At 60.3% G+C, this 57,671-nt stretch carries 50 protein-coding genes, 1 tRNA gene and 3 pseudogenes (1 of these 54 only partly in view); 14 read left to right on the plus strand and 40 right to left on the minus strand.

Features of this window, described 5'->3' with window-relative positions:
• Positions 1–91: 91 nt before the first annotated feature.
• Both ACQY1J_RS13390 and ACQY1J_RS13395 read right to left on the minus strand, forming a co-directional pair.
• Positions 92–1,312 (minus strand): LL-diaminopimelate aminotransferase, encoded by a 1,221-nt coding sequence (locus ACQY1J_RS13390; RefSeq protein ID WP_062457440.1) that lies wholly within the window; start codon positions 1,310–1,312, stop codon positions 92–94.
• Positions 1,313–1,441: 129 nt separating this feature from the next.
• Positions 1,442–1,846 carry a hypothetical protein gene (locus ACQY1J_RS13395; protein ID WP_092662150.1) on the minus strand — a complete coding sequence of 135 codons (405 nt, stop codon included), beginning with the start codon at positions 1,844–1,846 and terminating at the stop codon, positions 1,442–1,444.
• Between the two features lie 121 nt (positions 1,847–1,967).
• Here ACQY1J_RS13395 and ACQY1J_RS13400 point away from each other — a divergent pair, with 121 nt between their 5' ends.
• The 4 genes from ACQY1J_RS13400 to radC are packed head-to-tail and all read left to right on the plus strand — an operon-like array spanning position 1,968 to position 6,255.
• On the plus strand, positions 1,968–3,815 hold the full coding sequence (locus tag ACQY1J_RS13400; protein WP_430250071.1) for a PHA/PHB synthase family protein: 1,848 nt from the start codon (positions 1,968–1,970) through the stop codon (positions 3,813–3,815).
• A gap of 27 nt (positions 3,816–3,842) precedes the next feature.
• Complete coding sequence (gene sfsA / locus ACQY1J_RS13405) at positions 3,843–4,562, plus strand: DNA/RNA nuclease SfsA (protein WP_430250073.1); 720 nt, start codon at positions 3,843–3,845, stop codon at positions 4,560–4,562.
• A 26-nt stretch (positions 4,563–4,588) separates the two neighbouring features.
• Positions 4,589–5,428, plus strand: coding sequence for a type I methionyl aminopeptidase (gene map / locus ACQY1J_RS13410; RefSeq protein WP_062457453.1), 840 nt, complete (start codon positions 4,589–4,591; stop codon positions 5,426–5,428).
• Positions 5,429–5,430: 2 nt separating this feature from the next.
• Complete coding sequence (gene radC / locus ACQY1J_RS13415) at positions 5,431–6,255, plus strand: RadC family protein (protein WP_082471900.1); 825 nt, start codon at positions 5,431–5,433, stop codon at positions 6,253–6,255.
• A 17-nt stretch (positions 6,256–6,272) separates the two neighbouring features.
• On the opposite strand, the pseudogene ACQY1J_RS13420 reads toward radC, so the two are convergent.
• The 7 genes and pseudogenes from ACQY1J_RS13420 to ACQY1J_RS13450 form a co-directional block, all read right to left on the minus strand.
• Positions 6,273–8,100, minus strand: a pseudogene (locus ACQY1J_RS13420) (ABC transporter ATP-binding protein).
• Between the two features lie 10 nt (positions 8,101–8,110).
• Positions 8,111–8,875, minus strand: coding sequence for a DUF1028 domain-containing protein (locus ACQY1J_RS13425; protein WP_430250075.1), 765 nt, complete (start codon positions 8,873–8,875; stop codon positions 8,111–8,113).
• 3 nt (positions 8,876–8,878) lie between these two features.
• A complete protein-coding gene (locus ACQY1J_RS13430) occupies positions 8,879–10,663 on the minus strand; it encodes a gamma-glutamyltransferase family protein (RefSeq protein WP_430250077.1) in 1,785 nt (594 codons plus the stop codon).
• Between the two features lie 39 nt (positions 10,664–10,702).
• Complete coding sequence (locus tag ACQY1J_RS13435) at positions 10,703–11,575, minus strand: ABC transporter permease (protein WP_162728346.1); 873 nt, start codon at positions 11,573–11,575, stop codon at positions 10,703–10,705.
• On the minus strand, positions 11,572–12,519 hold the full coding sequence (locus tag ACQY1J_RS13440; protein ID WP_092662136.1) for an ABC transporter permease: 948 nt from the start codon (positions 12,517–12,519) through the stop codon (positions 11,572–11,574). Before ACQY1J_RS13440 ends, ACQY1J_RS13435 begins: the two co-directional genes overlap by 4 nt.
• A gap of 64 nt (positions 12,520–12,583) precedes the next feature.
• Positions 12,584–14,092, minus strand: a complete 1,509-nt coding sequence (locus tag ACQY1J_RS13445) for an ABC transporter substrate-binding protein (RefSeq protein WP_430250079.1) — start codon at positions 14,090–14,092, stop codon at positions 12,584–12,586.
• Between the two features lie 78 nt (positions 14,093–14,170).
• A complete protein-coding gene (locus tag ACQY1J_RS13450; protein WP_092662132.1) occupies positions 14,171–14,938 on the minus strand; it encodes a FadR/GntR family transcriptional regulator in 768 nt (255 codons plus the stop codon).
• A 235-nt stretch (positions 14,939–15,173) separates the two neighbouring features.
• On the opposite strand from ACQY1J_RS13450, the gene sthA reads away from it, so the two are divergent.
• The gene (sthA, locus tag ACQY1J_RS13455; RefSeq protein WP_245341497.1) at positions 15,174–16,673 is read left to right on the plus strand and encodes a Si-specific NAD(P)(+) transhydrogenase; all 1,500 of its coding nucleotides are present in this window, start codon (positions 15,174–15,176) and stop codon (positions 16,671–16,673) included.
• 122 nt (positions 16,674–16,795) lie between these two features.
• Here sthA and rpsD read toward each other — a convergent pair whose 3' ends face one another.
• The 8 genes and pseudogenes from rpsD to ACQY1J_RS13495 form a co-directional block, all read right to left on the minus strand.
• The gene (gene rpsD, locus ACQY1J_RS13460; RefSeq protein WP_430250081.1) at positions 16,796–17,413 is read right to left on the minus strand and encodes a 30S ribosomal protein S4; all 618 of its coding nucleotides are present in this window, start codon (positions 17,411–17,413) and stop codon (positions 16,796–16,798) included.
• Between the two features lie 223 nt (positions 17,414–17,636).
• Positions 17,637–19,160: a helicase HerA domain-containing protein gene (locus tag ACQY1J_RS13465; protein ID WP_430250082.1), complete on the minus strand. Its 1,524-nt coding sequence runs from the start codon at positions 19,158–19,160 to the stop codon at positions 17,637–17,639.
• A 112-nt stretch (positions 19,161–19,272) separates the two neighbouring features.
• Complete coding sequence (locus tag ACQY1J_RS13470; RefSeq protein WP_184655143.1) at positions 19,273–19,911, minus strand: LysE family translocator; 639 nt, start codon at positions 19,909–19,911, stop codon at positions 19,273–19,275.
• A 64-nt stretch (positions 19,912–19,975) separates the two neighbouring features.
• Positions 19,976–20,428, minus strand: a pseudogene (locus ACQY1J_RS13475) (N-acetyltransferase family protein).
• Positions 20,429–20,495: 67 nt separating this feature from the next.
• A complete protein-coding gene (locus ACQY1J_RS13480) occupies positions 20,496–20,735 on the minus strand; it encodes a DUF1127 domain-containing protein (RefSeq protein ID WP_430250083.1) in 240 nt (79 codons plus the stop codon).
• Between the two features lie 371 nt (positions 20,736–21,106).
• Positions 21,107–21,907, minus strand: coding sequence for a glutamate racemase (murI, locus tag ACQY1J_RS13485; protein WP_430250084.1), 801 nt, complete (start codon positions 21,905–21,907; stop codon positions 21,107–21,109).
• Positions 21,891–22,730: an RNA methyltransferase gene (locus ACQY1J_RS13490; protein WP_430250086.1), complete on the minus strand. Its 840-nt coding sequence runs from the start codon at positions 22,728–22,730 to the stop codon at positions 21,891–21,893. The genes murI and ACQY1J_RS13490 overlap by 17 nt, the downstream gene beginning before the upstream one ends.
• An 81-nt stretch (positions 22,731–22,811) precedes the next feature.
• Complete coding sequence (locus ACQY1J_RS13495) at positions 22,812–23,342, minus strand: hypothetical protein (RefSeq protein ID WP_062457497.1); 531 nt, start codon at positions 23,340–23,342, stop codon at positions 22,812–22,814.
• 242 nt (positions 23,343–23,584) lie between these two features.
• On the opposite strand from ACQY1J_RS13495, the gene ACQY1J_RS13500 reads away from it, so the two are divergent.
• The 3 genes from ACQY1J_RS13500 (at position 23,585) to ACQY1J_RS13510 (ending at position 25,885) form a co-directional block, all read left to right on the plus strand.
• Entirely contained in the window at positions 23,585–24,799 is a 1,215-nt protein-coding gene (locus ACQY1J_RS13500; RefSeq protein ID WP_062457500.1) for an NADP-dependent isocitrate dehydrogenase, read from the plus strand.
• A 73-nt stretch (positions 24,800–24,872) separates the two neighbouring features.
• Positions 24,873–25,322: a GNAT family N-acetyltransferase gene (locus ACQY1J_RS13505; protein ID WP_113110959.1), complete on the plus strand. Its 450-nt coding sequence runs from the start codon at positions 24,873–24,875 to the stop codon at positions 25,320–25,322.
• Positions 25,323–25,564: 242 nt separating this feature from the next.
• Positions 25,565–25,885: a hypothetical protein gene (locus ACQY1J_RS13510; RefSeq protein ID WP_430251944.1), complete on the plus strand. Its 321-nt coding sequence runs from the start codon at positions 25,565–25,567 to the stop codon at positions 25,883–25,885.
• A gap of 76 nt (positions 25,886–25,961) precedes the next feature.
• Here ACQY1J_RS13510 and ACQY1J_RS13515 read toward each other — a convergent pair whose 3' ends face one another.
• From ACQY1J_RS13515 to ACQY1J_RS13525, 3 genes are all read right to left on the minus strand, one after another.
• A complete protein-coding gene (locus ACQY1J_RS13515; RefSeq protein WP_062457506.1) occupies positions 25,962–27,584 on the minus strand; it encodes an ABC-F family ATP-binding cassette domain-containing protein in 1,623 nt (540 codons plus the stop codon).
• A 186-nt stretch (positions 27,585–27,770) separates the two neighbouring features.
• Positions 27,771–29,255 carry a trigger factor gene (gene tig / locus ACQY1J_RS13520; protein WP_430250087.1) on the minus strand — a complete coding sequence of 495 codons (1,485 nt, stop codon included), beginning with the start codon at positions 29,253–29,255 and terminating at the stop codon, positions 27,771–27,773.
• Positions 29,256–29,401: 146 nt separating this feature from the next.
• Positions 29,402–29,486 (minus strand) — tRNA-Leu (locus ACQY1J_RS13525).
• A gap of 394 nt (positions 29,487–29,880) precedes the next feature.
• Here ACQY1J_RS13525 and ACQY1J_RS13530 point away from each other — a divergent pair.
• The 3 genes from ACQY1J_RS13530 (at position 29,881) to trmFO (ending at position 32,016) form a co-directional block, all read left to right on the plus strand.
• Positions 29,881–30,027 (plus strand): DUF1127 domain-containing protein, encoded by a 147-nt coding sequence (locus ACQY1J_RS13530; protein WP_082471897.1) that lies wholly within the window; start codon positions 29,881–29,883, stop codon positions 30,025–30,027.
• A 258-nt stretch (positions 30,028–30,285) separates the two neighbouring features.
• Positions 30,286–30,429 carry a DUF1127 domain-containing protein gene (locus tag ACQY1J_RS13535; RefSeq protein WP_082471896.1) on the plus strand — a complete coding sequence of 48 codons (144 nt, stop codon included), beginning with the start codon at positions 30,286–30,288 and terminating at the stop codon, positions 30,427–30,429.
• A 165-nt stretch (positions 30,430–30,594) separates the two neighbouring features.
• Positions 30,595–32,016: a methylenetetrahydrofolate--tRNA-(uracil(54)-C(5))-methyltransferase (FADH(2)-oxidizing) TrmFO gene (trmFO, locus tag ACQY1J_RS13540; RefSeq protein WP_430250089.1), complete on the plus strand. Its 1,422-nt coding sequence runs from the start codon at positions 30,595–30,597 to the stop codon at positions 32,014–32,016.
• Positions 32,017–32,020: 4 nt separating this feature from the next.
• Here the strand turns inward: trmFO and ACQY1J_RS13545 are convergent, their stop codons facing one another.
• The 4 genes from ACQY1J_RS13545 to yajC form a co-directional block, all read right to left on the minus strand.
• A complete protein-coding gene (locus ACQY1J_RS13545; protein ID WP_342366082.1) occupies positions 32,021–32,500 on the minus strand; it encodes a hypothetical protein in 480 nt (159 codons plus the stop codon).
• Positions 32,501–32,590: 90 nt separating this feature from the next.
• Complete coding sequence (locus tag ACQY1J_RS13550) at positions 32,591–33,457, minus strand: phytoene/squalene synthase family protein (RefSeq protein ID WP_430250090.1); 867 nt, start codon at positions 33,455–33,457, stop codon at positions 32,591–32,593.
• Between the two features lie 3 nt (positions 33,458–33,460).
• Positions 33,461–33,847: an Mth938-like domain-containing protein gene (locus tag ACQY1J_RS13555; protein ID WP_430250091.1), complete on the minus strand. Its 387-nt coding sequence runs from the start codon at positions 33,845–33,847 to the stop codon at positions 33,461–33,463.
• A 59-nt stretch (positions 33,848–33,906) separates the two neighbouring features.
• Positions 33,907–34,260 carry a preprotein translocase subunit YajC gene (yajC, locus tag ACQY1J_RS13560; protein WP_062457522.1) on the minus strand — a complete coding sequence of 118 codons (354 nt, stop codon included), beginning with the start codon at positions 34,258–34,260 and terminating at the stop codon, positions 33,907–33,909.
• A 212-nt stretch (positions 34,261–34,472) separates the two neighbouring features.
• Between yajC and ACQY1J_RS13565 the strand changes: the two genes are divergently transcribed.
• Positions 34,473–35,342 carry an ATP-binding protein gene (locus ACQY1J_RS13565; protein WP_113111253.1) on the plus strand — a complete coding sequence of 290 codons (870 nt, stop codon included), beginning with the start codon at positions 34,473–34,475 and terminating at the stop codon, positions 35,340–35,342.
• A 78-nt stretch (positions 35,343–35,420) separates the two neighbouring features.
• Here the strand turns inward: ACQY1J_RS13565 and ACQY1J_RS13570 are convergent, their stop codons facing one another.
• The 13 genes from ACQY1J_RS13570 to ACQY1J_RS13630 all read right to left on the minus strand — a co-directional run bounded on the left by ACQY1J_RS13570 (position 35,421) and on the right by ACQY1J_RS13630 (position 50,671).
• A complete protein-coding gene (locus ACQY1J_RS13570; protein ID WP_113166257.1) occupies positions 35,421–37,010 on the minus strand; it encodes a peptidoglycan DD-metalloendopeptidase family protein in 1,590 nt (529 codons plus the stop codon).
• A gap of 156 nt (positions 37,011–37,166) precedes the next feature.
• The gene (locus ACQY1J_RS13575; protein WP_062457531.1) at positions 37,167–37,820 is read right to left on the minus strand and encodes a protein-L-isoaspartate(D-aspartate) O-methyltransferase; all 654 of its coding nucleotides are present in this window, start codon (positions 37,818–37,820) and stop codon (positions 37,167–37,169) included.
• A 31-nt stretch (positions 37,821–37,851) separates the two neighbouring features.
• Positions 37,852–38,607: a 5'/3'-nucleotidase SurE gene (gene surE, locus ACQY1J_RS13580; protein ID WP_430250093.1), complete on the minus strand. Its 756-nt coding sequence runs from the start codon at positions 38,605–38,607 to the stop codon at positions 37,852–37,854.
• 11 nt (positions 38,608–38,618) lie between these two features.
• Positions 38,619–39,899, minus strand: a complete 1,281-nt coding sequence (gene serS, locus ACQY1J_RS13585; protein WP_430250094.1) for a serine--tRNA ligase — start codon at positions 39,897–39,899, stop codon at positions 38,619–38,621.
• A gap of 54 nt (positions 39,900–39,953) precedes the next feature.
• Positions 39,954–40,778 (minus strand): twin-arginine translocase subunit TatC, encoded by an 825-nt coding sequence (gene tatC / locus ACQY1J_RS13590; RefSeq protein ID WP_430250096.1) that lies wholly within the window; start codon positions 40,776–40,778, stop codon positions 39,954–39,956.
• Positions 40,778–41,533: a Sec-independent protein translocase protein TatB gene (gene tatB / locus ACQY1J_RS13595; protein ID WP_430250098.1), complete on the minus strand. Its 756-nt coding sequence runs from the start codon at positions 41,531–41,533 to the stop codon at positions 40,778–40,780. Before tatB ends, tatC begins: the two co-directional genes overlap by 1 nt.
• Positions 41,534–41,564: 31 nt before the next feature.
• Complete coding sequence (locus ACQY1J_RS13600; protein ID WP_062457545.1) at positions 41,565–41,795, minus strand: twin-arginine translocase TatA/TatE family subunit; 231 nt, start codon at positions 41,793–41,795, stop codon at positions 41,565–41,567.
• A gap of 195 nt (positions 41,796–41,990) precedes the next feature.
• A complete protein-coding gene (scpB, locus tag ACQY1J_RS13605; protein ID WP_430250100.1) occupies positions 41,991–42,707 on the minus strand; it encodes an SMC-Scp complex subunit ScpB in 717 nt (238 codons plus the stop codon).
• Positions 42,704–43,546 carry a segregation and condensation protein A gene (locus tag ACQY1J_RS13610; protein ID WP_430250101.1) on the minus strand — a complete coding sequence of 281 codons (843 nt, stop codon included), beginning with the start codon at positions 43,544–43,546 and terminating at the stop codon, positions 42,704–42,706. Before ACQY1J_RS13610 ends, scpB begins: the two co-directional genes overlap by 4 nt.
• Before the next feature lie 31 nt (positions 43,547–43,577).
• Entirely contained in the window at positions 43,578–44,594 is a 1,017-nt protein-coding gene (gene nagZ, locus ACQY1J_RS13615; protein ID WP_430250103.1) for a beta-N-acetylhexosaminidase, read from the minus strand.
• 78 nt (positions 44,595–44,672) lie between these two features.
• A complete protein-coding gene (locus tag ACQY1J_RS13620) occupies positions 44,673–47,417 on the minus strand; it encodes an SPOR domain-containing protein (protein ID WP_430250105.1) in 2,745 nt (914 codons plus the stop codon).
• 212 nt (positions 47,418–47,629) lie between these two features.
• Positions 47,630–49,387 (minus strand): arginine--tRNA ligase, encoded by a 1,758-nt coding sequence (gene argS, locus ACQY1J_RS13625; RefSeq protein ID WP_092662106.1) that lies wholly within the window; start codon positions 49,385–49,387, stop codon positions 47,630–47,632.
• Between the two features lie 63 nt (positions 49,388–49,450).
• Positions 49,451–50,671 carry a deoxyguanosinetriphosphate triphosphohydrolase gene (locus ACQY1J_RS13630; protein ID WP_062580339.1) on the minus strand — a complete coding sequence of 407 codons (1,221 nt, stop codon included), beginning with the start codon at positions 50,669–50,671 and terminating at the stop codon, positions 49,451–49,453.
• Between the two features lie 186 nt (positions 50,672–50,857).
• Between ACQY1J_RS13630 and erpA the strand changes: the two genes are divergently transcribed.
• Positions 50,858–51,187 (plus strand): iron-sulfur cluster insertion protein ErpA, encoded by a 330-nt coding sequence (erpA, locus tag ACQY1J_RS13635; RefSeq protein ID WP_062580337.1) that lies wholly within the window; start codon positions 50,858–50,860, stop codon positions 51,185–51,187.
• A gap of 95 nt (positions 51,188–51,282) precedes the next feature.
• Positions 51,283–52,092: an exodeoxyribonuclease III gene (xth, locus tag ACQY1J_RS13640; protein ID WP_113110974.1), complete on the plus strand. Its 810-nt coding sequence runs from the start codon at positions 51,283–51,285 to the stop codon at positions 52,090–52,092.
• Positions 52,093–52,147: 55 nt separating this feature from the next.
• Here xth and exoR read toward each other — a convergent pair whose 3' ends face one another.
• The 3 genes and pseudogenes from exoR to ACQY1J_RS13655 form a co-directional block, all read right to left on the minus strand.
• Positions 52,148–52,942, minus strand: a complete 795-nt coding sequence (exoR, locus tag ACQY1J_RS13645; protein WP_062457569.1) for an exopolysaccharide production regulator ExoR — start codon at positions 52,940–52,942, stop codon at positions 52,148–52,150.
• A 475-nt stretch (positions 52,943–53,417) separates the two neighbouring features.
• A complete protein-coding gene (locus tag ACQY1J_RS13650; RefSeq protein ID WP_092662102.1) occupies positions 53,418–54,653 on the minus strand; it encodes an OmpP1/FadL family transporter in 1,236 nt (411 codons plus the stop codon).
• A gap of 376 nt (positions 54,654–55,029) precedes the next feature.
• Positions 55,030–57,671, minus strand: a pseudogene (locus ACQY1J_RS13655) (valine--tRNA ligase); it runs 384 nt beyond the window's last position.

Raw genomic sequence — 57,671 nt, forward strand, 5'->3', positions numbered from 1 at the left:
GTTTTCCTGGTATTTTGGGAGACTAGTATTTGGGAGAATGGGGCGGTCGAACGGCCGCCCCTCAAATCGTGATCGGCGGCCCGGTTCGCGGTCAGCGACGCGTGTTGAGCGTAATCACGTTGTGCATCGTATCGTCTGCCGTCGACAGAAACTTCTTGATGCTGCGGGCGGCCTGGCGAATGCGATGCTCGTTTTCGACCAGTGCGAGGCGAACATAGTCGTCGCCCATCTCACCGAAACCGACACCGGGTGCGACGGCAACGTGCGCCTTCTCGACGAGAAGCTTGGAGAATTCCAGACTCCCGAGATGGCGGAACTTTTCCGGAATTTTCGCCCAGGCAAACATGGTCGCCGGTGGTGGCGGTACGTCGAAACCGGCCTTGCCGAAGCTCTCGACCATCACGTCACGGCGACGCTTGTAGACGCTGCGCACTTCCGCGATATCGGCACCGTCACCGTTCAGCGCGTGGGCTGCAGCCACCTGGATCGGCGTGAACGCGCCATAATCAAGGTAGGATTTGACGCGCGTCAGCGCTGCGATCAGCCGCTCGTTGCCGACAGCAAAGCCCATGCGCCAGCCGGGCATGGAGAAGGTTTTCGACATCGAGGTGAACTCGACGGCCACATCCATCGCACCCGGCACTTCGAGAACCGAAGGTGGCGGGTTGTTGTCGTCGAAGTAGATCTCCGAATAGGCAAGATCGGAGAGCACGATGATCTCGTGCTTCTTCGCAAACGCGATCACTTCCCTATAGAAATCCAGCGACGCGATATGCGCGGTCGGGTTGGATGGGTAATTGATGATGAGTGCCAGCGGCTTCGGGATCGAATGCTTCACCGCGCGTTCCAGCGGCGGAAAGAAGCTATCGTCCGGCTCGACAGACATGGAGCGGATCACGCCGCCCGCCATCAGGAAGCCGAAGGCGTGGATAGGGTATGTCGGATTGGGGCAGAGGATGACGTCACCGGGCGCGGTGATCGCCTGCGCCATGTTGGCGAAGCCTTCCTTGGAGCCGAGCGTTGCCACGACCTGCGTATCCGGGTTCAGCTTCACACCAAACCGGCGTGCATAGTAAGCAGCCTGCGCGCGGCGAAGGCCCGGAATGCCCTTGGAGGAGGAGTAGCGGTGCGTGCGCGGATCCTGGACCACTTCGCAGAGCTTGTCGACGATCGCCTGCGGAGTAGGTAGATCGGGATTGCCCATGCCGAGATCGATAATGTCCGCGCCACCCGCTCGCGCGCTTGCTTTCAAACGGTTCACCTGTTCGAAAACGTAGGGCGGCAGACGCCGGACTTTATGAAACTCTTCCATGTTGTTCCTCAAGGATGAAATCGAAGCAGAGCTCGTCCCGCTGCTCGAGCCTCACTTTATGCCATTTTTGCTTTGCGGCCAAATGTCCTCAAACGCAATAGCAATATCCGGCCGGATCGGCTCGTCGCCCTATTGGCCGGAAATACCGGCCTGGGCATCCTTGCCATGATCGGTGGCGAGCTTGCGGTACTCGACCACACGACGCTGATACTCCGCTTCGGAGATGGTGCCGGACTTGCGGGCTCGGGCAAGCGATGCCATGCGCGGCTCGGTCTTCTGGTAATCTGCATCTTCGATCTGCTCGTTGGCAGCGCGAAGCGTATAGTCGAATGTGGGATATGTGCCGGTGTCGCGCTTGACGATCGGACCCGGAGGCGGTGCCGTCCTGGTCTGCGTGATGACGGCCGGTGGCGGCGTATTGGGAATACCATCATCCAGCGCAAAGCTGTTGCTGTTGCAGCCGGACACAAGAGGCATGGCGCCGATACCGATGAAAAGCGGTAACCAGCCGATGCGACGCCTCAGTTTTTCCATGTCCGTACCCATTTTCTGTCGCCGGGGCCATCTACCCGGCAGCCTAGCCGCTGGCACTTGTATTCGGTTTCAGCCACAATGTACAAATGAAATCAGACGACAGCTGACGAGGAGGGCTCGCGTGGCGCAAAACTCCGGGGATAAGGGGACAGGCGGTCCGGAATTTCCGGGCTTCGACCCCAAGGCGGTCGAGGCCTACATCGTCAAGGACCCGCACGAGATGGCGATGAATTTCGCGCGTGCCATGGAAAACCTCGGCAAGGCCGCATCGGAATGGCTCGCGCCAAGGGAGCGCCGCGATATTCCAGACCCCGCGCTCGATCCGCTCAGTGATCTCATCAAGACGCTTTCGCAGGTCACCGAGTACTGGATTTCAGAGCCGCAACGGACGCTGCAAGCACAAACCCTGCTCTTCTCAAGCTATATGGGGATCTGGACGCGATCGCTCTCGCAATTCGGAGGCGCGCCTCAAGAGAGCGAGCCAGCGGCGCTGCCGAGAGACAAGCGATTCGCCGACGAGGACTGGGTGAAGAACCCGTTCTTTGCGTTCATGCGGCAAGTCTTCACGGTTACCGCCACCTGGGCCGAAACATTGGTAAGCGAGGCGCAGGGGCTAGACGAGCACACGCGGCACAAGGCGGCATTCTACTTGAAGCAGGTGACCGCTGCGCTTTCGCCTGCAAATTTCGCGATCACCAATCCCGAAGTCTATCGCGCGACGGTCGCCTCGCATGGCGCCAATCTCGTCACCGGCATGAAAATGCTGGCCGAGGACATCATGGCCGGCGGCGGCGAGCTGAGACTTCGCCAGACGGATGCCTCCAAGTTTGCGCTCGGCCTCAATATCGCGCTCACACCCGGCAAGGTCGTCGCCCGCAACGATCTCTGCGAGGTTCTGCAATACGAGCCGACCACGGAGACGGTCTTCAAGCGGGCGCTGGTCATCGTGCCGCCCTGGATCAACAAGTTCTACATTCTCGACCTGACGCCGCAAAAGAGCTTCATCAAGTGGTGCGTCGACCGCGGGCACACCGTGTTCGTGATCTCCTGGGTCAATCCGGACAGGCGCCATGCGGCCAAGGGATGGGAAGCCTACATGCACGAGGGCATCGATTTTGCGCTCGACACGATCGAGACGTCGACCGGCGAACGCGAGGTCGATGCGATCGGCTACTGCGTCGGCGGAACGTTGCTGGCGGCTACGCTCGCCTTCCACGCCAAGACAAACGTGAAAAGGATCGCATCGGCGACGTTCCTCGCTACCCAGGTCGACTTTACCCATGCAGGCGACCTCAAGGTCTTCGTCGACGAGGCGCAGGTTTCGACGATCGAGACCTATATGAACGCGACCGGCTATTTCGACGGGTCGAAGATGGCGGCGGCATTCAACATGCTGCGTGCGTCCGAGCTGATCTGGCCTTACGTGGTCAATAACTATCTGAAGGGCCAGGAGCCGCTGCCGTTCGACCTGCTGTATTGGAATTCGAACTCGACCCGGATGACACCTGCCAACCACGCCTACTACCTGCGCAATTGCTACCTCGATAACAAGCTCTCCAACGGCCTGATGGAACTTGCCGGGGAGCGTCTGTCGCTGAAGGACATCGTCATTCCCGTTTATAATCTTGCCACAAGCGAAGACCACATCGCGCCTGCGAAATCCGTGTTCCTCGGCTCGTCGCTGTTTGGCGGTTCGGTCGATTTCGTGCTGGCTGGATCCGGCCATATCGCCGGCGTCGTCAATCCGCCGGAAAGACGGAAGTACCGATACTGGACCGATGGCCAATTGAAGGACACGCTGGAGGACTGGGTTGCCGGCTCGCAGGAGCATGAGGGGTCGTGGTGGACGCATTGGCAGGACTGGATCGGACCGAAAGCGGGTGACCAGGTGCCGGCCCGAAAGCCCGGCGGGTCAGCGCTCACCGCGTTGGCCGACGCACCGGGAACCTACGTTCTCGTCCGCGACTGACACTTCCCAGCATTCCAGAAGAACCTCATGCGCTTTGATCCGCCGCTCGTCTCCGCAACGCTTGTCCAGCGCTACAAGCGCTTCCTGTTCGACGCGGTGCTGGAGGATGGCACGCCTTTCACCGGGTCGTGCCCGAATACCGGTTCCATGCGGGGATTGACGGAGCCCGGGTCGAGGATCTGGGTATCGGAGCATGACAGTCCGACCCGCAAATACCGTCACATGTTCGAAATGGTAGAGGCCGGCGGCGAGATGGTCGGTATCAATACCGGACTGCCCAACAGGCTGACCGAAGAAGCGATCCGTGCCGGCTTGATCCCCAGCCTTTCCGGCTACGGCACGATCCTGCGCGAGCAGAGATACGGGCGTAACTCTCGCATCGACTTTCTCCTGAGAGAGGACGATCTGCCGGATGCCTATGTGGAAGTGAAGAACGTCCATTTCAGCCGTTCAGCGGGGCTCGCCGAATTTCCCGATACCGTGACGAAGCGCGGCGCCAAGCATCTCGAGGAGCTCGGCGATATGGCGGAGGCAGGTCACCGGGCGGTGATGATCTACCTCATTCAGCGTCACGACTGCACGCGGTTTTCGATCTGCAGCGATCTCGACCCGATGTATGCGATCGCTTTCGATCGTGCCAAGGCGCGCGGCGTCGAGGCCTATGCGCTCCGCTGTCGCGTCACGCCGGAGGAAATCATAGCGTCGGGAATGGTTATGATGGACGAACCCCGCCCCTCTGTTTTATGAACTGTAGGAGTTGCGAGAGAAATATCATGGTCAATTACATCGAGGCGGTTTCCGCCCCCTCAAAAAACACGGGTGCTATCCGTCTCTACGATACGGCGCAGGATTTTGACGGCATGCGCAAGGCCTGCCAGCTGACGGCGCGCTGCCTCGACGAACTTGCGGCGATCGTTCAGCCAGGTATCACCACGAATGCGATCGACCGTTTCGTGTTCGAGTTCGGCATGGACAATGGCGCCCTTCCCGCAACACTTGGCTATCGCGGCTACAAATACTCGGTCTGCACCTCGATCAACCATGTCGTCTGCCACGGCATGCCTGAAGACAAGCCGCTTCGCGAGGGCGATATCGTCAATATCGACGTGACCTATATCCTCGATGGCTGGCACGGCGATTCCAGCCGCATGTATCCGGTCGGACAGATCAAACGCGCTGCCGAACGGTTGATGGACGTGACCTACGAATGCCTTCTGCGGGGCATCGCAGCCGTGAAGCCCGGCGCCCGCACCGGCGCGATCGGCGAAGCGATCCAGTCCTATGCGGAGGCCGAGCGCTGCTCGGTCGTGCGCGATTTCTGCGGCCACGGCGTCGGTCGTCTGTTCCACGACTCTCCGAACATCCTCCATTACGGCCGCGCCGACGAAGGGCCGGAAATCCGGGAAGGCATGATCTTTACGATCGAGCCGATGATCAATCTCGGTAAGCCGCATGTGAAGGTTCTTTCCGATGGCTGGACCGCCGTCACCCGCGACCGGTCGCTGTCGGCACAATACGAGCATGCGGTCGGTGTCACCGCGACGGGATGCGAGGTGTTCACCCTGTCGCCCGGCGGTCTCGACCGGCCCGGCCTGCCTCCATTGCAGGCCTGACCATGACCAACCCGCCCGTCTCCTCGCATGACCCTATGGAAGCAAAAGAGGACGACGGGGCGGCCCTGTCTGTCGATGAACGCGGGTTCTTTGCCGAGACGCAGTCCAAGAGGCCGACGGCCAAACTTCCGCAAATCGGATCCCCTGCCGTCACGCAAGAACATTACCACGGCCACCGTGAGCGGTTGCGGGAGAAGTACCGAGACCACGGCGACGCTTCGCTGGCAGACTACGAGATCCTCGAGCTCCTGCTTTTCCGCTCCATCCCGAGGCGCGATACCAAGCCGCTCGCGAAAGCATTGATTGCTCGCTTCGGAAACCTTGCCAGCGTGCTTGGCGCGCCGCTCGGATTGCTGCAGGAGGTCAAGGGTATCGGCGAGGCCGTCGCGCTCGACCTCAAGCTTGTCGCGACGACGGGTCAGCGGATGCTGCGAAGCGAGTTGCGGGGCAAGCAGGTGCTTTCGTCCTGGTCTTCGGTGATTGATTACTGCCATGCCGCCATGGCCTATGAGGCCCGAGAACAGTTCCGCGTGCTCTTTCTAGACAAGCGCAACGCCCTGATCTCGGATGAAATCCAGGGGCATGGAACGGTCGACCATACGCCAGTCTATCCGCGCGAAGTGGTGCGGCGAGCCCTGGAGCTTTCGGCGACTGCGCTCATCCTCGTCCACAACCATCCCAGTGGCGACCCTACCCCGTCACGCGCCGATATCGACATGACGCGGACGATCGTGGAGACGGCAAAGCCACTCGGCATCACCGTCCACGACCACATCATCATCGGCAAGGACGGCCATGCCAGCCTCAAGGGGTTGAAGCTGATCTGACCTTCAGCGACTGACGATCACGCGACCTGTACGACATGGCCGTCGGAGACTTCGCGATACTCGCGAACCGGTGGCCGGTAATCCATGCCGCGCACCGGGCTTTTCAGCTCGTCGTTGGAAATGCCCCGTCTGATCCCCCGCCTTGCCGGATCCGGCACAGGCACGGCCGCCATGAGCTTCTTGGTGTACGGATGCTGCGGATTGTCGAACACGGCCGCCCGCGGCCCGATCTCGACGATTTCACCGAGATACATGACCGCCACCCGGTGGCTGACCCGTTCCACCACCGCCATGTCGTGACTGATGAACAGGAAGGACAGGTTGAGGCTCTGCTGCAGATCGAGCAGGAGGTTGCAGACTTGCGCCTTGATCGACACGTCCAGCGCCGACACGCTTTCATCGGCAACGATCACCTTCGGATCGAGCGCAAGCGCCCGCGCAATCGCGATGCGCTGGCGCTGGCCGCCCGAAAATTCGTGCGGGTAGCGTTTTGCCATGTCGGCGGAAAGACCGACCTTTTCTAGGAGATCGGCAGTCTTTTCCCGAGCCTGTTTCACCGTGCCGAGCCGGTGCTTGATGAACGGTTCGGATATCGCCGAACCCACCGTCATGCGCGGATTGAGCGATGAGAACGGATCCTGGAAGATCATCTGAACGGACTTGCGCATGTTGCGCAGGCTGACCTGGTCGAGCCGCAGGACATCGTAGCCATCTAGCGAGATATCGCCGCCGGTCGGATCGACGAGGCGCATGATCGAGCGGCCCGTGGTCGACTTGCCGCAGCCGGACTCACCGACCAGGGCCAACGTTTCGCCCTGGAACAGATCGAAGGACACATTTTCCACCGCATGCACCGCGCCGGTCTGGCGCGACAGGAGGCCGGAGCGGATCGGGAAACGGGTCACCAGAATTCTTGACGCTGAGGACCGGCGTCCTGCCCTTTTCAACGGTGCCGGCCACTTCGATCGGCTCGACGGCCAAACCGGTTTTCATGTCGACCACGGGGAAGCGGGTCGGCCACGCATGGTTCTGCATCGACCCCAGCTTCGGCACCGCCGAGAGCAGAGCCCGTGTATAGGGATGCTTGCCGCGGTGGAAGATCTCCTCCGTCGGTCCGGTCTCGACCTCGTCGCCGCGGAACATGACGATGGTACGGTCGGCGATCTCGGCGACGACGCCCATGTCATGGGTAATGAAAAGGACCGACATGCCCTCCTCTTCCTGCAGAACCTTGATGAGGTCGAGGATCTGTCCCTGGATGGTGACGTCGAGCGCCGTGGTCGGCTCGTCCGCGATCAGAAGCTTGGGCTTCGAAGCAAGCGCCATGGCAATCATGACGCGCTGACGCATGCCGCCGGAGAACTGGTGCGGATATTCGTCGAACCTCGATTGCGCGTTGGGGATGCGCACCTTTTCGAGCAGCCTCACGGTTTCGGCGCGCGCCTCCTGCTTTGACATCCCCTTGTGACGGGTGAGAACCTCGGAAATCTGCCGGCCGATGGTGAAGATCGGATTGAGCGAGGTCATCGGCTCCTGGAAGATCATCGATGCTTCGTTGCCGCGCACCCCGCGCATGTCCTTCTCAGAGATGGACAGGAGATCGCGTCCGTTCAGCATAACCTCGCCTTCGATGCGGCTCGTGTTGGACGCGAGCAGGCGCATGATCGACAGCGATGTCACGGATTTCCCGGAGCCGGATTCGCCGACGATGGCGACCGTTTCGCCGGGCATCACATCGAAGGAGACGTTGCGGACGACGCTTTTCCATTCGCCATCGACGAGGAAAGAGGTGGTGAGGTTCTTCACGGAAAGGACGGGAACAGTCGGCGTGGAGGTCTGGCTCATCGGGTGACCCTTACTTGAGCGTCAAAGGGGTGGCGTAGGAGGCTGACGGACGTTTTTCGGCCAGCCGTTGCGCTTCGAGCGCGGCGATCTTTTCGTCGATAATGCTGCGGTCGATCATGCCGTGCGGGTTTTCCCGGGTCGGCATGGTCTCAGCGACATGCAGGAAACGCTCCTGCGCGACGGCATAGAGGCGGCGCAGTTCGAAAAGCGGCTCGGGGTGATCATCGGCGTTGATCCGCAGCCAGGGATAATCCTGGTCGCGGTAGATGACGAGCGCTGCCGACTGGCGGCCACGCTTGTCGCCGCCTGCCGCCTCGCCCGCGTCCATGGCATCGAGCAGGCGTTCGGCAAGCGGTACGCCGCGTGCAGCCGCTTCGTTGTAGACACGCATCGTTTCGGCAATCACCTGCGGTCCCGCCAGCATGTTGCCCGCAACCGAGACGTTGCGGTCCACGAGGTGACCGGCCCAATCGACGCAGTTTTCACCGGTGAAGGCGGCGTTGCGACCATGGGCGTCGATCAGGTGCATCTGCCGCTGGCGGTGGCCGTCGTCGCGCGCAGTCAGGCTTGCAATGACCTCATCCGGAGACCTGCCCTCCTCCAGTAGTTTCAGGCCATCGGTTCCATAAAGCGGGCTGACGAAGGCCTGGGTGGCGATAGCGCCCACCCTGCCCCTGATATGCGGCACGGCGCATCCAACCGCGAAGAAACGGCTGGCGACGGCTATGCCCAGATGTCCCGTGTCTTGATCACGCGCGACGATTGACCAGGTCATGGTTCACCGTCCAATCGCGTAGGCTTGCATCAGGCGCGGTGTTGCGGCCGCCCTCAGCAGACCGTCAGCATCTCGACGCGCAGCCGTCAGGCGGCCGACGGTCCATGGATCGGCGACAGTGACCTTGTGGCCGCGACGACGGAGGTCTTCGAGTGCGGCTTCACCGATATTGCTCTCGACCATGATCTCGCCCGGAGAGCTCGTGCGCGGATAGAACGAACCGGGGAAATGCGAGGTGTGGAACAGCGGCATGTCGATCGAGGCCTGCAGGTTCTTGCCGTGATGGGCGTAGCGCAGGAAGAACGGCAGCTGCCACTGGTCCTGCTGGTCGCCGCCGGGTGTGCCGAACACCATGGAGGGTTTGCCCTGATGAAGAGCAAGCGACGGCGTCAGCGTCGTGCGCGGGCGTTTTCCAGGCGCAAGCGAGGTCGGCAGCCCTTCCTTTAGCCAGAACATCTGGGCACGCGAGTTGAGGGCGAAACCGAGACCCGGAACGATCGGCGACGACTGCAGCCAGCCGCCCGACGGTGTGGTCGAGACCATGTTGCCCCAGCGGTCGATGACGTCGATATGCACCGTATCGCCGCGCTTTTCGGTGAGGTGCGACATGGTCGGCTCGTAAACCGTGCCGGTGCCGCTCATCTCCGCCAGCATCGCCATCGTCGCATCGACCTGGCGCTCATAGCCCGGAACCGTGCCGGGGCGCAGTTCCATCGAAGCGGTGCTGCCGATCAGCTTCCGCCGCTCGCTGTTGTAGCCTTCCGACAGGAGGTATTCGGTCGGGATCTGGCTGAATTCCGGATCTCCGTAATAGACCTCGCGGTCGGCAAACGCGAGCTTCATCGCCTCGACGACCGTATGGACGAAATCGGGACCGGCCGGATCCATCGCCTCGAGATCGAAGCCTTTTAGAAGCGCCAGCGACTGCAGCAGCACCGGTCCCTGCCCCCAGGCCGGCGTCTTGGCGATCGTCCAGTCCTGGTAATCGAGCGTCTGGGGCGCTTCGATGGTGGCACTCCAGTTGGCCATGTCGTCGGCGGTGAGCACGCCCTTGTGCTTCGAACCGCTCGCGTCCATCACCTCAGCGGTCTTCAGATAGGTGTCGATCGCTTCGGCCACGAAGCCGCGATAGAACGCGTCACGGGCCGCCTGGACCTGTTCCTCGCGTCCGGATTTGGCTTCCGATTCGGAGATGATCCGCCTGTAGGTTTCGGCGAGAACGGGGTTCCTGAAATTGCAGAGTGCTTCCGGCGCAACGCCACCCGGCAGCCATGTCTCATAGGATGTCGGCCATTCCTTCTGGAAGAAGTCCGCCAGGCCCTTGATCGTGTTCGACACCCGCGGCAGCACCGGATGGCCATGCTCGGCGTAGTAGATCGCCGGCTCTAGAACTTCGCGAACGGTCATCGTTCCATAGTCGCGCAGCATCAGCATCCAGCCGTCAAATGCGCCGGGAATGACGGTCGAAAGCAGGCCGTCGCCCGGAATGAGCTTCAGACCTTCCGACGTATAATGCTCGATGGTGGCGCCGGCAGGTGCTGGCCCCTGGGCGCAGATGACTTCGACCTTGTCGGTCTTCTTGGAGTAAAAGACGGCCGGCATGTCGCCGCCCGGACCGCACAGATGCGGTTCGACGATCTGCAGCACGAAGCCCGTCGCGACCGCCGCATCGAAGGCATTGCCGCCCTTTTCGAGGATCGCCATGCCGACGGCTGAGGCAATCCAGTGCGTGGAGGTGACGACGCCGAAGGTGCCGAGGATTTCAGGGCGCGTGGTGAATTCGGTCATTCCAGGTATTCCTTGTATAAAACTCTTGTCCGCTGGGCGTTACGCCTCGCGCGGATCCAGTGCATCGCGCAGGCCGTCACCCAGAAGGTTGAAGCCGATGACGACGAGGAAGATTGCAATCCCCGGCCACATGGCCATCCAGGGCGCCTGGCTCAGGAAGTTCTTGGCCGTATTCAGCATAGAACCCCAGCTCGGTGCCGGTGCCTGCTGGCCGAGGCCGAGGAAGGACAGGCTGGCTTCGGCGATGATGGCGGTCGCCACCGTCAGTGTCGCCTGAACGATGATCGGGGCAAACACGTTCGGCAGGATGTAGCGGGTCATGATGTCGACGTGGTTGAGGCCAATCGACCGTGCGCCCTCGACATAATCCTCCGTCTTCACCGCAAGCACCTGGCCGCGGGTGAGACGCACGAAGACCGGCATGGCGGAGAGGCCGATGGCAATCATCGCGTTGGTGAGGCTCGGGCCGAGGAAGGCGGCAAGCGCAATCGCGGTGATCAGAAACGGCATCGCCAGCAGTGCTTCGGTCACACGCTGGATGACCTGATCGACCCAGCCGCCGAAATAACCCGACAGCAGTCCGAACGGGACGCCGATGGCAACGGCGATGGCGACGGAGACGACGCCTGCCATCAGCGATGCACGCGCACCCCAGATCATGCGCGACAGGATATCGCGGCCAAGATCATCGGTGCCCAGCCAGTGGGCGGCAGACGGCGCCTTGCGCAGCGCCGACCAGCTGGTCGCGATCGGGTCGGCAATCGGCAGGATCGGGGCGGCGATCGCAAGGATAGCGAAGAAGGCGATGATCACCATGCCAACCATCGATCCGCGGTTGGCGCGCATCTTGCGCCATGCCCTGCTTTTCTGGCGCGGTTTTGCGATCGGTGCAGTCTGTTCGATAGCGGTCATAGCGTTGCCCTCAGGCGGGGGTTGAGGAGAACGTAGAGAATATCGGCAATCAGGTTCATGACGATGAAGCCGATGGCCGTGCACATGACGATGCCCTGAACGACCGCATAGTCGCGGGTGAAGACGGCATCGACAGTGAGCTTGCCAAAGCCCGGAATGGTGAAGATCTGCTCCGTGAGGACGGCACCGCCGAGCAGCTCTCCGAACAGCAGCGCCGACAGGGTGATGATCGGCAGCAGCGCATTGCGGAACGTATGGCTGAGAATGACTTCCCGCGGCGACAGACCCTTGGCGCGGGCAGTGCGGATATAATCGGAACTCAACACGCCGAGCATGGCCGAGCGGGTATGGCGCATCAGCTGCGCCGCAAGCGCCGTCGACAGGACGAAGGCCGGCATGATCATGGTTTTGAGCGAGCGGACGGGATCGACGAAAATCGATTCGTAGCCGGATGCCGGCAGCCAGCCGAGATTGACCGACACCAGCAGGATCAGCATGATTCCCAGCCAGAAATTCGGGATCGACAGGCCAGACAGCGCGACGACATTGGCGACGTAATCGAGCGTGCGGTTCTTGTAGACCGCTGCCAGAATGCCGGCCGGAATACCGATCAGCATGGCCAGGATCATGGCCATCACCGCGAGCTGGATCGTGACGGGCAGTTTCTGGCCGATCAGTTCCAGCACCGGCTGGTTGGTGCGCAGCGAGACGCCGAAGTCGCCGACCAGGATGCCGCCAACCCAGGAGAGATACTGGGTGATGATGGGATCGTTGAGGTGATACTTTTCGCGCAGGAATTCGATCGTCGCTGGATCCCGCTCTTCACCGGCCATGGCGAGGATGGGGTCGCCCGGCAGCAGTTTCTGCAGCGAGAAGACGAAGATCGAGATGATCAGCAGGGTCGGGATCGCGACCAGCAGGCGCTTTCCGATATAGACAGGCATGGCATCGCCCTCGTGATTTCAGATGACCGCGCGGAATGTCTTCCGCGCGGTATGCGATGGGAAATTACTTCTTGGAGACGCCAAGGAAGCGCATCATGCCATCCGGCGACGGCACGAAACCTTCGACCTTGTTGGAAATGGCATAGGCGTAGGGCTGATGGCCGAGGTAGATGATCGGCATGTCGTCGTTGAGGATGACGCCTGCGGCATCGTACTTTTCCTTGCGGACCGACTCATCCGGCGAGGTACGGGCTTCGTTGAGAAGCTTGTCGACTTCCGGATTGCAGTACTTCACGTCGTTGATGCCGCCCTTGCAGGTGACGAACTGGTGCAGGTTGCCATCGGGATCGATGCGGCCCGACCAGTCGGAGCGGCTGAGCTGGTAGTTGCCGGCCGTCTGTTCCGACAGAAGCGTCGCAAATTCGGTTGCCTTCAGCGTGACGTTGAAGCCCGCTTCCGCCACCATCGACTGGATGACCTGCATCATCTGGGTCTGGGTCGTGCTGTTGGCATGCTGCAGTTCGATGTCGAGCGTCTCGTGGCCCGCTTCCTTCATCAGCTGCTTTGCCTTTTCGATATCGCGCGCCGGCACCGGCAGGTTCTTGTTGAACCAGGGGCTGGACGACGGGAACGGCTGGTTACCGGCAAGCGACGTGCCTTCGAAGACGATCTGGCCGATTGCTTCGCGGTCGATCGCCAGCGAGAAGGCCTGGCGAAGGCGCTTGTCCTTGCCGAGCGGGTTGTCCGCACGGGGACCGTTGGCGAGGTTGACATACATCGCCATGTAGCCCGGGCCGATGACGTCGGCATAGGTGAGGTTCGGGTCGCTCTTTACCGATTCGGCATCGGACGCCGAGATGCGCTCGGCGATATCGAGGTCACCCGACCGCAGGTTGGCGAGCTTTACGGTCGTGTCCGGGATTGGCAGATAGGTGATCTTGTCGACGAGGATCCGGTCCTTGTCCCAGTAGTCGGCGAACTTCTCGAGCACGATACGGTCCTGCTGGATGCGCTCGACAAATTTGAAAGGACCGGCGCAGACGGGCTTCGAGCCGAAATTGGCACCGAGTTCCTTGGCGGCCTTCGGCGCAACGATCATGCCGGCACGGTCGGAAAGCTGGGCAAGAAGCGTCACGTCCGGAGACTTCAGCGTGAACTTGACTTCAAGCGGACCGCTGGCCTCGACCTTGGCGACCGAGGAAAGCTCGCTCTTGCGGCGCGACTCCGGCAGCGTCATGTTGCGCTCGATCGTTGCGACGACGGCTGCGGCATCCAGCGTTTCGCCGTCGTGGAACTTGACGCCGTCGCGGATCTTCATGGTCAGCACCGTGCCGCCTTCAGACCAGTTCCATTCGGTCGCAAGCTGCGGAATGATCTTCATATCCTGCGAGATGTCGACCAGCTTATCGCACATCGCGGTATAGACGATGCGGCCGACGAAGGTGCGCGACTGCGCCGGATCGAGAACGTCGGCATCGTCATTGAGACCGATGCGCAATTCGCTTGCCATGGCAGGCAGAGACATGATCGCGCTGGCGAGCAGTGCGGCAGTGAGCGTGGAAAATTTCTTCATCATTGTTCCTCTGGTCCATTCAGGTTTGTCGGTCATTGTTCTTGTTGGCCGGCCTTTGTGGCCGGCAGTCTGGGATGGCTAGGACGCAACGCTGAGCGTGTCGTCGTCACGGATACCGATCTGCTCGCCTTCCGGCGAATGGTCATCGAGGGCCTCGAGCGAGGTGGCCCGGATCAGCCGCTCGTGGTGCATCAGAAGATGCTCGCGCATCGCCTCGCCTGCCCGGCCCGGATCGCGGGCGGCGATGGCGTCGACGATTGCGATATGCTGCTGGTACGACGTGCGGCCATTGGTTCCGGTCTTGCGCGCACGCTCACGAATGGATTGCCACGCGGCATCCTGACGGATGCGGTTGACCACGTCGAAGATCGACAGGAACAGCTTGTTGCCGGCGCTTTGCGCGATCTGGCGGTGCAGCGATCCATCCCAGAGTTCCTTGGAATCCGCATCCGAACTCTGGCCGGTCTTGTCTGCCAGGTAGCGCATGCGCTCGATTTCGGCGGGCTTTGCACGCATCGCTGCAAGCTGCGCTAGCTGTGGCTCCAGGCGAAGGCGAACTTCCATGATTTCCATGATGTCGGTACCGGCGACGAGCGCGTCGACGTGATCGCTCCAGCCGTCAGGCTTTTCGCCGACAAAGGTTCCGGCACCCTGGCGGCGCCAGATCAGCCCCTCCGACTCGAGCACCTCAAGCGCACGTCGAACAGCACGGCGCCCGACATTGAGCGTTTCAGCAAGCGCCCGCTCCGTCGGCAGCCGCCCTTCCGCTCCGAATTTTTCCGAGTGGATCAGATCGCGGAGCTTCTCCAGCGCGTAGTAGGAATTGTCTTGGGGTTCGGTCTGCATTGAACGTACCATTGTCCGGACCAATTCATGATTGGTTCGAATGAAAGACATTTCCCGGCGAGGGTCAAGACGTTTTTTGTGCATCCTATTTTTCTGCACAAAACATACGCAACCCGAGACATCCGTTCTACGCTTGCGGCCTTTCCTGCAATCAAACATTCAGAATAGATTGGTAGGAGACGACGCAGGTAGGCTATTGCAGCGTAACAGCGGGATTCGAGAAGCGGAGCAGTCCATGAACCAGTACGACCTCATTGTTGTCGGCAGCGGCCCTGCCGGTCGCCGCGCAGCCATTCAAGCCGCCAAGCTCGACCGGAAAGTGCTCGTCATCGAGCAGGGCCGACGGGTGGGCGGCGTTTCCGTGCATACCGGCACCATCCCCTCGAAGACGCTGCGCGAAACCGCGTTGAACCTCTCCGGCTGGCGCGAGCGCGGTTTCTACGGCCGATCCTACAGGGTCAAGGAAGAGATCAGTGCCGAGGACCTTCGGCGCCGGTTGCTGATCACGCTCGACCATGAAGTCGAGGTGCTCGAACACCAGTTCGCCCGCAACCGCGTCCAGCACCTTCGTGGCAAGGCGAGCTTTCTGTCGACCGATACGATGGAAGTGCTGAAGGACGACGGAGAGGCGGTTCAGGTCAAAGCCAAAAGCATCCTGCTTGCTGTCGGCACGCGCCCGTTCCGCCCCGACTACATGCCCTTCGACGGCAAGACGGTCATCGACAGCGACGAACTGCTCGAAATCGAAAAACTGCCGCGCTCGATGGTCGTCATCGGTGCCGGCGTTATCGGTATCGAATATGCGACTATCTTTTCCGCGCTCGACACCGCCGTCACCGTCATCGATCCGAAGGCGACGATGCTCGACTTCATCGACAAGGAGATCATCGAGGATTTCACCTACCAGCTGCGCGACCGCAACATGAAGCTGTTGCTGGGCCAGAAGGTCGAGAAGGTGGAGCACCTTCCCGACGGCAAGGTCTCGGTCACGATCGATACCGGACGCAAGATCATCACCGACATGGTGCTGTTTGCCGCCGGCCGCATGGGCGCGACCGACAGCCTCAACCTGGCAGCAGCCGGCCTCGACGCCGATAACCGCGGCCGTCTGAAGGTCAATCCGGAAACCTTCGAGACCTCCGTCCCCGGCATCTATGCCGCGGGCGATGTCATCGGCTTTCCGAGCCTTGCCTCGACATCGATGGAACAGGGTCGAATTGCCGCTCGCGTTGCCGTCGGCGCGATTGCCAAGGAGCCACCGAAGTATTTTCCCTACGGGATCTACGCCGTGCCGGAGATTTCGACCTGCGGCCTGACGGAAGAGGAAATGAAGGAGCGCGGCATTCCCTACGAATGCGGCATTGCGCGCTTCCGCGAGACCTCCCGCGGCCACATCATGGGCCTCGACCACGGCATGCTGAAGCTGATCTTCTCTCTGAAGACGCGACGTCTCCTCGGCGTGCACATCATCGGCGAGAACGCCACCGAACTCGTGCATATCGGCCAGGCGGTTCTCAACCTGAAGGGCACCGTCGAGTACTTCGTCGAGAACACCTTCAACTACCCGACGCTTGCGGAAGCCTACAAGATCGCCGGGCTTGACGCGTGGAACCGGATGGGCGAGCTGCCGAAGGGCGACGCACAACACGAGACGGTCCAGCTGACGGATACCAACACGTCGACTACCGTCGAGACGTCGGTTAAGTCGGAAAAGAAGAAAACCTCTTCCAGGTAAGAATGACCGGAAGAGACAAGCAAAAAGCCGCCCCGAAAGGAGCGGCTTTTTTGTGGGTCCGACATGACACCAGATACAAAAATGGCCCCTCTCGGGGCCATTTGTCTGAAATGGTGTCGCTGTTAACGCGAGTAGAATTCGACGACCAGCGACGGTTCCATGATGACCGCGTAGGGTACATCGGCCAGGCTCGGGATGCGAGCGAAGGTGGCAACCATCTTGTTGTGATCGACTTCGATGTAGTCAGGAACGTCGCGTTCTGCGAGCGAAACGGCTTCCAGAACGGTGACCATCTGCTTCGACTTCTGGCGAACTTCGACAACGTCGCCAGCCTTGCAGCGGTACGAACCGATGTTGACCTTGACGCCATTGACCGTGACGTGGCCGTGGTTGACGAACTGACGAGCAGCAAACACGGTCGGAACGAACTTTGCGCGGTAGACGATGGCGTCCAGACGCAATTCCAGCAGGCCGATCAAGTTTTCACCGGTGTCGCCCTTGCGGCGGTTGGCTTCTTCATAGATCGCCCGGAACTGCTTCTCGCGGATGTCGCCGTAGTAGCCCTTCAGCTTCTGCTTGGCGCGCAGCTGCACACCGAAGTCGGAAAGCTTGCCCTTGCGGCGCTGACCGTGCTGGCCAGGACCGTATTCGCGGCGGTTCACCGGCGACTTCGGGCGGCCCCAGATGTTTTCGCCCATACGGCGATCGATTTTGTACTTAGACGATTCGCGCTTGCTCATCGTATTTCCTTTCAGAAAGTTACACCGGTTCGTTGCCGAACCGGATGAAGGAAACACGCCCTCCTCTGAACCTCGATTTAGAGGTTCTGACAGGCTTCTCACGAAAAGCGTTCGGAGAGTGCCACGGGACATGTCGTTGAAACACCCGGTGTTGCCACCCGGCGTTGGCGGGTCTTTAGGCGGCTGTCATCAAAATGTCAACAGCAGCCGGGTCGCTGCGGGCTTATTCCGCAGCAATCTTGAGATCGCCCTCGTCAGGCGCTTCGGCACTGCCGGGCGCCGTTTCCACCTGCAGCTCCGGAAACGCGACGATGCGCTTGCCGGTGAAGTCGGAATGGACCACGACCAGCCCCTGCTCTTCAAAGTAGCCCAGCAGACGGCGTGCGCGGCGCGCGGAGTGCGTCCCGTAGGCGCGGGCTATGCGTGCATCGGACGGGCATGGTTCGCCGCCGAGTGCCGCCTTTGCCATCATCAGAAACACGCCCTGAAGATCATCCGAAACACTGTTCGACATGGACAGCACCGTCGTCCAGGCTTCGCTCGATGCCATCGCAGCATCGACGCCGGAACGGGCAATCGCCGTGCGGCGACGGAAATCGCTGAGTGACAGCGGCGGGCCCGGCAGACGACGCATGCGGGCGCGAACGAGGAAGTCCTGATAGAGAACCGCATCCGTTCGATAGGCAGATTGCGGATCATCGAGGATCTCCGCCATGACCGCCATCAGCCGATCCTCACGCTCCTCGACCGTAAGCACGGGCAGCGGCGTCCGCGGCTCGGCGGCAGCCGGCTGAAGGGAAGCAGGCGTCGAGCGCGAGAGTTCCGCCAGAATATCGGTGGTCGGCCGTGGCGCCGGCGCCTGACGGCGGTTCGCCGTCAAAGGCCGGGTGAATTCTTCTGGATCCGGCGTGAAGATGAGACCTTCGACATCCAGATGCGCATCCGGCAGCGGCATCAGCTTCGGGCTGGACGAACGGGCCGATGTCTCGACATTGCCGATGATGATCGGCAGCGGCCGCCGCGACAGAGCTGGGCCGAGCGCGACGAAGTTGCCGCGCTTCAGATCGCGGAACATTTCCGCCTGACGCCGATCCATGCCGAGCAGGTCCGCGGCGCGGGCCATGTCGATATCAAGAAACGTGCGACCCATGAGGAAGTTGGAGGCCTCGGCTGCGACGTTCTTCGCAAGCTTTGCCAGGCGCTGAGTGGCAATGACGCCGGCCAGACCGCGCTTACGGCCACGGCACATCAGGTTGGTCATCGCCCCGAGCGACATTTTGCGTGCATCTTCGGAGACGTCGCCACCAACCGATGGCGCAAACATCTGGGCTTCGTCGACCACGACCAGAACCGGATACCAGTAGTCGCGATCGGCATCGAACAGGCCGTTCAAAAAGGCGGCGGCGGCACGCATTTGCTCTTCTAGATCAAGCCCCTCGAGCGTGAGGACGCAGGACACGCGGTTCTTGCGGATACGGTTGGCGATGCCCGCGAGTTCGGCTTCGGTGCGCTCGCCATCGACGACGACATGACCGTATTTGTCGGCCAGCGTGACGAAATCACCTTCCGGATCGATCACGACCTGCTGGACCCACGGCGCTGACTGTTCCAGCAGCCGCCGCAGAAGATGCGATTTCCCGGAGCCGGAATTGCCCTGGACGAGGAGACGCGTTGCCAGAAGCTCCTCGATATCGAGCTTGGCCGGATCACCCCCGGTCAGAGTTCCCATATCGATGCCGACCTGCAATGCCTTACCTCGTATGCCGTCTACACGCGGTCAAAGACCGCCCAAACATTCTCACTAACAGAGAAAGGGATTCGTTTCGCCGTGCAAGAGAGGAAATGCACAGGCTTTGCGGTCAGGCCGCCGCCCGCTTGAAGCCGAGCGACAGAAGCCCTGCCCCGATCATCAGCGATCCACCGGTCCGGTTGACTATTTTCTGCACCCGTGGCCTGCGGATCTGGTTGCGGGCCAAGGAGGCGAGAAGCCCATAGAGCGTGGCGTTGATCGTCGCCAGAACCAGAAACGTCACCTCGAAAACAGCCATCTGGAAGAACAGCGGTTTCGACAGGTCGAGAAACTGCGGCAGGAAGGCGACGAAGAACACGATGCCTTTCGGATTGAGCGCGGTGACCACGTAGGTGTGCAACAGGATGCGCAACGGTCTGGCTTGCGGCAGCTCCGCTTCCCCGGCTACGACCTCTGGATCCATGACGGGTGCGCGCCACAGTTTGATGCCGAGATAGATCAGATAGGCGGCGCCCACCCATTTGAGAATCGTGAACAGCATCGCCGATGTGGCGAGCAAGGCGCCCAACCCTAGCATCGAGGCGGTCATTGCCGTGAAGTCCCCGAGTGCCACGCCAGCGACTGTAGCAGTCGCCACCTTTCGCCCGTGCGTCATCGCATAGGAGATGACGAGCAGGATCGTCGGTCCGGGAATGGCCAGAAGAATGGCGGATGCGGCGACGAAGGCCAGCCAGTTTTCAATCGACATCGTGTCTGCTCCTGATCCGGTAGGCCGAGCAAGCCATCGAATTCAGCCGATGACAAGAGCGATTTCAGCCCTTCCGCACCCAATGATACAGCACGTCCGGTTCCCTCTCCTGATTGCCGGCACCATCGGTTTCATCGATCGCAACGAACCCGCGGCTCCCTTAGAAGCGACGGCCCGCGGTGTTCTGCTGGAAGGTCCACAGGAAGAGCTCAGAAAAGGCCAATCTGGCGGTGTCCAGCAGTGCCGATCCGATGCCCTCTGCCTGGGCTGCCGGCAGTATGTAAAGCTGGTCGATCCAGTCACGCCGGAAGGCGATGACGCCCAGCAGCGTACCTTCCCTCTCGACGCCGAAAATCTGGCATTCCGGGAAAAGATGGCCTCGCCAATAGTCAAGATCCTCCTCCGGAGTATGAAGGCCGGTGAGCCTCGGCAGCCGCGCGTCGAAAGAGGCGCGACGGACGCGGGCAGCGGCGGGCATGTCTGACAAGGCCAGTTCTCGAAGCGTCACGGATGACATGGAAATCTCCTGCGAACAGAGCGAGTTTGTCTGGCACACCCACAATCACACCTCTCCGGCTGCCGCCTCACGGCCGCATGCTCCAGACGGGGAATTTCGGTGGCGACGATGGATGGTCGGCATCCGGCAGACCGATATCCCGCCGCATATGGCTGTCCAGATCCGCAATGCTATTGCTGCTTCTGACCCGCCGCCGCCAGGCGGCCATTGCCAAGGCAATTGCCATCGTCAAGAGGCCGAACTTTCCGTACAGGTCGTCGACGGCCGATGCGAGATCGTTTGCAACTATGGATTGCTGTTTACGCATAGCGTTTCCGCCCCGGCGCGCTTGGCAGCCGGGTCCTTTCATGGGGTAGGGAGACGCAAGGCTGTGTGACGCGGGCACGATAAAACGGGCGACAGCCGGAAGCGTCAGATCAAGGGGATGGGTCTAGAAAGCGGATTTCGGGCGTAAAACCCTATCAGCCTGCAATGCGTCGCATTGAGGCAAACGCCACGCAGGGCGCGGGATGAAATCCGCTGGTCAGGCGCATAGTCGAGAAAATCATCGTCATAATGCGCCTCCTGTCGTTGGCGTTGCGGATGGCGAAAAACTGCCACAAGCTTGGCGCCTCGACAAGAGTACAATTGCGAATTGCAGAACAACCGTTAGAAACGATGCGCAAATGCAACAACCACTCAGTCCACCCGCAATCCAAAGCCCTGCATCAGACGTCGCGTGGCAAAGTCCGGACTGCCTGACGTGAATACCGCATAGTCGAATTCGCCGGGGTGTTGCGCACCCTCCAGAAGCGGCACCTTGCGTCGGGCCTGCCGGGCGATCGCTTCCGCCGGATCGAGCCAGTCGACCGGCCAGGGTGCCAGGCGGCGGAAGAGGTTCGCCATGAAAGGATAATGCGTACAGGCGAGAACGACGATATCGGTCTTGCGGCCGTCCTTCTCGACAAAGCAGGGCATAATTTCCGACAGGACCGCGTCGTCCGACAGGGTGTCTCCGCGGATATAGGCTTCCGCCATGCGGGCGAGGTTTTCCGATCCGACAAGCCTCACGTGGCACTGGGTGGCAAAGGACTGGATGAGATCGCGCGTATAGGCGCGCTTGACGGTGCCGGGCGTCGCAAGGACCGACACAAGGCCGGAGCGGGTCCGCTCGGCTGCGGGCTTGATCGCCGGCACGGTGCCCACGAAAGTCATCTCGGGGAAGCGCCCACGAAGGGCTGCTCCCGCCAGGGTGAAGGCGGTATTGCAGGCAATGATGGAGATTTCAGGCTGGTAGTCGTTCAGCAGTTTCTCGAACTGCGACAGGATCCGCGCTGTCAGCGCCTCCTCCTCCCATCCGCCGTAAGGGAAACCGGCGTCGTCGGCGACATAGATAAAACCGCGCTCCGGCATGAGCACGCGCGCCTCGCGCAGCACGGTCAGCCCGCCGATGCCCGAATCGAACATCAGCACCGGCTTCAGCTCATTCGTCGCCGCCATTGCCTTCGGTCTCCTCAGCCACGTCGGCCTTCTTCTGTCTCGGTGCGGTTTTTCTCGGCCACTGACGCGGGAAGGCATCGAGCGACTTAATCACGCCACGAAATACGCTGACTTCCTGCTCCGAAAAGCTCCGCCGCGAAAGGACCGCGCGCAGATTGTCGATCATCTTCGGCTTCTTCTCAGGCGGATGGAAGTAGCCTCGGGCATCGAGCGCTTCCTCGATCTGCTCGAACATGCCGAACACTTGGTCCTTCGTCGAGGGCCGCTGCTCGATCGGTTGGAAGCGGGTTTCCTCGATATCGTCCATGCCGGATTTCATCCAGTCATAGGACATCAGCAAAACCGCCTGGGCGATATTGAGCGAGGCGAAGGCCGGATTGACCGGGAAGGTGACGATCTCGTCGGCGAGCGCCACTTCCTCATTGCTTAAACCCCAGCGTTCGCGGCCAAACAGAATGCCGGTCTTTTCACCTGCCCTGAATTTCTCACGCAATGTGGATGCCGCATAGACCGGCGACCGAACGGGCTTGAAGCCGTAGCGTTCGCGCGCCGTCGTGGCATAGACGAAGTTCAGGTCGCGGGTCGCGTCTTCCAGCGTCTCGAAGACGACGGCTCCATCGATGACGTGGTCAGCCTTCGACGCGGCAGACCTCGCCTTCTCGTTCGGCCAACCATCACGAGGACTGACGAGGCGCAGTTCCGCCAAGCCGAAATTGGCCATGGCGCGCGCCACCATGCCGATGTTTTCGCCCAGTTGCGGTTCCACCAGAATGATGGCCGGGCCCTCGGCAATGAGCTCGCGCTCGCTATTCGTACCTGACATCGCTTAATCCCAACAATTTCAGGCTGGGCAGATAGCCGCCGGATGGATGAAGAGCAAGGCTTTCAGAAGGTTTGCTTCCCTCTACTCGCCCTTGGCGATCGATTGCATCTCTTCGACGAGCGAATCGCTTTCATTCTCGACAACGCGGTGGATGTCCTTGATGACCGGCTTGCCGTCTTCCTCGATGACGTCGAAATGCACTTCCGAAACGCTGTCCTTCATTTCCGCATCATCGATGCAGGCCCACTGCTTGAACGTGACCTTCACATCCGACACGCCATTTGCCGCCGGTGCCGGCACGATGGTGACGTCCTTCAGCGGGCAGCCGTCCTGCGAACTCGTGACGACGTCGTAGCCGAACGGATCGCCGGGGGCATTGTTTTCGGTTTCGTAAGCGGGGTGCTTGGACGCTTCCGAGTAGGCAGTCTGGAACGACTTGCTAAAATTCTGCTGGATCGGCTCGGGATCGAACAGCGACTTCCAGTCACTATCAACCGTATTCCAGTTGTCTTCGGTGATCTTCATCACCGCCTTTACCGGATCGGTCACATCCGCCGCCAGAACGCCGGTGGAAATCAGGGTGAAGAGAGAAAGAAGCGGGAGTATCCGCATATCATAGATCCAGTGCTGCGATGAGTTTTGGCGGACATTACGCCGCGCCCGATGTTTGGCAATGCTCAATCTTGAGGGCCAATTTCAGGCAGTATGATGATGGCGAGCGCATGTTCCAATTTTCTAACCGAATCGCGCCATATCAGACCGCACCATCTTTGCGTTCTCTTCCCCGCGATGCTATAGCGCCCCCGTTGATCATTTTTGAGGCCTAAACGGCCCATTACGGCAAGAGGAAGTCCATGCAGAAGATCAAGGTAGCGAACCCGGTCGTCGATCTCGACGGCGACGAGATGACCCGCATCATATGGCAGCTCATCAAGGACAAGCTGATCCTTCCCTATCTCGATCTCGACATCGAATATTACGACCTTTCCGTCGAGAACCGTGATGCGACGAACGACCAGGTCACCGTCGATGCGGCTCACGCAATCAAGAAGCACGGCGTCGGCATCAAGTGCGCGACGATCACGCCGGACGAAGACCGCGTGAAGGAATTCAATCTCAAGCAGATGTGGAAGAGCCCGAACGGCACGATCCGCAACATCCTCGGCGGCGTTATCTTCCGCGAGCCGATCATCTGCCAGAACGTGCCGCGCCTCGTTCCCGGCTGGACCAAGCCGATCGTTGTCGGACGCCATGCTTTCGGCGACCAGTACAAGGCGACCGATTTCAAGTTCCCCGGCAAGGGCAAGCTGACGATCAAGTTCGTCGGTGAAGACGGCCAGGTTATCGAAAAGGACGTGTTCGACGCTCCAGGCGCCGGCGTTGCCATGGCGATGTACAACCTCGACGAATCGATCCGCGAATTCGCGCGCGCTTCGATGATGTACGGCCTGATGCGGAAGTGGCCGGTCTACCTGTCGACCAAGAACACCATCCTCAAGGCCTATGACGGCCGCTTCAAGGATATCTTTGAGGAAGTTTACCAGGCTGAATTCAAGGCGAAGTTCGCCGAAATCGGCATCACCTACGAACACCGCCTGATCGACGACATGGTCGCATCGGCTCTGAAGTGGTCCGGCGGTTACGTCTGGGCGTGCAAGAACTACGACGGTGACGTCCAGTCCGACACAGTTGCGCAGGGCTTCGGCTCGCTCGGCCTGATGACCTCGGTTCTCTTGTCGCCGGATGGCCGCACGGTCGAAGCCGAAGCTGCGCATGGCACCGTGACGCGTCACTACCGCCAGCACCAGAAGGGCCAGGAAACCTCGACGAACTCGATCGCCTCGATTTTCGCATGGACCCGTGGCCTTGCGCACCGCGCGAAGCTGGATGACAACGCCGAATTGGCAACCTTTGCCACCACGCTCGAAACCGTCTGCGTCGACACGGTTGAACAGGGCTACATGACAAAGGATCTGGCGCTTCTGATCGGCCCGGAACAGCCTTGGCTGTCCACGACTGCCTTCCTCGACAAGATCGATGAAAACCTGAAGACGGCCATGGCTGCCTAAGCCTCATCTCTTCAGTAGAATTCGGCAAACGGCGGGGTATACTCCCCGCCGTTTCTGTTTTTTGCTCGAGGAGATGCCCGTGACGACAATCCGCCCGCTTGAGCCTGCCGACCGTGCCGCATGGGAACCCCTGTTCAGAGCCTATCTCGAGTTCTACGAGTCGGAACTGCCGAAAGAACAGTACGACATCACGTGGTCCCGCTTTCACCATGATGACGAGCCCCTGCAGGCACTTGGCGCTTTCGACGAGAACGGGAAGATGGTCGGCATCGTGCATGTCGTCTTCCACCGCTCGACCTGGTTACCCGACATGACCTGCTATCTGCAGGACCTCTACGTCGACAGCAGCCAGCGTGGACGCGGCGTGGGGGAAGCCCTGATCGAGAAGGTGGCGCTGCTCGCGCGCGACCAGAATGCCGGTCGGCTCTACTGGCTGACGCAGGAAGACAACACAGCCGCGAGGCGTCTCTATGACCGGGTCGCGGTTGCCCCTGGGTTTATCCAGTATCGCAAGCCGCTCTGAGCGGCGCTACAGAACAGCGGCTTAAACCGGACTTTCAGCAGTATTCCTGCCGGGTTTCACAGCGATACCTCGCGCTCCGCCGATGACACCGACAATGCTGCACGGCTTAATTAGTTGCGGTTTATCAATACTCTACAATTAATGATGAACCAACATGCTAGTTGTCTGCGGTTTTGGAAATGATAGATGTTCCCTACCCCAATTCTGGGTTGAGGGACACTACCGTGAGAAAAACTGTACTTATTGCGGCCGCTGCACTGGCGGCTCTTTTTGCATGCACCACTACATCCAACGCCTCGGATCTCGTCTTTACCTTGAAGAACAAGACCAGCGGCACGCTTGAGCGTTTCTATACGTCGCCCGTCGGTGTTGACGACTGGGAAGAAGATGTGTTCGGCAAGGATGTTCTGGAGCCCGGCGAAAGCATCGAGATCACCATCGCTGACGGACGCAAGGTCTGCAAATACGATCTGCGATTCGAATTCACCGAGGATTCAGGCCTTGAAGACCTCGAAGACTCGCAGGACCTCTGCAAGATGGGATCCTACACGATCCACGAATGACACCGTGCCTACATCACCACCCGGTGATGTAGGCTGCTCACTTTGACCTGGTCACGATGCGTCGGTCAGTCCAGGATCAGCTTGCGAGACCCGGCGCCTCGTAGCCGGTGCGCTCCACATACTCAGTGTAACCGCCATCGAAACGATGCACGCCGTCGGCGGTCACTTCCAACACCCGGTTGGACAGTTCGGCCAGGAAATGCCGGTCATGGCTGACGAACAGCATCGTGCCGTCATAGTCAGCCAAGGCTTTGATCAGCATCTCCTTGGTATCGAGATCCAGGTGGTTGGTGGGCTCGTCGAGCACCAGGAAATTCGGCGGATCAAACAGCATGGCCGCCATGACGAGACGGGCTTTTTCTCCGCCGGACAGAACCCGGCATCTCTTCTCCACGTCATCGCCTGAAAAGCCGAAGCAACCGGCAAGTGTTCGAAGCGCGCCCTGCCCGGCCCGTGGGAACTCGGATTCCAGCCATTCGAACACGGTCTGCTCGCCATCCAGCACATCCATGGCATGCTGGGCGAAATAGCCCATCTTGACACTGGCGCCGATCGCGACGGATCCGACGTCGGGCGCCGCCGAACCGGCGATCAGCTTCAGAAGCGTCGATTTGCCGGCGCCGTTGATCCCCATGATGCACCAGCGCTCCTTGCGGCGGATCATGAAATCCAGACCATCATAGATGACGCGGCTGCCATAGGCTTTATGGACGCCCTTCAGGTTTGCAACATCCTCACCGGAACGGGGTGCCTGCTGAAATTCGAAGGCGACCGTCTGGCGGCGACGCGGCGGCTCCACCCGCTCGATCTTGTCGAGCTTTTTCACCCGGCTCTGCACCTGCGCTGCGTGCGACGCACGCGCCTTGAAGCGCTCGATGAACTTGATCTCTTTCGCCAGCATCGCCTGCTGCCGCTCGAACTGCGCCAGTTGCTGCTTTTCGTTCTGCGCCCGCTGCTGTTCGTAAAAGCCGTAATCGCCGGCATAGGTGTTGAGCGATCCGGCATCGATCTCGATGATCTTGTTGACGATCCGGTTCATGAACTCACGGTCATGCGAGGTCATCAGCAAGGCGCCGTCGTAGTTCTTGAGGAACTCCTCAAGCCAGATCAGGCTTTCGAGATCCAGGTGGTTGGACGGTTCGTCCAGCAGCATGACGTCCGGGCGCATCAAGAGGATGCGGGCAAGCGCCACGCGCATCTTCCAGCCGCCGGACAGTTTGCCCACGTCGCCGTCCATCATCTCTTCGCTGAAGGAGAGGCCTGCCAGAACCTCGCGAGCGCGGCTTTCCAGCCCATAGCCGTCCAGCTCCTCGTAACGCGCCTGTACCTCGCCATAGCGATCGATGATGGCATCCATCTCGTCCATCCGGTCGGGATCGACCATCGCGGCTTCGAGCGAGCGCAGTTCGGCGGCAACGCTGCTGACTGGCCCTGCCCCGTCCATCACCTCGGTGACGGCGCTGACGCCCGACATTTCTCCGACGTCCTGATTGAAATAGCCGATCGTCACATGCTTCTCGACCGTGACCTGTCCCTCATCGGGCAGTTCCTGGCCGGTGATCATCCGGAACAGTGTCGTCTTGCCCGCCCCGTTCGGACCAACGAGACCGATCTTTTCGCCGCGGTTGAGCGCCGCAGAGGTCTCGATGTAGAGAATGCGGGAACTGTTGGACTTGCTGATATTCTCGATGCGGATCATGGCTGCCGGAAAGTGAGGACGCGTTCGGCGAGCCTTATGTCACGGGATGGGCCGGATGTCTTGGGGTTTCAGGATGCCGCCAGCCGGATGCATTCATGTTGATTTCGCAAGCAGCGGGCTTGCAACACAACGCAAAAGGCCGAACAGTTTCCTGCCCGGCCCTTCGTCAATTCGTATTTGAGAAGATTACTCGGCGCTGTCTTCAGCGGCCTTCTTCTTCGGTGCTGCCTTCTTCTTCGGAGCAGCGGCTTCTTCGCCTTCTGCAGCCTCTGAAGCTTCAGCCTTTGCCTTCTTCGGCGAGGCCTTCTTCTTGGCAGGCTTGTCGGCGTCTTCGCCTTCTTCTTCGGCGAGCAACTCTTCCTTCGTCACGGTCTTGTCGGTGACCTTGACCTCTGACAGGAGATGGTCGACGACCTTTTCTTCAAAGATCGGGGCACGCAGCGAAGCGGAAGCGCCTGGGGTGTTGCGGAAGAAATCGAGGATTTCCTTCTGCTGGCCCGGGAACTGCTGCAGCTGTGCGTAGAGTGCACGCTGCATTTCTTCCTCGGTTACTTCGACGCCGGCCTTTTCGCCGATTTCGGAGAGAACCAGGCCGAGACGGACGCGACGTTCGGCAAGCTTGCGATACTCTTCGCGTGCTTCTTCCTCAGTCGTTTCTTCGTCTTTAAACGTCTTGCCCGACTGCTGCAGATCGGTGTTGATCTGGCGCCAGATGTTGTCGAACTCGGCGTCAACGAGGCCCTGCGGCGCATCGAACTTGTACATCTCGTCGAGCTGGTCGAGGATCTGACGCTTGACCTTCTGACGCGTGACGTTGCCGTACTGGCTTTCGATCTGGCCGCGGACGATTTCCTTCAGACGATCGACCGATTCGATGCCAAGCGTCGAAGCAAGTTCGTCGTTGATCTCGACGGCAGCCGGAGCAGCGATGTCCTTGACGGTGATGTCGAAGGTCGCGTCCTTGCCAGCCAGGTTCGGAGCCGGATATTCGGACGGGAAGGTCACGGTGATCTGCTTTTCGTCGCCCGACTTGACGCCGACCAGCTGGTCTTCGAAGCCCGGGATGAAGCGACCCGAACCGATGACCAGTTCTGCGTCTTCAGCAGTGCCGCCATCGAAGGCTTCGCCATCGACCTTGCCGAGGTAGTTCATGGTGACGCGATCGCCTTCGGCGGCAGCGCCATCCTTTGTCTCGAACGTGCGAGCGCTTTCGGCGATCTTGAGAATCTGCTCGTTGACTTCGTCTTCCGAGACTTCAACGACTTCGCGCTCGACAGTGATACCGTCAGTCGACTTCAGTTCGATCGGCGGGATCACTTCATAAGTCAGGGTGAATTCGAAATCAGCCTGTGCATTGAGGATCTTTTCGGCTTCCGCCTCGTCTTCGGTCATCGATACCGAAGGCTGCGTTGCCGACTTCTCGCCGCGCTCGGAGAGAATCTTGGTGGGGCGTTCGCGGACGATCTCGTTGACGAGATCAGCCATGATCGACTTGCCATAGGTCTTCTTGAGGTGGGAAAGCGGCACCTTGCCCGGACGGAATCCGTTGATGCGAACCTTGTCCTTGGCGTCGGCCAGACGAACGTTGAGCTCGGCTTCCATATCCTGCTTAGGGATAACGACCTTGATTTCGCGCTTCAGCCCTTCAGCGAGCGTTTCGGTAACCTGCATTTTTATACCTTCTTATCGTGGCGGCGGCGCCCATACAGCCGTTCGTGTTTTTCGTGAGCACACCACCGGAACTAAAAAGTGACCAGCCGCGGCTTTCATAAGCAGCGCGTCCTGCCGTTACCGGCGAACAGCGCGTCCAGCGATCCTGGTGCGGGTAGAGAGACTTGAACTCCCACGCCTTGCGGCACCAGAACCTAAATCTGGCGTGTCTACCAATTTCACCATACCCGCGCCCCTAGGCATCGAAACTCTAGCGGCCAGAGGCCTTCCGGAGCGCGCGTCTCTATAACACCCGTTTTCCTACACGCAAAGGAAAAATGAAGGTTTGTGACGCCTGTTTGATGATGATCAGAAGCGAGACTGCGTTCGCCTCGGGTGGAGCTGGTGAGCAGGACAGAAACGGCCCGACGCACCTTCATTGTGGGTGTAATAGACGTAAATTTCAGCGCCTGATCAAATTATGGTCAGATACAGCTAGTTTCCGCACGATCCTTCTGCATGCAATGCAACAGATGCATATGTGGCATACGAAATGCGCGCTTTTTCCTTCGCAGCGCAGCATTTAAAACGATTAGCAACGCAGCCGGAAGCAATTAGCCGGCATTGACCAACGAAGGAAACGACCATGAAAATCGCAAAGAAGCTGAACGACTGGCGCAAGTACCGCGAAACGGTTTCGGAACTCGGCCGCATGTCGGACCGCGAACTCTCTGACCTCGGTATTGGCCGCTCCGACATCCGTCGCGTTGCACGCACGGCAGTCGGCTTCTAAGATCTAAAGAACGACCAACGGTCTACCGTTTAAAAGCGCCTCCTTCGGGAGGCGTTTTTCGTTTGTGCATAGTGCTTCACGCAGCGAAACGGCTACTGCTGCTTTTTCGTACGAAGCTGCAAAAAGCATCAACTCATTGCACAAACGCATGGCAGTCGCACATTTTTTGCACTGCACCTTTCCGCGCGTCTCACCTATATGAAGCTCATCGCCGGTGACGATAGATCACTGGGAAAAAGATGATTGAGGAAACACCAAATGAACCCGATCCGCATCGCTAAGAACTGGATCAGCTACCGCCGTACGATCAATGAACTCGGCAGCCTTTCCAACCAGGCGCTCAACGACATTGGTCTGACCCGCTACGACATCCGCGGCATCGCCGCTCGTTCCTTCCGTTAATCCATCCATTGTGATGGACCAGCGCGATATGATGTCGCGATGGCGAGAGAACGATAGTCGCAATGATCCGAAAAGATCAAAGAGACACCCAAGGAATGATCAGAGGCACCTTTTTAGGTGCCTTTTTGATTCCGGCCGTTCGAATGCCGTGATAATGAGCCGGACATGAGCACTATATCGAATTCGTCTACCCCTGCCCCAATCCACGTCGTCGGTGGCGGCCTTGCCGGCTCCGAAGCATCCTGGCAGATCGCTGAGGCCGGCATCCCCGTCATTCTCCACGAGATGCGCGGCGTGCGCGGCACCGATGCCCACCGCACGGACGGTCTCGCCGAGCTCGTCTGCTCGAACTCTTTCCGCTCCGATGATGCGACGGCCAATGCCGTCGGCGTCATCCATGCAGAAATGAGGCTGGCCGGCTCTTTGATCATGGCCTGCGCCGACAAAAATCAGGTCCCGGCCGGCGGCGCACTTGCGGTCGACCGCGACGGTTTCTCTCATGCAGTCACGCAGGCGATCGAAAACCATCCGCTGATCACCGTTGTGCGAGAGGAAATCCACGGTCTACCGCCGGCGGAATGGGACTTGGCCGTCGTCGCGACCGGTCCTCTGACGTCGCCCGATCTCGCAAAGTCGATCCAGGCCGAGACCGGAGAGGACCAGCTCGCCTTCTTCGACGCGATCGCGCCGATCGTCCACCGCGAATCGATCGATATGGATATCTGCTGGTACCAGTCGCGCTACGACAAGGTCGGGCCCGGCGGCACAGGCAAGGATTACATCAACTGCCCGCTCGACGAAGCGCAGTACAATGCCTTTCTCGATGCACTGATTGCGGGCGATACGGTCGGCTTCAAGGAATGGGAAGGCACGCCCTATTTCGATGGCTGCCTGCCGATCGAGGTCATGGCGGAGCGTGGGCGCGAAACGCTGCGCCACGGTCCGATGAAGCCGATGGGGCTTACCAATTCACACAATCCGACCGTCAAGGCCTATGCCGTCGTCCAACTGCGGCAGGACAATGCACTTGGCACGCTCTACAATATGGTCGGGTTCCAGACCAAGCTGAAGTATGGCGCGCAGGCCGAGATCTTCCGGATGATCCCGGGGCTGCAGAACGCCGAATTCGCGCGGCTCGGCGGCTTGCATCGCAACACCTATATCCAGTCACCAATGCTGCTCGATCACTCGCTGACCTTGAAGAGCCGGCCGGGCCTGCGATTCGCCGGTCAGATCACCGGCTGCGAGGGCTATGTGGAGAGTTCGGCAATCGGTCTTCTGGCTGGTCGTTTTGCGGCTGCCGAGCGCAAGGGCGAAGAAATCGTCCCGCCGCCGGCGACGACGGCCTTCGGTTCTCTGCTTGGGCATATCACCGGGGGGCATCTGGTCCACGACGAAGAGCCCGGCAAACGGTCCTTCCAGCCGATGAATGTCAATTTCGGCCTGTTTCCGGATCTTGCTCCCGGCTCCATCGTCAAACCCGAAGGCGTGAAGCGCTTCCGCGGCAAGGACAAGACGATCATGAAACGGCAGTTGATGTCGGTTCGTGCGCTGAAGGACTGCCGTCAGTGGCTGGGTATCGCCTAAAAGCCTAATCGGAGCGGCCGGTGTTTGAAGCCGGCTGCGGTTCGGCCGGAAGCTGTCGATCGGCAACGCTCACATAATTGTCGAGAAGCCAAAGCGACACTTCTGCCGCCTCGTTTTCATTCTTGAACACGAAAGTTCCGTTCTGTGTCGGGGAGTCCAGGAATTCGGCCGAAAAGCCTTTCGGTTCAGGCGTCGGCGTGACCCGCACGCGGCCCGGTCGGATTACGTGGCATGCGAAATGATTGCCACGGTTGCGCATGATGCCTGACTTATTGTCGTGCAGTCGCACAAAGATCGTGTTCGCATCGGCTGTGCTGTGCAGGCTCCTGATGGCTTCGGCAGGATAGGCGCGACCGAATTCGAGTATCGCCAGTCCCATATCGTGAAGGCTGTCCTCGTCACTGTGCTTGACCAGGCGGGTAACATAAAAGGCCAAGGCCAGCATCACGCCGATCGCGATCGACCAAACTACCAAAGGGCTCAAGACTGCTTCTCCACTGATGGCAGATGCGCACCTGCCGATAGAGGGCATTTATCCCCCAAGGCTTGCGTGAAGCGTGGCGACTGGTGATTGCTAGAAGCGTTTGAGGACGGCAGCCTTCAGCATCTGCAACTGACGACGCCATTGGGGAGACTGCATGTCTCCGTCGAGAGCATCGGCTCCCCGGCGTGAAGCGCGCTTCAGAACCGGCTCGACAAGCGCTACCGGCACGAAGGCCGGCACGAGCGCGGGCGGAAGAGGACCGGCACGTCGTGCCTTGTCGAGATGCTCGAGGCCAAGGCCGGCAAAGGCCTGAATTGCTGCGGAAATGCGAGGTTTGTCGCTGCCGGCCAGAAAGCTGTCGCGGTCAAGACCGGTGGCAGCCAGAAGATCGAGCGGGAGGTAAAGCTGGTTGCGGCGCCGATGGATCGGCAAAAGCAGGATGAAACCGGCGATCGCCTGCGCAACACCCGCATGGCCGGCCGACGGCGCGGACCTTGCGGCATCTTCGGGCGAAAGGATGAGGCTCGCAAGCTGGATCAAAGCCGAGGCGGTTTCGCCAGCATAGCCTTCCAGCGCGTTGCGGTCAGTGAACGGATCGTCGTAGAGATCGAAGATTCGCGCTTCCGTCATGGCAACAAGCGTCTGACGCGGCAGCCGATAGGTTTCGATCGCATCCTGCAGTCCTGCAGCGATCGGATTGCCGCCCGTGTCTCCCAGCCCGTCTGCCTGACTTCCACCCTCAAGGAAATCCCGCCACCATTGCAGGCGGATCTCTCCCGGAAGCGGCTCGCGGACCATGTCCCGGACGCGCGCAATTTCGGCGTTGAAGGCGTAGAGCGCGGCGAGCGCCGGGCGCTTGTCTTCCGGAGACAGGAGGCATGCGAGATAGCGGTCGCGGTCCGTGTCTCGCAGCGTCGCGAGACAGAGTTCGCCATTCGTTGAACGATCGTCACTCATGGGTCAGACGGCAATCAGCGCGACGGCGACGGCACGGGATTCGGCGAGCATGATATTGTAGGTGCGCACGGCAGCACCGGTGCTCATCGGGTCGGAAGAGATGCCCTTCGCCTTCAATGCGGCCTTCACCTCTGCGGGTATCGGCTTCAGGTTCTGGCCCGTGCCGATCAGCAAGACCTCAATGCCTGAGGCTTCGTCGAGGACCTTGTAGATTGAGGATACCGTCAGGGGCTCACCTTCGCCCAGATCCCAGCCGTGTATCCCAGAGGGAAGGCAGAGAATCGACCCGCGATGCGACATGTCGGCAAAACGGAAACCGCCATTGCCGTAGGCATCGATCTGGGCGCGACCGGGGAAATGGGCTTCGCGTATCTCGATCCCTTTTGCCATTACCGCGTCCTTGATTGATTAGAAAATGGAAAGGCCCGCCAGAGCGGGCCTGCCTGATGTCAGGACGCGGTGTCGGCCTTGACAGGCTCGCCCTTGACGCGGACTTCGGCGATGTAGGCGCGCATTGCGCGGACCTTTACGCCGTCGGCGATTTCGACTTCGACTTCGTTGTCATCGACAACCTTCGAAACCCGGCCGACGAGGCCGCCGCCAAGCACAACCTGGTCGCCACGGCGAATGCTCGTCAGGGTCTCCTGGCGTTTCTTGGCCTGGGCGCGCTGCGGACGGATCAGGAAGAAATACCAGACCACCATCAGAGGTGCGAAGAGCAGCACCATCTGCAGAATCGAGTCTGTTGCGGAAGCCGCCGGCGCCGCTCCACCCGCCTGCGCGAATGCCTCAGTAATGAACATCAAGAACTCCTAAACGATAAGCGGAGGCGCCGAGCCCCCTGTCATAAGCCGCCGGAATATAGTTGTGACACGGGGGAATGCAACAGAAAGCGGTCCTCCCGCGTACTGAATCCACGGCTCTACGGCTTTTGATGCAATAACGAGCATGTTACCTGCTGAAAAAAGCGGCCGAGAGGGCGCGACCGATGACAAAAAGTCTTGAGGAATACCAGATGACCGACGAGCTCAACGCCCTGATCCTGTCTGAAGTGCGCAGGCTCGCCGACGCAGTCGAGCGGCTGGCGGGCCCTCCACCAGCGGTCAACGACTGGACTGTCGCGGATTGCTTTGTCTGGGTGCCGACAAACCAGCGCCTGCAGCCCGTGCCACGCCCCAACCGCGTCGCCCTCACCCTGATCCGTGGCGTTGACCACGTGCGCGACATTTTGCAGGAAAACACGCTACGGTTTGCCGAAGGTTATCCGGCAAACAACGTCCTTCTCTGGGGCGCGCGCGGCATGGGCAAGTCGTCGCTGGTCAAAGCCGTGCACGAGGATATCCGCGCGTCGACCGGTGTCTCGCTGAAACTGGTGGAAGTCCACCGCGAGGATATCGCGTCGCTGCCGGCGCTGCTCGACATCCTCAAGGCATCCGGCCATCGCATCATCGTGTTTTGCGACGATCTGTCCTTCGACCACGACGATACGGCCTACAAGTCTCTGAAGGCAGCGCTCGACGGTGGCATCGAAGGCCGGCCGGACAACGTCCTGTTCTACGCCACATCGAACCGGCGCCACCTTTTGCCGCGGCATATGCTGGAAAACGAGCAGTCGACGGCGATCAACCCGTCCGAAGCGGTCGAGGAGAAGGTTTCGCTCTCGGATCGTTTCGGGCTTTGGCTCGGGTTCCACAAGTGCAGTCAGGACGACTACCTGACCATGATCGACGGCTATGCGGACCATTTCAATCTCGGCCTCAACCGCGAAACCCTGCACCACGAGGCGCTCGCCTGGGCGACGACGCGCGGCGGGCGTTCCGGCCGCGTCGCGTGGCAGTATATCCAGGATCTCGCCGGGCGGATGCGCAAGACACTCACGCCGTGAGTTCTTGAAGCAGCCCCAAAACGAAAAAAGCGCAGCCGAAGCTGCGCTTTTCTCCCGTCCCCTTGAAACGCACTACAATTATTCAAGGAAAGTGATGGGGTTGACCGGTGTCGCATCCTTGCGCACCTCGAAGTGGACCTGCGGACGCTGAGCGTCGCCGCTCATGCCTGACGCCGCGACAGTCTGGCCGCGGGTGACCTTCTGGCCGCGCGTGACGTTGATGTTGCCGGCGTGGCCGTAAACGGTGACCTTGCCATCGTCGTGGCGAACCAGAACGGTGTTTCCGAGCTGCTTCAGGCCGTTGCCGGCATAGATGACGACGCCGTTTTCAGCGGCCTTGATCGGCGTGCCCTCGGGAACCGAGATGTCGATACCGTCATTGCGGCTGCCGTTGACGTTGGCGCCGTAGCCGGCGATGACCGCGCCACTGACTGGCCAGCGATATTTCGAAATGCCGGTCGACTGCGGTGCAGCGGCAGACACATCGGACTTCTTCTCGACGTCCGACAGCGATGCTGTTTCCTGTGGCGCAGGCTTTGCGGGTGCTGCTTCGGCGACAGGCGACGGTGCAGCAGGCTTCGGCTGGGCAGCCGGCTTTTCCGGGATGGATGCGGTTCTGACCGGGTCGGTTGCAACCGAGCTACCGCCGACCTTCAGGCTCTGGCCGACCCGCACACCGTCCGTCGTCAGACCGTTTGCGGCCTTCAGCTGATCAATCGGCGTGCCGGTTTCGCGAGCGATCTTTGCAAGGCTGTCGCCAGGCTTGACCGTGTAGGTGCCACCGAGAGGCTTGCCGCCCGGAGGTGTGATCTTGCCAGGCTCCGCCATCGCCTTGTCGCGGGTCGGAGTTGGCAGAACGGCAACCTTCTGCTCGGTCTGCTGGGTGGGCGCTGGGGCCTTGTTCTGCAGGTCGATATCGGACGCCGCAGTCTTCGCGGAATTGCGGGACGGGCCGAAAGTCGGGATGACAATCGTCTGGCCCGGCTTCACAGCGCCGCCATTGGCCTTCAGGATTTCCTTTTCAGGAACGCCGTAGCGGGAAGACAGGGTCGATGCGGTCTCGCCTGCCCTGAGCGTTACCCGCGGAGCGTTGACCGAAGACCAGCCGGACATTGGCTTCGTCGAAGCCGTTGTCAGGTTGTCGCCTCGAGCGGTCGACGGTGTGGGAGCCGTCAGAGACTGCGAACCACCGCTACGACCCGGGTATGACTGGGCCATGGATTCCTGGCGAGTGCCCTGACCGCGGTCAGCCGCCATCGGTGCACGCGACGCCATGGGAGCGGACGCCTGAGCAGAAGGCATGCCGGGAGCTGCCAACTCGTTGCGCTGGACGGCCATCGGCGCCGAAGCGGCGCGGGCCGGGGATGAATAGCCACCGGACTGGGCCGGATAAGGCTGGTTCATCGCGGTATTTCGCGAACCGTAATCCTGCTGGACCGGTGCCACCGCCTGGCCCGACCGCACATCGTCGCGCGGCATTGGCGCCTGGCCATAGGCCCCGCCGACCGGACGCTGGGGTATTGAAGCCGTTGTCAGCTCATCTTTGGAGAACAGCCCGGAGAAACGGCTCGAATCCGAGCTGCAGCCAGTGGCCGCACTCGCAAGCAAAGCCGCAACTGCGAGCTTAGCTACTGATTTTCCGACTTTTTGTGCACTGTTGACACGCATGGACTCGACCTACACTCACGCAACCATCGTGGGAGTCATTAAAGCGCGTTAGTCTTACTGTGGGGTTAAAGTGTCGGAAGAGATGCGATTTTTTTGATAATTCGCTAACCATGAGTTGGAAGCGCTTGGCAGGAGCGGAACCAAAGCCGAACCAGCTTAAAGCGCTGCCGCCATCTGCGGAATGATCGGCAGGAATGGCACGGTGAACAGGTCTTCCCGTTCGAATCGGCTCCCGGTCTTGGTGAGCCTCACCATCATGCAGGTCTCGTCGTCGCCGATCAGCGGCGCAACCATCGAACCGCCATGGGTCAGCTGCTCCGCATAGAATCGCGGCAGAACCGTAAATGCCGTGGTCACGAATATCCGATCGAACGTGCCCTCGCCCGGCATCCCGTTGCTGCCATCCGCCTGTCGTACGATGACGTTGCGCATTCCAAGTGCGTCAACGCGGGCCTGCGCCGCAACGGTGAGCGTCTTATAGCGATCGACGGTCAGCACCCGTTCTGCGATGCGGCCGATCACGGCGGCTGTAAAACCGCTGCCTGTACCGATTTCGAGAACACGATGACCGGGTTTCACCTGCAGAGCGGCCAGAAGGCGAACCGCAAGATCTGCCCCTTCCATAAAGGCACCGCAATCGATCGGGACCGTGCGGCTGGAATAGGCTTCCTGAGAAAGCGTGGGCGGCACGAACTGCGAACGAGGCGTCTGCTCGACGGCAGTCAGAAGGTCGATGTTTGAAATGCCTGCGGACCGGAGCCGCAAGACAAGTGCAGCAAACCCTTCCTTCTCGACCATGCCCGATTTCAAGCTGTCACTCCGCCTGCCACGTTATCTGGGTTCAACCCAGCGCCTTCATCAAGCGATCCTGCACCGAATAGTCGGTCAGGTCCAGTTTCAGCGGTGTTACTGAAATGCGATTGGCCTTGATGGCGTTGATGTCTGTGCCCTCCGCCTGGCGGCCGACACGCGAGGCAAAGTACAGCCAATAGTATGGGAAGCCTCGACCATCCTGGCGTTCGTCGATCGCCACGTCGAAATCGGTCTTGCCCTGAGACGTGACTTCCGTCCCCTGGACATTGTCAGGCGCGCAGGCCGGGAAATTGACGTTGAGAAACGTGCCGGCCGGAAGGTCCGTATCCAGCAATTTGCGGATCAGGCCCGGGCCATGCGATTCGGCCGTATCCCAAGGCAGGACGCGGCCGTTCTCCTTGCGGTAGGCCTGGCTGAGCGCGATCGACCGGACGCCCTGCAGGGTGCCCTCGATGGCGCCTGCGACCGTGCCGGAATAGGTCACGTCGTCGGCAAGGTTGGCGCCGACGTTGACACCCGACAGAACGAGATCCGGCTTGCCCCCCATGACGTGGCGCATCGCCATGATGACGCAGTCCGTCGGCGTGCCGCGCACGGCATAGTGCCGGTCGCTGATCTCGCGCAGGCGCAGCGGCTCCGACAGGGTCAGGGAATGCGCATAACCGCTCTGGTCGGTTTCTGGCGCAACAATCCAGACGTCATCGGAAAGCTGGCGGGCAATCCGTTCGAGAACCGCCAGGCCTTCCGCGTGGATACCGTCGTCGTTGGTGAGCAGGATGCGCATTCAGGGCTGCCTTATGCTTTTTCTATTTTGGTCAGGCCGCCCATATAGGGCAGAAGCGCGTCCGGGATCGTGACGGAGCCGTCTTCATTGAGATAATTTTCGAGGACTGCGATCAGGCAGCGACCGACGGCAGTGCCCGAGCCATTCAGCGTGTGAACGAATTTCAAAGCCTTGTCGTCCTTGCCGCGATAGCGCGCGTTCATCCGGCGGCCCTGGAAATCGCCACAGACCGAGCAGGACGAGATTTCCCGAAACGCATCCTGTCCCGGCAACCAGACTTCGATGTCATAGGTCTTGCGGGCGCTGAAGCCCATGTCGCCGGTGCAGAGCGTCATCGTCCGGAAATGCAGGCCGAGACGCTTGAGGACGTTTTCAGCGCATTCGGTCATCCGCTCGTGCTCGGCGATCGATGATTCCTGATCCGTGATCGAGACGAGCTCGCATTTCCAGAACTGGTGCTGGCGCAACATGCCGCGCGTATCGCGACCCGCAGAACCGGCTTCCGAACGGAAGGACGGGGTAAGCGCCGTAAAGCGCAGCGGCAGCTTTTCGGCGTCCAGAACCTCGCCCGAAACAAGGTTGGTCAGCGTCACTTCGGCCGTCGGGATGAGGTAGCGGCCATCCGTCGTCTTGAAGAGATCTTCCTCGAACTTCGGCAACTGGCCTGTGCCGTACATTGCCTCGGACTTTACCATCAGCGGCGACGACACTTCCGTGTAGCCGTGCTCGCTGGTGTGCATGTCGATCATGAACTGACCGATTGCCCGCTCAAGACGGGCGAGCGGTCCGGTCAGCACCGTAAAGCGCGAGCCCGAGAGTTTTGCGGCGCGCTCGAAATCCATATAGCCGAGCGCTTCGCCGATCTCGAAATGCTCCTTGGCGGGATTATTCCAGCCGGGCTTCGTTCCGATCGTGCGCGTGACGACGTTGCCTGATTCGTCCTGGCCGACGGGGACATCGTCGAGAGGAATGTTTGGAAGGCGCGACAGCGCGTCATCGAGCGCTGCGACAGCTGCCCGTTCTTCCTGCTCGGCGGCCGGCATCGTGTCCTTGATGGTGGCGACTTCTGCCTTCAGCTTCTCGGCGAGTTCGGTATTCTTCTGCGCCATCGCATTGCCGATCTCCTTGGAGGCGGCGTTACGGCGCGACTGCATATCCTGAAGCGTCTGGATGACGCTGCGGCGGGTATCGTCCATCGCAAGCAGGGTGGCAGCCATTGGCTCGGCGCCGCGCTTGTTCAGCGCTGCGTCGAAAGCTTCCGGATTATCGCGGATCCACTTGATATCGAGCATGATTCTTGGCCTTCAAAGCATGAGGCCGCTGCGATATCGATCGAGAGAAAAACCTCAGGCCTTCTCCGTCTCTGCGACGTCAGACGAGGCCTCATCACTCGAAGCGTCCTCATCGCGTCTGCGCTCGACGAGTTGCGCGGCGTAGATGGAAATCTCGTAGAGAAGGATGGTCGGTATAGCAAGACCGATCTGGGACATCGGATCCGGTGGCGTCAGGACGGCGGCAACCACGAAGGCGATGACGATCGCGAACTTGCGCTTCTCGCGCAGCCACTTGCTGGACAGGATGCCCACGCGAGCGAGCAGCGTCGTGACCACGGGAAGCTGGAAAACCAGTCCAAAGGACAGAACCAGCGTCATGATGAGGCTGAGATATTCCGAAACACGCGGAAGAAGCGAGATCCCCACTTCACCTTCGGTCGGCGCCTGCTGCATGGCCAGGAAGAACCACATCACCATCGGCGTGAAAAAGAAGTAGACGAGTGCCCCTCCAAGCAGGAACAGCACAGGCGAGGCAATCAGGAACGGCAGGAAGGCTGCCCGCTCGTTCTTGTAGAGCCCGGGAGCCACGAACTTGTAGATCTGCGAGGCAATCACCGGAAAGGCAATGACCAGCGCGCCAAACATTGCAACCTTCACCTGGGTGAAGAAGAATTCCTGCGGCGCGGTGTAGATCAGTTCGGATTTCGCGATATCGAGCTTCGCCCAGATGACCGCCCATTTGTAGGGAATGACGAGAAGGTTGAAGAGCTGCTTTGCGAAGAAGAAGCACACGACAAAGGCGAGGAAGAAAGCGCCGATAGACCAGATGAGCCTTGTCCGCAACTCCATCAGATGCTCGATAAGCGGCTGCGGCTTATCTTCGTAATCACCGCTCATCAGGCATCGTCCTTCGGGGTATCGACAGGCTTCTTCAGGGTACGCTTGCGGGCGGCTGCAAGCTTGACGGCCGTCTCAGTCGTTTCAGGTGCGGACACCGGGACCTTGGCCACGCGAACACGTTTCGGCTGTTCGGCAGACGTCGCCACCGGGGCAGGCTTCTCCGCCCTCGTGGATCTGCGTGTCGTTGCAGGCTTATCCACAGCTGCCGGTTCACCCGTGGCCGCCAATTTCGGTGCGCGAGGCTTTCTAACGCGGCCGGGTTCGGCAGGCGTTGTCGCCTCCGCTGGTGCCGGCGTCACAGTTGAGGACGTCGGCGCAGCAACAGGAGATGCCGTGACGGGCGTAACCGGCACAGCCGCAACAACAGGCGCCGTATGGGCGACCGGAGCACCTTCGACAGCATGCTGCGCTTCGACATCCGTGCTGACCGGCGTCGGCGTCGACGGCATATGCGTCGCCTTCTGCAGATCGTTTCGGATGTCCTGCCCCATCTGGCGAAGCGGATTTATCGCGTCGCGCAGGCTGTTGGCGGGATTGAGGCTCTTGGCGTCCGAAATCGTCTTCCGGACGTCATCCATGTCTGCCTCGCGAAGCGCCTCGTCGAACTGCGTCCGAAAGTCACCCGCCATCTTGCGCAGGTTTGATGTCATCTTCCCGAAAGCGCGCAGCATGGGCGGCAAGTCCTTGGGACCTACGACCACGATAAGCACAATGGCAATGACAAGTAGCTCGGTCCAACCGATATCCAACATTCAGCGAGGCTCCTGAAACCCTCCCGACCAATTAAGACCGAGTGGTTTCCTTGATCTCGTCGGGCTTGTGATCGACCGTCCTGCCGCCGTTCACAGTATCGGTAGGCTTTGCCTCAGGGGCATCCTCGTCCGCCATGCCTTTTTTGAAGCTCTTGATGCCTTTGGCAAAGTCGCCCATCAGCTCAGGAATCTTGCCGCGTCCGAACAGGACAAGCACGATGACTAGAACGATCAGCCAGTGCCACACACTAAAAGAACCCATAGTCTAACTCCATTGGAACGTGACCCCGATGTAAGCTTTTTAAGTTTGTTTTTCAAACACCAAATACGTTGCACGAAAAGCTATGAACGGATGACTTTCGCGATGTAGCGACGCTGCTGTCGGCAACGGACGATCACGCACGGTCCATATTCGGGAACACGGGAATAATAAGGGGAAAGCTGGCTGAAACCCCTGCTAGCCATCACCGTCGCCGGTTGGAGGCAGCAAGCCAAGCTCCTCCAGATCAAGCTGGGTGATGGGGTCTTCCTCGTCCGAAAGCTCGTCCTCACCGCCCGGAACCGGCACCGAAAAGCCGGATGGAATGCGGCCAGATAGAAGTCCCGCGCCCTTCAATTCTTCGAGACCAGGAAGATCGCGTAGCTCTTCCAACCCGAAATGATCGAGAAAATCTCCTGTCGTTCCGAGTGTCACCGGTCTGCCCGGCGACCGACGCCGACCGCGGAAACGGACCCAGCCGGCTTCCATCAGCACGTCAAGCGTACCTCTTGAGGTCTGGACGCCGCGAATATCCTCGATCTCGGCACGGGTCACAGGCTGGTGGTAGGCGATGATGGCAAGCACTTCGAGGGCGGCCCTCGACAGTTTCTTCACGTCGCTGTCGTCTTTGCGAATGACGAAGGAAAGGTCTGCTGCGGTGCGGAAAGCCCAGCGATCGGCCACCTTGACCAGGTTCACTCCGCGTGAGGCATAGATGCCCGCCAGTCTCTGCATCACGGCCTGGATATCTTCTCCCCGTGGAAGACGCTCAGCCAGAAACGCTTCCGAAACCGGCTCAGCCGATGCAAACACGAGGGCTTCGGCGATCCGCTCGATCTCCTCCGACGAGTAGGGCACCGGCACAATGTCATCCACTGCCGCGTCGTCGTCCCTCGCGTCCTCGATCTGGCTCATTCGGCTGTCCCTGCCTTTAGAGGCAACGTCTCGGCCTTCGGCCGTCCGGGTCCCTTTCTGAGATAGATCGTCTGGAAAGCGCCATCCTGGCGGATCTCGAGCTGTCCTTCGCGCACCAATTCCAACGAGGCGGCAAAGGCGCTGGCAGTCGCAGTGACGCGATCCTGCGGCGGCAGATACGGCAGAAGGTACTGCTGCAGGTCCGTCCAATCGCCGATCTCGCCCAGCATGCGGTTGAGAAGGACCCTCGCCTCAACCAGCGACCAGACCTTGCGGCGTTCGATCGTGACATGGGTGATGGCGTTGCGCTGCCGGAGATTGGCGTAGGCCGACAACAGGTCGTAGAGCGATGCGTCATAGGCCGACGGCCTGTGCTGCGGGATATGCTCCGGTGCCCCACGTGCAAAAATATCGCGACCGAGTCGGTTACGGTTGACGAGCTGAGCTGCTGCATCGCGGATTGCTTCCAGCCGTTTCAACCGGAAGGCCAGAGTTGCCGCCAGTTCCTCGCCGGTCGGGCCGTCGTCGATCTTGATCTGCTTGGGGATCAGCAACCGCGACTTGAGATAGGCGAGCCAAGCTGCCATCACGAGATAGTCGGCTGCCAGTTCGATCCGAACGCGCCGCGCGCTGTCGACGAATGTGAGATACTGCTCGGCGAGTGCCAGGACAGAGATCCGCGACAGATCCACTTTCTGGCTGCGAGCAAGATGCAGCAGAAGATCGAGCGGTCCCTCGAAGCCCGCGACGTCGATCACCAGTGAAGGATCATCGATCGCCCGCTCGGTCACGTCCTGCCACATCTTGTCCATCGGAATGGCATTTTCAGCTTTTGTCATCGCCATTCCGATCCGTCTTCACTGTCGGCGGTCAGGCGACCCCGATCAGTCCGTGGAATTCGTCGCGAAGCGTGTCTTCCTGTGCATCGTCAGCAACCGGGAAACCCTGCTCCACCGCTTTGGCACGTCGAAGCGCCTCGCCGCCAAGCGGGATCGCCTCGTTCACAACCGCCTTCATTTCGTCCATCAGGCCGTTGCAATGCAAGACGATATCACAACCGCCCCCAACGATTCTCGCCGCGCGCTCGCCGATCGTGCCCTTTAGGGCGTTCATCGAGCTGTCGTCGGACATCAGCAGGCCATCGAAGCCGATATGACCGCGAATGACATCCTCGATGACTTTCCGAGAAATCGTTGCCGGCTCTTCCGTGTCGATCGCGGTGAAGACGATATGCGCGCTCATCGCCATCAACTCGTTCTTGAGCGCCACGAAGGGCAGGAAGTCATGCGCTTCGAGTTCCGCCCGCGATGCCGATACGACCGGCAGTTCATGATGCGAATCGGCCAAGCCGCGGCCGTGGCCCGGGATGTGCTTCATCACAGGAAGCATGCCGCCAGCCTTGAGGCCATCGGCCGCAGCCTGCCCCATCTCGGACACCGTCTTCGGATCGAAGCCATAGGCCCGGTCGCCGATGACGTTGCTGGCGCCTTCCACCGGTACGTCCAGGACCGGCAGGCAGTCGACGTTGATGCCGAGCTTCATGAGGTCGAAGGCGTGCAGCCGCGACATCAGCCATGCGGCGCGCAAGCCCATTTCACGGTCATTCTTGTAGAGCGCCCCCAAGGCGGCTGCCGAGGGATAACGTTCGATCATCGGGGGACGGATACGCTGAACGCGGCCACCCTCCTGGTCGATCAGGACAGGCGCATCCGAGCGGCCGACGGCGTCGCGCATGGCTGCAACCAGATCAGTGATCTGGGCCGGCTCGACACAGTTGCGGGCAAAGAGAATGAAACCCCAGGGACGCTCATCCCGGTAGAGCAGGATTTCGTCCTGGGTAAGCTGCGGGCCGCTGGAGCCCAGGATCATCGCTTTCGATTCGGTCATGTTCGATCCTAGAATGCTGGGAGCAGAATAGAAAACGGGGCGCTGTGCGCCCCGTTCGATGGTTTCTCGTCAAAGATCTCAGCGAGCGACGAGGCAGGTGCCGCCGACACCGCGATACTTTTCGCAGAGTGCTACGGCTTCCGTCTTGCTGCCGGCCGGGATCCGAACGCGATAGAAGGTACCCTTGCCGGCGATTTCAGCAGCCCTGATATCGACCCCACGCCCGCCGATCACGTTGCCGAACTTCGACGACAGGTTCTGGTAAGACCTCTGAGCGTCAGCCTGGGACGGCAGCGATGCGATCTGAATGACGTAGCCGCCCTCGCCGACCGACGCAACCTGTGCATTGACAGCGGCAGGAGTTGCCGAAACCGGCTGAACCTGTGCTGCGGGAGCGCGAACGTTGCCCTGATCGCTGACGGATGCGACGACATTGACCGGCTGCTGCGAAGGACGAACCTTCGGGACCGGCGCCTTCGCGACAGCAGCAGGTGCCGAAGTGTCCAGTGGCGCCATAGTGGCTGCCGTCATCGGCGCAGACGCCGGGATGATTTCGGCAACCGTGCCGGCAGCAGGTGCGGATGCGGCGATCGCAGCGGCCGGAGTGACTGGCTGGGCCAGTTCCGGAGACTTCACCGAAGCCGCCGGCATCTTGCCTGTATGCGCCGCAGCGAGCGCCGGAGCCGGCACTTCCTGTTCGACGAGCTTCCCATCCGGACGCACGATCATCGTCTTTACCCGACGCGGCGTAACGGTGAGAGGATCCTGTCCGCCCGTCGAAGCAACCTGCTGGCCCTGATCGGGAAGCAGACGTGCATCCTGGGTCTCGCCGGTATCGGTCGGATCGATATCGTTTTCGCCTTCAAGCGGAAGGCTTTCCGGCATCAGCGTTTTTTGGACGACATCGACCGGCTGCTCTTCGCTGGAGATCAGCGCTTCCTGCTTTGGCGTTTCGGATGCAGCGCCGGCAACGCGGTCGTAAACAGCCTTGTCCTGATTCGGAACGGTCTTGCCACCCGGATTTTCCGGGACAACCTTTACCGGATCGGTATCGGCTGCGATGACGACCGGCTCGCCGCCCATCATCCGCGAAGGTCCGCTACCCAGCATCGTGTAGGCACCTGCGCCAGCAACGACCAGGACGCCCACAACGGCGATGGGAAGAAGCCACGTCCGGGACGCCGACCGGGGCGAACGCTGGTCGAGGTCGTTTTCGTATCCGTTGAGATCGCTGTCATGGTCGTTGGCCGGAAGCGGCGCGACAAGGCTGCGACGGAAGTCTTCTTCCAGGGCCCGCTCGAAATCGTCGAGGTCGGGGTAAGCGCTGCCCGATGTCTGCCGAGGCTGCTCTGGGAAATTGCCGGCAGCGACGGAAGCCGGGGCAGCCGCCTCCTGATGCCGCGGTGCCGGAGCAGTCTGCGACGTCGGGTTTACCAAGAGCGCCGCGAGTTCTGCATCGATATCGATATCGTACTCGGACGCGTAGGCAGGCTCTTCTTCCGGCTGCTCGACCGGCAGGTCCGGCACGTTGAGATCGGCGATCGCCTCGACATGCTCTTCCGATTCGGAAATCATCGCCGCATCGAACGGCATTTCCGCTTCGACGACGGCGACTTCTTCTTCCGGCTCAGGCGCTGCTGCAACGATGGGTGCTGCTGCAGCCGCGGGCGTCGAGACGGCGGCAGGGATTGCCGCGGCAGGTGCCACCGGCTGAACGGAGTTTTCCGCCACCACGATGTCGGCTAGATCGAGTTCGAGATCGTCAAGCGCCAGTTCGAAGTCTTCGTCGGCGAAAGGATCGAAGTCATCTGCCAGGTCGGCGACGGGTGCCGCCTGCTGAACAGTCGGCGTTGGAACCGGCGTCGGGATCACGGGCGCCGCCACAGCGGCAACGATCGGAGCGACGGCGATTGGCTGCGGCTTGGAGACCGGAGCCTGCGGCAGTTCGAGTTTCGGCTCGGCTCCAACAGTCGCAGGCGCTTCCTGGCTGACCGGGAAACGGGCAACGTCATAAACCAGCTCGTCAAGCGGCGAAAATTTCTGCGCCTCCAAAGTGGGCTGGACGACCTCTTTCACAGCGACCGGTTCAGCCGCGCGAGGCTGTTCAACCGGGGCAGCAACGGCCTTTGGCTGGACAACCGGCGGCTTTTCGACGGGGCGTTCCAGCGGCGTGACACCGGCATTCAGACCGAAATTCGCAAGCGGCATGCGGAAGCCCGGCGTGTAACCGGTGCTCTTGCGGGGTTCAGCCCGAACAGGCTCCGGCGCCGAAACCATGGAAGCTGCGACGACTGGCTCGGCTGCAACGGCGAACGAGCTCTCCAGCTCAGCGGCCAGATCGAAAGCGTCAACCGACGGTTCCTGCCTGGACTGAGTCGCAGGCTGATAGTCATCGGCGCCCTCTACCTCCGCACGGAGTGTCGGAAGGCCATGGAAATTTGACGGGTCGAAATTCGGCTCGGCCGGTGCATGGTGAGCATCGACGGCAGGGGAAACAGCTTCCGCCTCCGCAGGTGCTGCACCAAACGGATCGACGGAGAATTCCGGAGCATCGAAAGGGTTGAGATCTTCCTGCGTCTGCGACACCACCGACTGGACCGGCTGTTCGAAAACCGGCTCGCGTTCGATGGGAGGCTCATAGGCAATAGAAGGCGCAGCCTGATAGCCGTGATCGACCGGCAAAGGCGCCTCCACGCGGGAAGGCTTGGCGTCGAGCGGGATATCGTTGACCGGATCGATCCGCGGAGTATCGTATTGCTCGAATTCCCGCAGCAACTCGTCTTCGAGATTGAAGGCCGGCTCGCGGCGGGCAGATGCCGCCATTGACGCAGAACCCACGGAAGGGGCAGCCGGATTAGCGACTGTCCGTTCCTCGTAGCCTACGATGCGAGCGAGCTCTGCCAGAGGATCGCCGTCAGCAAAAAATTCCGGGGCGTCATTCCGGCTACGCGCTAGGTTGTTGTCCGCCATTCGCTCGTCCACTCACCACCATTACAACTCATCTGCCAGTGCAATGTGGGGAAATGAGGGCGTTTCTACCGCATTTCCTCAGGTGCCGCTGTACCTGTGATTGCAAGTCCCGACTTCAGGACACAGGCGACTGCGTGCACCAGTCCAAGCCTGGCAATGCTCAATTGTCGGTTTTTATCGTTAACAAACCGTAATTCCGGTTGGTCCTTGCCCTTATTCCAGTGAGCATGGAAGAAACTGGCCAGATCATAGAGGTAAAATGCGAGCCTGTGCGGCTCCTGGGCCAGAGCTGCAGCTTCGACGATTCGCGGATATTCCGCAAGCTTCGCGACCAGCTGAAGCTCGCTCTTGTCGGTGATTTCGCCAATGTTTTCAGCGAAATCGAGCGCCTCGGTATCCAGACCCGGAAACGCCTCCCTTGCCTGGCGGAAGATCGACATGCAGCGGGCGTGGGCATACTGGACATAAAAGACAGGGTTGTCTTTCGACTGCTCGGTCACCTTGGCAAAATCGAAATCGAGCGGCTCCGAGCTCTTCCGGTAGAGCATCATGAAGCGAACTGAGTCGCGACCGACCTCGTCCACGACGTCACGCAGGGTCACGAAGTCGCCGGAGCGCTTCGACATCTTGACCGGCTCGCCGTTGCGGTAAAGCTTGACGAGCTGGCAGAGAAGAACAGTGAGCTTTGCCTTGCCTTCGGAGACGGCGCGCGCCACGGCCTCGAGCCGCTTGACGTAGCCACCGTGGTCGGCACCGAGCACGTAGATCATCTCATCGTAGCCGCGGTCGAACTTGTCCTTGAAATAGGCAACGTCGGCGGCGAAATAGGTGTAGCTGCCGTCCGACTTGATCAGCGGACGATCGATATCGTCGCCGACTTCGGTCGAGCGGAACAGCGTCTGGTCGCGGTCTTCCCAGTCTTCGGGAAGCTGACCCTTCGGCGGCGGCAGCTTGCCCTTGTAGACATGGCCCTTGAACGTCAGGTCGTTGATCGCTGCACGGATGCGCTGCGCGCCGTCCGCATGCAGCGTGCGCTCGGAATAGAACACGTCGTGATGCACGTTGAGGGCTTCGAGATCTTCGCGGATCATGGCCATCATCGCGTCGATGGCCTTCTCCTTGACGATCGGCATCCACTCGTCTTCAGACATGGCATGCAGCCGGGGACCGTATTCAGCGGCCAGAGCCTGCCCGACCGGGACGAGGTAGTCGCCCGGATAGAGGCCAGCCGGAATCTCGCCGACTGCTTCGCCCAACGCCTCGCGGTACCGGATGAAGACCGAGCGGGCCAAAACGTCGATCTGGCTGCCAGCGTCGTTGATGTAGTATTCCTTGGTGACGTCATAGCCGGCAAAGGCCATCAGATTGGCGAGCGCATCGCCCACGACAGCGCCGCGGCAATGACCGACATGCATCGGCCCCGTCGGATTGGCCGAGACATACTCGACGTTTGCCTTGCGACCGGCGCCGACATCCGAGCGGCCGTAGTCCGTCCCTTGCGCGATCATCTTGGCGAGCATCTGCTGCCAGTATCCGGTGGAAAGCCTGATATTGATGAAGCCGGGACCGGCAACGGAGACTTCCGAAATATCCGCGTCGCCACGCAACGCTTCGGCGATGATCTCGGCGAGCGCGCGCGGGTTGGTGCCGAGAGGCTTGGCAAGCACCATCGCTGCATTGGTCGCGACGTCGCCATGGCTCTGATCGCGCGGAGGCTCGACCGTGAGGCGTCCGAAATCAACCGCACTTCGATTTTCTCGAATGATTTCGAGAGTTTCTAGCGCGTTCTTAATTCTATTGTCGAATTCGGCAAAAAGATTCATATGTTTACATCCGCTCAAAGTGTTTTGGGCGGGCCCCTCGAAGCCATTGGTGTCGGGCAGGCCCTAGCGCAAATCAGGAGTCTGGTCAAACAACTCGGCATGGACGCGGGTTGCGTAGGTGTCGGTCATACCGGCAAGATAATCTGCAACGTGGCGCGCACGGGCCGCCTCCGGGACGCCGTTCATCTGCTTGACCCAGTAGTGGCCTTTCATCAGCGCCGGGTCGTCCATGTAGCGATGGAACAGGTCGACGACGATCTGCGAGGCGCCGGCCCGGATGCGCATGATTTCGGGGTGCCGGTAGATCCGGGAGAACAGCACTCGTTTGATCTGCTTGTCGGTCTGCGCCATCTCGTTGGAGAAGGTCGAGATCACCCTTCCCGCCATGCGCACATCTTGTGCGCTCTCGGGTGCAAGCTCTCTAAGGTTCTTCTGGGAGACCGCGATAACGTCCTCGACCATGTGGGTGATCTGGCGGCGCGTCACTTCGTAGGCAAAGCGGGTCGGGTCCAGATTGGGGTATTTCGTCCTCACTTCCTGCATCAGTCCGGCGAGGAACGGCACCTCCTCCAGCATATCGAAAGTGAGCAGGCCAGAGCGAAGCCCGTCGTCGATATCGTGGGTGTTGTAGGCAATGTCGTCGGAAATCGCCGCGACCTGGGCCTCCAGGCTGGCATAGCTCGAAAGCTCGAGATCGTGCAGGAGGCAGTAGTCGCGGATCGGCTGCGGCAAAGGACCGTGGGAACCCTCGCTGCCGTCGGCCATCATCAAAGGGCCATTGTGCTTGACGAGACCCTCAAGCGTTTCCCATGTCAGGTTGAGACCGTCGAACTCCGCGTATCGCCGCTCAAGCTTGGTGACGATCCGCAGCGACTGGGCATTGTGGTCGAACCCGCCATATGGCTTCATCAGCTCATCGAGCGCATCCTCACCCGTATGTCCGAAGGGGGTGTGGCCAAAATCGTGAACGAGCGCGACGCCTTCTGCCAGATCTTCATCCAGCTTCAGGGCACGGGCCAGCGCGCGGGCCACCTGCGCCACTTCGATCGTATGGGTCAGCCGCGTTCGGTAATGGTCGCCGTCAGGACTGATAAACACCTGCGTTTTGTGCTTGAGCCTGCGAAACGCCGTCGTATGGACGATACGGTCGCGATCGCGCTGAAACTCCGAGCGCGTCAGGCTGCTCGCTTCGGGAAACAGGCGGCCCCGCGAGGCCCAGGGATTGGATGCATATAACGCTCGCTCACCCCCACCGAAACCAAGTACCCCCGTATCGATCGCCATAACCGTCCTTAATGCCTCAAGCGTGCCTGCGTGTTGTCGTGTATGGGTACGCCCCATTGACGCGCCGTTCAGGTCTTCATACCTATAGTGTTGCCGTGTGCAACGGCAGTGACATCCATCTTCGAGTTATCAGGGTGCCTTTACCCAAGACTCACCGGGCCTTTACCCCGGCAGGAGACCATTGAAATGACGATGAACGTAACTCTCTCCGATGCTGCAGCCAAGCGGATCGCCCAAATCGTTGCGGCAGAATCCGAAAAGCAGTCTCTGCGTGTTTCTGTTGAAGGCGGCGGCTGCTCCGGTTTCTCCTACAAGTTCGACCTCGCGGGCGCGCCGGAAGCAGATGACGTGGTGATCGCCAACGGCGATGCCAAGGTGCTGATCGACAGCCTGTCCATCGTCTACATGGAAGGTTCAGAGATTGACTTCGTCGATAATCTGCTTGGCCAGTCATTCCAGATCAAGAATCCGAACGCGGTCGCAAGCTGCGGCTGCGGTACCAGCTTCTCCATCTAAGATCTTCCGGTCGTCCTGATCAGATTGCCACTCGACCCTTCCCATCAGCTTGTCTTTCGCTAAAAGGATAGGCTGAAGACGGAAGGACGACTGCAATGAAGATTGCCACCTGGAACATCAACGGCATCAAGGCGCGGATTGATAATCTGCGTCAGTGGCTTGCCGACTCGTCGCCTGACATCGCCTGCCTCCAGGAGATCAAATCCGTCGACGAAGGCTTTCCGCGGCTCGAGATCGAATCGCTTGGCTATCATGTCGAGACACACGGCCAGAAGGGCTTCAACGGGGTGGCGATCCTGTCGAAGATAAAACCCGACGAAGTGATGCGCGGTCTACCCGGTGCCGTCGGTCCCGACGGACAAATTGACGAGCAATCGCGCTACATCGAATGCGTCTTTTCCGTTCAGGGCGGCGTGATCCGCGTTGCGTCGATCTACCTGCCCAACGGCAACCCGTCCGATGACCCGGTCAAGTACCCGTACAAGCTTGCCTGGATGGAACGGCTGCGGCTGCATGCCCAGCAATGCTTGGCACTCGAGGAGCCGCTGATACTTGCCGGCGACTACAACGTCATTCCCGAGCCGCACGATTGTTTCGATCCGGCCGCATGGGCGACAGATGCGCTCTTCCTGCCGAAAACGAGGGCGGCATTCCGTGCGCTCGAAAATCTCGGCCTGACGGACGCCGTTCGCGCAACCACGGATGCCGCCAAGCTCTATACGTTCTGGGATTATCAGGCGGGCGCCTGGCAGAAGAACAACGGCATCCGCATCGATCATCTGATGCTGTCGCCGGAAGCTGCCGACCGGTTGAAGGCGACTGTCATCGAGAAGCATGTGCGCGGATGGGAAAAACCGTCCGACCATGTCCCGGTCGCCGGGATTTTTGATTTCGCGCCGGTCTGAGCGGTTTTTGTCCCTGATCGCCCGGATTTAACAGGAAGCAGCGGACGCCGCTTCCTCAGTCCATACCCTTGGCAAACTCATGCGAAAGCGCGATCGCACCGCGACGGTCTTCCTCGCTTGCCATAGAAAAAGCCTGCTCCTGCAAGGGCTCCATCCAGATACAGTCCTTCGTGCTGCACTTGTCGAGTGCAGCCGTCAGGAAGGCGAGACCGCGGACCGTCTGTCCCTCGTCGAACAGGATGTTGCCGAAAACGGCCATGGCGCCCGGATGGCCGCTCTTGCGGGCTTGGTTCAGCCACTTCTTCGCCTGCTGAAGGTTTGGCGATCCGCCCTCGCCTGCAAGAATCATCTTGGCAAGCTGGAACTGCGCCTCCGCGACACCGAAGGTCGAAGCGACCTGAAAATAGATCTGCCGCGCCTGGGCAAGATCGGGCTTCACCGGTGTATCGGGGATGCCGCGGCGATAGTAGGTCGCAAGCGACAGAAGCGCGTTGACAAAAAAACCGGTATCTTCCGAGCCGGGTTCGACGCCCTGCGTGGCGATCTCGTTATAGATCTTGAACGCCTCGAGATCGTTCTTCGTGACGCCATCGCCGAAGGCGTACATGTTCGCCAATGCCCAGCGGGAACCGGTATGTCCCTTCTCGGCGGCATAGCGATACGCTTCGACCGCGTCTTCCTTCTGGCCGTTCTTGTAGGCCTTGAAGCCGAACTTGAAGAGGTCGAAGGGACCCGATTCCTTGGTCACGCCGGATTGGATGTCGAACGCAGCTGCCGAGCCCACCACAGCCGAGGTGAGCGACACGCCAAGAAGCAATACTTTCATGGACACAATGCCAAACTTCGACATGTTTCAGTTTCTTCCCATACACCCGGAAGTCATAGAGCTTGCCATCTCCGACCGATTACACGGCCTGATCAGCCAACCGGCGATCAGCGAGACGCCAGCTATCGCTGCCGTTCTAGAATGGAAACTGTACGTCCCGTTTTCGGCAAGAGTAGGACCTGCCGGCAAAACGCGCCGAAGTTGTGCGCGGCGATCCGATCCGCCTGCGACAACGCGGCCAAAGCCCCGTATTCTATTGAAAAACCCGCCCATGGTACTCCAATTCACACGCGCCGCCCCCGCGGTCCGTGTCCGTTATTCCTTTACCGCTGCTCCCTGTTTGTGGCGGGAAATGGACAAAATCTCCGTTGTTCGCCGACCCGCTCATCGTGGCACAAGACTGTTGCCAAATCGTCACAAATTCGGAGGGGTCGGCGAAAACGCGCCACAAACGAAAAAGCCCGGCTCGAACCGGGCTTTTGCTAATTAGTAACTGTTTTCAGAACTTTACCTTCAACGACGTAGAAAGTGCTGCAACCAGGTCGCTATCGTATTCGTAGCTCGCTTCGTCGCCGACGGGGATGCCGTCAATGGACGATGCGCTGGACTCGCCACCCGTCAGGATGCCGAGCACGCCGCCAAGGCGAATCTCGACGTGCTGGGTCGGGGCATAGGAAACGCCGGCGCTGAATAGCCAGGTATCTGTCTGCGTTCCGAATTCCTGCGATGTGCCACGATCCCAGGTGAGGCTCAGGGCCCCACTCCACTGTTCGTTGAACTTATGGCCGATGCCGCCGGTGATCGTCCAGCCGTCGCGATAGCCGAGATCGAGCGATGTGATCTCAACACCGTTGTTGTAGAACGGAATGCGCTGCAACTGGCTCCAGTCGGTCCACTTGACCGAACCGAAAGCAAGCCAGTCCGGTGCGATACCCGACTGAAGCTTCAGCTCGAGGGCATCCGGCATAGCAGTCGAGCCTTCAACCGGCACGACGGTACCGGCGTAGACGCTGCCGACCGGGACCTGCGTCAGATCGACCGTACCGGTGACCTCGTCGAGCTTCACCTGGCTATAATACATCAGGCTCGCGCGGAATGCGTATTCCGGGATTTCGTAGGCCGCACCGGCACGCCAGCCCCAACCGTCGCCTTCCAGGTCCAGACGACCAACACCGCTGAACGCGAAGCCAAGCGCTTCAGGGGCGATCAACAGCCGTTCCTTGAAGCCATCCATGCGCAGATAGTTCGCGCCGCCGATCAGGCGAAGCTGGCCTGGGCCGGCATCGAAGCGGTAGGAACAGGTGGCTGCGTAGTTGTCGCTGTCGACCTTCGTCTCGATGTTGTCGTTGGCACCCGCCCAGTTGGCGCCAGGATTGGTATGCGCACCATAGGGCTGAGAATAGTCGAACATGCAGTCGACGGAATCGCCGATACCCGCCTTGATGCCGATCCGCGGCGACCAGTAGCTCTCGCTGTCGTCAGCAGTGCTCGAATAGGAATAGCCGGGTGTCGTGCTGAGGTTGCCGTCCGGTCCGGTAATGGTGTCTTGCGCGTTCTTCAGCTTCCGCTGCGGCATGACGTAGGTTGCCGTCGCTTCGGCGGCATAGGGCGACCTGTCAAACAGAAGGTCGATATTGTATCCCCCACGTTCCAGTCCGCCCGCTAACGCCGGCGAATAAACGCTCCATCCAGCCATCAGAACAAATGCGCCCTTGGCGATGTAATTGCTTTGCATCTCGTCTCCCACTCCCAGGCAAGTCATTGAGACAATTCTAAATACTCTGCCCAAAATAACAACTTTCGGCTGTCCCCGATCTTGCGCTGCAAAACGGTCGCTAATTTACGTAAGCGGAGGAACAATCGCCACCGAATCGGTGGTTGGGAACAAAATTACCTAATCTGGGGCCGTACCGTAGCGGGATTTAGAACACCATCCCGCATGGGCGCGGCGATGTGACAATGCGGCAACATTGCGGCTTTCTCCCGTTGTGCATGTGCACGCAAACGGAACTTCTGGGTCGAAGCGCAGCAAAAAGCCGCGGTCACAGGACCGCGGCTTTCAGAGATTCGTTCGCTGGCGCCGGCCTAGAGCACGGCGGAGACCTTGGTCATCAGCCGGCTTCGATGACCCGCTGCAAAGCAATCTTGAGGCTTTCGAGCTGAACTTCCAGCTCGGCATGGCGCTCCCGGTCAGCGGCAACCACGTCCGGATCGGCATTGGCAATGAACTTCTCGTTGGAGAGCTTCTTGCCGAGACGGTCCTTTTCCTGCTCGTTCTTGACGATCGCCTTCTCGATTCGGGCCTTCTCCGTGCCGAGATCGATCAGGTTGCCGAGCGGCAGGCAGGCCGTCGCCTCGCCGACGATGATCTGTGCCGCACCCTTCGGGGCGACGTCAGCTTTCGAGATGCTCTCGACACGCGCGAGCCGGCAGATTGCCGCCTCGTGACGCGCGAGCCGCGACGAGGTGACCGCATTGGCACCAACCATGATGAGCGGTGCTGTCGCCGATGGCGGGACGTTCATTTCGGACCGTGCAGAGCGGAGACCGGATACCAGATCGACAAGCCAGTTGATCTCGTCGGCAGCGTCAGCGTCCGCAAAACCGGATACCGGCCACTCGCCATGGGCAAGCAATCCGTCACGGGCTGCCGAGTGAGCCCAGAGCTCCTCGGTCATGAACGGCATGAACGGGTGGAGAAGCGCATAGCTCTGCTCCAGGACATAGGCCATGCAGGCCTGCGCCTCGGCCTTGGCGGCTTCATCCTCGCCCATGAAGATCGGCTTCAACAGCTCGACATACCAATCGCAAACCTGGTTCCAGACGAAGCGATAGAGCGAAGCGGCAGCCTCGTTGAAACGCTGCGTTTCGATCGCGGTGGTAACGTCAGAAACGGTCTTCGACAGTTCCGTGAGGATCCAGCGATTGACGGTCAGCTTGGCATTCTCAGGATCAAAGCCCGCATCACGCTTGACGCCATTCATCTCGCCGAAGCGCGTTGCGTTCCAGACCTTGGTGCCGAAGTTGCGGTAGCCGGCGATACGGGCGGGGTCGAGTTTAACGTCGCGTCCCTGCGCCGCCATGATGGCGAGCGTGAACCGCAGCGCATCGGCGCCGTATTCGTCGATCAGGTCGAGCGGATCGATGACGTTGCCCTTCGACTTCGACATCTTCTGGCCGTTCTTGTCGCGGACCAGCGCGTGAACGTAGATGGTGTGGAACGGCTCGACAGGCTCGCCTTCCCCGTCCTTCATGAAATGCATGCCCATCATCATCATCCGGGCAACCCAGAAGAAGATGATGTCAAAACCGGTGACGAGAACGCTGGTCGGATAATAGCGCTCCAGTTCCGGTGTCTTGTCCGGCCAGCCCAGCGTCGAGAAGGGCCAGAGTGCCGACGAGAACCAGGTGTCGAGCACGTCCTCGTCGCGGATCAGGATCTCGCCAGGCTTGAAGTTCTCGAGCTTCTCCTGAACCCAGGCCTTCCATGGGCCTTCGTGTGCCAGATAATGCTGGATGGCCGCGTCGAGTGCTTCTTCCTCGGACTTTTCGACGAAGCACTGACCATCAGGACCGTACCAGGCCGGAATCTGATGTCCCCACCAGAGCTGGCGCGAAATGCACCAGGGCTCGATATTTTCCATCCAGTCGAAATAGGTCTTTTCCCAGTTCTTCGGGACGAAGTTGGTGCGGCCTTCGCGAACCGAAGCAATCGCCGGTTCTGCCAGCGTCTTGGCGTCGGCGAACCACTGATCCGTCAGCATCGGCTCGATGACGACGCCGGAGCGGTCGCCGAACGGCTGCATGATCTTCTTTGCCTCGACATACGGAATGTCGTTGCCCTCGCTGTCCTTGACGGTAACGGCAAGGCCTTCGGCATTGATCGTCTCGATGATCTTCTTGCGGGCGACCATGCGGTCGAGGCCGCGATACTCTTCCGGAACCAGATTGATCTCGTCGATATCGGCTTCGCCCGGCAGTTCGCCGGACTTGGCGATCTCCAGCGCCTTCGCCGCATAGACAGAATAAGCGTCGCCATCGTCGCGCATCGAGGCGGTGGTATCCATCAGGCGATAGAGCGGGATCTTGTTGCGCTTGGCGACCTGGTAGTCGTTGAAGTCATGCGCGCCGGTGATCTTGACCGCGCCCGAGCCGAAATCCGGTTCCGGATATTCGTCAGCGATGATCGGGATCAGGCGGCGATGCTCCTTCGGGCCGACAGGGATTTCGCAGAGCTTGCCGATGATCGGCGCATAGCGCTCGTCCGACGGATGGACGGCAACCGCACCATCACCCAGCATGGTTTCGGGACGCGTCGTGGCGATCGAGATATAATTGCGCTCTTCGGAAAGCACGATATTCCCGTCCGCATCCTTCTCGACATAGGTATAGGTCTCGCCGCCGGCCAGCGGGTATTTGAAGTGCCACATGTGGCCTTCGACTTCCCTGGACTCGACTTCAAGATCGGAGATCGCCGTTTCGAACTTCGGATCCCAGTTGACCAGCCGCTTGCCGCGGTAGATCAGGCCTTCCTTATAGAGCGTGACGAAGACTTCGAGAACGGCCTTGGACAGACCCTCGTCCATGGTGAAGCGTTCGCGCGACCAGTCGCAGGATGCGCCGAGGCGCTTCAACTGGTTGAAGATCAGGCCGCCCGACTCTTCCTTCCATTCCCAGACGCGCTCGACAAAGGCCTCGCGGCCCATCTCGCGACGGCCGGGAAGCTTTCGCTCGGCCAGCTGGCGCTCGACGA

This window comes from Neorhizobium sp. DAR64860/K0K1, from assembly GCF_050500205.1.
GTDB lineage: Bacteria > Pseudomonadota > Alphaproteobacteria > Rhizobiales > Rhizobiaceae > Neorhizobium > Neorhizobium soli.

Coding starts and splice junctions, on each gene's coding strand:
- yajC (WP_062457522.1), bottom strand. CDS start 34,260: ATGTTCATTACTGAGGCATTCGCGCAGGCGGGTGGAGCGGCGCCGGCG.
- ACQY1J_RS13440 (WP_092662136.1), bottom strand. CDS start 12,519: ATGCCTGTCTATATCGGAAAGCGCCTGCTGGTCGCGATCCCGACCCTG.
- ACQY1J_RS13610 (WP_430250101.1), bottom strand. CDS start 43,546: ATGACAAAAGCTGAAAATGCCATTCCGATGGACAAGATGTGGCAGGAC.
- ACQY1J_RS13395 (WP_092662150.1), bottom strand. CDS start 1,846: ATGGAAAAACTGAGGCGTCGCATCGGCTGGTTACCGCTTTTCATCGGT.
- trmFO (WP_430250089.1), top strand. CDS start 30,595: ATGAGCACTATATCGAATTCGTCTACCCCTGCCCCAATCCACGTCGTC.
- ACQY1J_RS13565 (WP_113111253.1), top strand. CDS start 34,473: ATGACCGACGAGCTCAACGCCCTGATCCTGTCTGAAGTGCGCAGGCTC.
- ACQY1J_RS13470 (WP_184655143.1), bottom strand. CDS start 19,911: ATGTCGATTGAAAACTGGCTGGCCTTCGTCGCCGCATCCGCCATTCTT.
- xth (WP_113110974.1), top strand. CDS start 51,283: ATGAAGATTGCCACCTGGAACATCAACGGCATCAAGGCGCGGATTGAT.
- exoR (WP_062457569.1), bottom strand. CDS start 52,942: ATGTCGAAGTTTGGCATTGTGTCCATGAAAGTATTGCTTCTTGGCGTG.
- erpA (WP_062580337.1), top strand. CDS start 50,858: ATGACGATGAACGTAACTCTCTCCGATGCTGCAGCCAAGCGGATCGCC.
- ACQY1J_RS13495 (WP_062457497.1), bottom strand. CDS start 23,342: ATGCGGATACTCCCGCTTCTTTCTCTCTTCACCCTGATTTCCACCGGC.
- ACQY1J_RS13630 (WP_062580339.1), bottom strand. CDS start 50,671: ATGGCGATCGATACGGGGGTACTTGGTTTCGGTGGGGGTGAGCGAGCG.
- murI (WP_430250084.1), bottom strand. CDS start 21,907: ATGGCGGCGACGAATGAGCTGAAGCCGGTGCTGATGTTCGATTCGGGC.
- ACQY1J_RS13535 (WP_082471896.1), top strand. CDS start 30,286: ATGAACCCGATCCGCATCGCTAAGAACTGGATCAGCTACCGCCGTACG.
- ACQY1J_RS13570 (WP_113166257.1), bottom strand. CDS start 37,010: ATGCGTGTCAACAGTGCACAAAAAGTCGGAAAATCAGTAGCTAAGCTC.
- ACQY1J_RS13480 (WP_430250083.1), bottom strand. CDS start 20,735: ATGCGTAAACAGCAATCCATAGTTGCAAACGATCTCGCATCGGCCGTC.
- rpsD (WP_430250081.1), bottom strand. CDS start 17,413: ATGAGCAAGCGCGAATCGTCTAAGTACAAAATCGATCGCCGTATGGGC.
- ACQY1J_RS13555 (WP_430250091.1), bottom strand. CDS start 33,847: ATGGCAAAAGGGATCGAGATACGCGAAGCCCATTTCCCCGGTCGCGCC.
- nagZ (WP_430250103.1), bottom strand. CDS start 44,594: ATGACCGAATCGAAAGCGATGATCCTGGGCTCCAGCGGCCCGCAGCTT.
- ACQY1J_RS13515 (WP_062457506.1), bottom strand. CDS start 27,584: ATGATCCGCATCGAGAATATCAGCAAGTCCAACAGTTCCCGCATTCTC.
- ACQY1J_RS13450 (WP_092662132.1), bottom strand. CDS start 14,938: ATGCAGACCGAACCCCAAGACAATTCCTACTACGCGCTGGAGAAGCTC.
- sthA (WP_245341497.1), top strand. CDS start 15,174: ATGAACCAGTACGACCTCATTGTTGTCGGCAGCGGCCCTGCCGGTCGC.
- radC (WP_082471900.1), top strand. CDS start 5,431: ATGACCAACCCGCCCGTCTCCTCGCATGACCCTATGGAAGCAAAAGAG.
- ACQY1J_RS13435 (WP_162728346.1), bottom strand. CDS start 11,575: ATGACCGCTATCGAACAGACTGCACCGATCGCAAAACCGCGCCAGAAA.
- ACQY1J_RS13550 (WP_430250090.1), bottom strand. CDS start 33,457: ATGAGTGACGATCGTTCAACGAATGGCGAACTCTGTCTCGCGACGCTG.
- ACQY1J_RS13390 (WP_062457440.1), bottom strand. CDS start 1,312: ATGGAAGAGTTTCATAAAGTCCGGCGTCTGCCGCCCTACGTTTTCGAA.
- ACQY1J_RS13650 (WP_092662102.1), bottom strand. CDS start 54,653: ATGCAAAGCAATTACATCGCCAAGGGCGCATTTGTTCTGATGGCTGGA.
- argS (WP_092662106.1), bottom strand. CDS start 49,387: ATGAATCTTTTTGCCGAATTCGACAATAGAATTAAGAACGCGCTAGAA.
- ACQY1J_RS13500 (WP_062457500.1), top strand. CDS start 23,585: ATGCAGAAGATCAAGGTAGCGAACCCGGTCGTCGATCTCGACGGCGAC.
- tig (WP_430250087.1), bottom strand. CDS start 29,255: ATGCAGGTTACCGAAACGCTCGCTGAAGGGCTGAAGCGCGAAATCAAG.
- map (WP_062457453.1), top strand. CDS start 4,589: ATGGTCAATTACATCGAGGCGGTTTCCGCCCCCTCAAAAAACACGGGT.
- tatB (WP_430250098.1), bottom strand. CDS start 41,533: ATGTTGGATATCGGTTGGACCGAGCTACTTGTCATTGCCATTGTGCTT.
- ACQY1J_RS13600 (WP_062457545.1), bottom strand. CDS start 41,795: ATGGGTTCTTTTAGTGTGTGGCACTGGCTGATCGTTCTAGTCATCGTG.
- ACQY1J_RS13490 (WP_430250086.1), bottom strand. CDS start 22,730: ATGTCAGGTACGAATAGCGAGCGCGAGCTCATTGCCGAGGGCCCGGCC.
- ACQY1J_RS13445 (WP_430250079.1), bottom strand. CDS start 14,092: ATGAAGAAATTTTCCACGCTCACTGCCGCACTGCTCGCCAGCGCGATC.
- ACQY1J_RS13425 (WP_430250075.1), bottom strand. CDS start 8,875: ATGACCTGGTCAATCGTCGCGCGTGATCAAGACACGGGACATCTGGGC.
- surE (WP_430250093.1), bottom strand. CDS start 38,607: ATGCGCATCCTGCTCACCAACGACGACGGTATCCACGCGGAAGGCCTG.
- serS (WP_430250094.1), bottom strand. CDS start 39,899: ATGCTCGATATCAAGTGGATCCGCGATAATCCGGAAGCTTTCGACGCA.
- ACQY1J_RS13530 (WP_082471897.1), top strand. CDS start 29,881: ATGAAAATCGCAAAGAAGCTGAACGACTGGCGCAAGTACCGCGAAACG.
- scpB (WP_430250100.1), bottom strand. CDS start 42,707: ATGAGCCAGATCGAGGACGCGAGGGACGACGACGCGGCAGTGGATGAC.
- tatC (WP_430250096.1), bottom strand. CDS start 40,778: ATGAGCGGTGATTACGAAGATAAGCCGCAGCCGCTTATCGAGCATCTG.
- ACQY1J_RS13620 (WP_430250105.1), bottom strand. CDS start 47,417: ATGGCGGCATCTGCCCGCCGCGAGCCGGCCTTCAATCTCGAAGACGAG.
- ACQY1J_RS13430 (WP_430250077.1), bottom strand. CDS start 10,663: ATGACCGAATTCACCACGCGCCCTGAAATCCTCGGCACCTTCGGCGTC.
- sfsA (WP_430250073.1), top strand. CDS start 3,843: ATGCGCTTTGATCCGCCGCTCGTCTCCGCAACGCTTGTCCAGCGCTAC.
- ACQY1J_RS13505 (WP_113110959.1), top strand. CDS start 24,873: ATGCCCGTGACGACAATCCGCCCGCTTGAGCCTGCCGACCGTGCCGCA.